The sequence below is a fragment of the Nocardia aurantia genome, assembly GCF_009604425.1.
Classification (GTDB): domain Bacteria; phylum Actinomycetota; class Actinomycetes; order Mycobacteriales; family Mycobacteriaceae; genus Nocardia; species Nocardia aurantia.
The window spans coordinates 230,142-287,812 of the sequence record NZ_WEGI01000010.1 but is presented as its reverse complement, the minus strand read 5'-3'; the positions used below and the strand labels follow the sequence as shown (position 1 = coordinate 287,812).

Sequence of the window (57,671 nt, the reverse complement as noted above, 5' to 3'; positions counted from 1 at the left end):
TCGGCCTGAGCCCGCTGCCGGGCGGGACGTTGTTCCAATTCTCCGCCCCACTGGCCGATTCGATCGAACCGACCCGGGAAGCGTTGCAGCAGTTCCTGAATCGGCTCTCGCACCGCGACGACATCGTACTCGGCGAACCGGTGTGGTCGACGATCTGGCGGCCGAACATCCGCCTGGCCCAGCGCTTCCGGGTGGGCCGGGTGTTCCTCGCCGGCGATGCCGCGCACGTCCATCCGCCCACCGGCGGGCAGGGGATGAACACCGGCGTCCAGGACGCGTACAACCTGGGGTGGAAGCTGGCCGCCGCCCTCGGTGGCGATCCGGCCGCCCTGGACAGCTACGAGCCGGAGCGGCGCACGGTCGCCGTCCGGGTATTGGGGATCGCCACCGGCCTGCTCGAAAAGGCCGTCGCCGGAGACGAAGACGCGATGCGCCGCGGCACCGAGACGCATCAGCTCGACATCACCTACCGGGCCCCGGACGCCGGCGGCCGATCGGTCGCGGGCGACCGCGCCCCGGACGCGCCGTTGCGCGGCGCCGACGGGTCGGAGTTGCGTCTGTTCGACCTGTTCAGGGGACCGCACGCCACCCTGTTGGGCTTCGGCGCGCCGGCCGGAACCCCGGCCGACGCCGACGTCCGGGCGTTCTCGATCATGTCCGCCGCGGACCCGAATCCCGATGGCCACCTGGTTGCGGTGGACGATCACGCGTTCGCCGCCTATGCCGCCGCCGACGGCACCCGGATCCTGGTGCGGCCCGACGGCCACATCGCGTGGCGGACCGACGCGGCCGTGACATCGACTGCCGCACATCACCGTCCGGCCGATTGAGCCATTGGTCGGCGGCGCCGCACGCACCGGATGCGTTGCGGCGCCGCATATCACCGTGAATGTCCGCCCCGGATGCTCCACGGTTGCCCGGAATGCCGGATGATCTTGCTGCCGCACAAGCCGATTCGCCCGCTCGGTCGTTTTCGGCGTACGGTTGTCGACGGTGCCGGCGCAGGTAACCGGCGGAGACGCATCCGGTCAGGGGTTGATCAGCATGTTGGTGAAGGTTCGCAACGACGACCCGGCACGGCTGTCCAGCACCGAGCGCACGGTGGTCGCCTGGCTACAGACCTGGCGCGACGCCCGCGCCCTGGCCGGCATCGCGGTGTTCAAGGCGCGCGGCACCGATCTCATCGTGTTCACGCCGGAGGCCTGCGTGGTGGTGGCGATCAAGTCGTTCACCGAGCGGGCCACCGGCACGTTGCGCTGCGGCGCCGACCAGCCGTGGACCCTGGAGGGCCGGATCGCGCCCCTGGAGGGCGTAGAGAACGGCAACGAGCCGATCGAGGAGATCATCACCCGCACCGGCGAGATCGCCCGGCTGCTGCGGTCCGCCCCGGGACGCGAGCAGTCGAACATCAGCGGCGTCGTGCTGGTGGTCCCCCAGTTCGGTAGCCGGATCACCCTCGACCGGGGCGACCTGCCCGACGGTATCGACGTGGTGCGCGGTGACGGTCCGTCCTCGCTGCGCTCGTACATCATGCGGGCTTCCGCCGACAATCCCGGCTCGTGGGACGCCGCGCAGGTGGGCCAGGCGCTCGGTGTCCTCGGCTTCGCCGCCGCGGCCACCTTCGCCGAACTCACCGAGGAGGGGTTCCCGGCCCCCGCCGCCGACCGCACCCCGCCACTACCACAATCCGGCACCGGCACACCGGCATTCGCCCCTGCCCCCCAGCCCGCCTGGGCCAGCCAGCCCGCCTGGGCCGGCCACCCCGCCCCGGCCGCCGGACCCCCGCCCACGCCACCCGGCTACCCCGCCGGCCAGCCGTTCCAGGCCACCGGCCCCCTACCCCAGTCCGCGAATCCCGCCGGAGCACCACCCCTCGGCCCCGACGGTCAGCCGATCAGCGCCGCCGGGCAACCGCTCGGTCTGGGAGGACAACCACCCGGTCCCGGCGGGCAACCACTCGGACCCGGCGGGCAACCACTCGGTGCCAGCGGCCAACCAATGGGGCCAGGGGGTCCACCGCTCGGCCCCGGCGGCCAACAAGTGGGTTCCGGCGCGCAACCCCTGGGTCCCGGCGGACAACCGCTCGGCCCCGGGGGCCCACCACTCGGACCCGGAGGACAACCGGTAGGTCCCGGTGGGCAACCGCTCGGCCCCGGAGGGCAGCCACTCAGCCCTAGCGGCCAACCGCTCGGTGCCGGCGGCCAACAAGTGGGGCCAGGCGGTCAACCGCTCGGCCCCGGCGGCCGACAAGTGGGTCCCGGAGGACAACCATTGGGTCCCGGGGGCCAACCGCTCAGCCCAGGCAGCCAACCACTCGGACCCGGCGGGCAACCACTCAGCCCTGGCGACCAACCGCTCGGTGCGGGAGGCCAGCCATTGGGCTCCGGCGGCCAACCATTGGGTTCCAGCGGGCAACCGCTCGGGCCTGGCGGACAACCGTCGCAGCCGCACAGCCCGGGCGGCCAACCACAGCAATTCGGATATGTCGGCTCTCCGCAACAGCCGATCGGACCGGCTGGTCCCGCGTCGCAACCGGTCGGCGCCGGTGGCGTGCCGCCGCAACCGACCGGCCCCGGGAGCCCACAGCCGCCCGGGACGCCACCGCAGGGCACCGCAGGCGTGTCACATGCCGCTCCGCTACCGCCGACCGGCGCCGGCCCATACCCCACCCCGCCCCACGGTTCCGGGCCCGCCGGGGCGCCGATCCCCGTGCCGGGCGGTCCGGCGCAGACCGCGCACACGCCCCAATACGGCCAGCCCGCAACGGATTTCGCGGCGTCACCGCAAGATCCGAACACACCGCACGCCGGGCAGGACCCGCAGCGCTACTCGATTCCGTTCGAGCCGCGCCCGGCCGCCCGCCCGCGCCGCCGGTTGGGCAGCGTCGCTCCCTTGGTCCTGCTGGTGCTGCTGGTGGTCGTTCTCGGGCTCGTCGCGATGTGCGGTGGCGGCGGCCACAAGTCCACCGACGGCAACACCGGTCCCGCCGGCAATCACGGTCCCGCTCTCACCACGGGCCGCCCCACCGGCGCTCCCCCGCCGCCGGCGACCCCGACCGAGCTGACCGTCCCCTCGGCCGCCCCCGGACGCGCCTGTTTCCCCTTGCAACCGAACTGCTGAACCGGTTGATGCCCCGGGGGTGTTCTCCGGGGCATCGCCGCCAAGGTCGTCCGCCTCAGCCGGTAACCGGTTCGCGCCGAGCCGGTTACCGAACCCGCCCGCTCTCGCTGCGGCCCGTCCTTCCGGCAATCACGGATCCGTGCCCACCACGGCCCGGTCGTCGGGGCAGCTCCCCTGGAACCCGTCATCCGAGCGGGATGCCCGTCCCTTCCGCCAGCGCCGACCGCGCCTGTTCACCGGCAATCGAACTGTCGACCCTGCCCGGGGAGCTTCCCGTGGCATCACGGCCACCGGAGTCGTCCGCCGAGGCGGGAAACCGGTTCGCGCCGAACCGATTACGCGGACCCGTTCGCAAGGGGCTCGAAATCCCATGTCCTGCACCCGTAGACGACCCGATCCGCGGCCCCCGTGCCGCTGTCGTTGAACACCCCGTACTCGGTGACGATCGCATGGGGATTGTTCTGTGCGATCTCGGGCAGCGTCGCGGTGGCCGACTGCCCGCCGGCGAGCCCCTGGATCGGCTGCGTCGACCACCAGCGGCCTCCGACCAGATCGTCGCTGGTCGCCCAATTCGCCGCGCCCACATCACCGTTCGCCGGTGGCCACCAGACGAGGGTGGTGAAACCGCTGCGATCGGTGTCCGTGCGATCCGCCAGGCGAAGCCGCAACTGGAAGCTGACGTACTGGCCCTGATGCATGAATCCGAGATTCTGCGGGCCGGCGGCGAGGTCCGACAGCCGGGTGTTGATGCCGGGATGGAAGTAGTTCGTCCGGCCGCCCGGCGGAGCGTACATGTCGAGATATCCGGTACCGGAGGCCTGCGTGCCCTCGGCGTACCGCGGCGCCCTGCCGTCGAGCGGGAACCACAGCGACGTGGAGAGCGGTGACACGGTGGTGTGACCGCAGGGAAATCCCGGCGGAAGCCCCTCGGCGGAGTCCGCGCCGCTCTCTTCCGCCCAGGCCGGAACGCCGAATGCGATCACTGCCGCCGCGGCGGCCAGGAGCACAGCGCTGCTCGATCGAACACCACGAAGAACCATCGACGACTCCTCACACTGTTGCGCGGATGTCGCGTGCCGCCACCTCCGCACGCGAAAAGCCCGATGCTGCGGAGTGATTCGACGGCGTGCCCGAACAGCCGCTACCGGTTGTTGTCGTGAGCACTCGAACGGCAGCCGGTCGGGTGCCGACCGCTGGCATCGATCCGGGCATACGGTCGGTATGTCCGGGTCGTGCAGCGCAGTTTTACCGGCGCGGACCGGGAGCCGCCGTCACCGTGCCGACGGTTCGCCGATTCGTTATCGGCGAAACCCACGGGGAATCTAGAACAGCGGGTGCCAGCCCAGCACGGAATCGACCGCCAGACCGCAGAAGACGACGGCGAGATAGTTGTTGGACTGCAGGAACAGTCGCAGCGGTTTGACCGATTCGCCCCGGCGGACACCGGAATACAGCTGATGGGCCATCAGCAGGAACCACGCGCCCGCCACGATCGCCACGGCCGTGTAGATCACACCGGTGGCCGGGATCAGCGCCAGCGTGGCCGCGACGGTGAGCCAGGTGTAGATGACGATCTGCTTGGTCACGACCTGCTCGGTGGCGACCACCGGCAGCATCGGCACACCGGCCGCCCGGTAGTCCTCCTTGTAGCGCATGGCCAGCGCCCAGGTGTGGGGCGGCGTCCAGAAGAAGATCACCAGGAACAGCGCGAGCGCGGGCCACCCGATCGTGCCCGTCACCGCGGCCCAGCCGACCAGGACCGGCATACAGCCCGCCGCGCCGCCCCACACCACGTTCTGCGAGGTGCGGCGCTTCAGGCCGAGGGTGTACACGAAGACGTAGAACAGGATGGTCGCGACCACGAGCGCACCGGACAGCAGATTGGCCTGCCACCACAGCCACGCGAACGAGCCGAGCCCGAGCGTCACGCCGAACACGAAGGCGTGCGAGGTCGGCACCGCCGCGCGGGCCAGCGGCCGCCGCGACGTGCGCTTCATCACCTTGTCGATATCGGCGTCGGCGACGCAGTTGAGCGTGTTGGCGCTGGCGGCGCCCATCCAGCCGCCGAACAGCGTGGCCAGGATCAGCCGGATGTCGACGTGCCCGCGGTGCGCGAGCAACATCGTCGGGATCGTGGCGACCAGCAGCAACTCGATGACGCGCGGCTTGGTGAGCGCGATGTACGCGAGCACCCGGCGGGTCAGCGTCGCGATCGGGCCGGAGCCGGTGACACGGTCGCTCAGCACGGGAGCGGAGGAGCCATGTGCACCACCCGGCTGTTGCCCAATCCGCACTGTTTCTCCTCGCAGGTGGTGCCTCGATCCGGTATAGGAACGAGCAGCGCGCACGCGTCCGGCGCGGCTACTACTACAAGGGATGGTAGACCCACGCGTTCCGCGCTCCCGAATCGGCGGGCACGTAACGGCGACATTGCGGACGACACGGGCGGTTCGCATGGGCGGGTTCGGTTATCCCGCCGACCGGGGGCGCTCTAGGGTGGTAGGTGCACCCCCAACCGCATAGACGTTGTCGAATAAGGTCAGGAGAACCCCGGTCGTGTCAGTCACAGACGACATCCGAGCCCTCACCCAGCCGCACCATCCGGTCGACTGGAGCGATCTGGACACCAGAGCAGTCAACACGGTGCGGGTGCTCGCCGCCGACTCGGTGCAGAAGGCCGGCAACGGTCATCCGGGCACCGCGATGAGCCTCGCGCCGCTCGCGTACACGCTGTACCAGCGGGTGATGAACATCGACCCGAGCGATCCGGACTGGACCGGCCGCGATCGGTTCGTGCTGTCCTGCGGCCACTCCAGCCTCACCCAGTACATCCAGCTGTACCTGGCCGGTTTCGGCCTGGAGCTGGAAGATCTGCAGAATCTGCGGCAGTGGGGTTCGCTGACCCCGGGCCACCCCGAGCATCGTCACACCAAGGGCGTCGAGATCACCACCGGCCCGCTGGGCCAGGGTCTGGCCTCCGCCGTCGGTATGGCCATGGCCGCCCGCCGCGAGCGCGGCCTGTTCGATCCCGCGACCCCGGCGGGCCGTAGCCCGTTCGACCACTTCATCTATGTGATCGCCTCCGACGGCGACATCGAGGAGGGTGTCACCTCCGAGGCGTCGTCGCTGGCCGGCACCCAGCAGCTGGGCAATCTCGTCGTGGTCTACGACGACAACCGGATCTCCATCGAGGACGACACCCGCATCGCGCTCAGCGAGGACACCGCCGAGCGGTACCGCGCCTACGGCTGGCACGTCCAGGTGGTCGAGGGCGGCGAGAACGTGGCCGGTATCGAGGCCGCGATCGAGGCCGCCAAGGCCGTCGCCGACAAGCCGTCGTTCATCCTGCTGCGCACCATCATCGGCTATCCGTCGCCGAACAAGATGAACACCGGCATGGCCCACGGCGCGGCGCTCGGCGCCGACGAGGTGGCGGCCGTCAAGAAGGTGCTGGGGTTCGATCCGGAGCGGACCTTCGAGGTCGATCCGGCCGTCATCGAACACACCCGGGGCACCGCCGCGGCTCGCGCGAAGGCCGGCCGCGACGCCTGGCAGGAGCAGTTCGACGCCTGGGCCCAGGCCAATCCGGAGAACAAGGAACTGTTCGACCGGCTGACCGCGCGCCGGCTGCCCGAGGGCTGGACCGGGGCGCTGCCGTCCTGGGAGCCGGATCCGAAGGGCACCTCGACCCGTAAGGCGTCCGGCAAGGTGCTGGCCGCGCTGGCGCCGGTGCTGCCCGAATTGTGGGGCGGCTCGGCCGATCTCGCGGAATCCAACAACACCACGATGCCGGGCGTGCCCAGTTTCGGCCCGGAGTCCATCTCCACCAGCACCTGGAAGGCCGAACCCTACGGCCGCACACTGCATTTCGGTGTGCGCGAGCACGCGATGGGCTCGATCCTCAACGGCATCGCGTTGCACGGTCCGACCCGCCCGTACGGCGGCACGTTCCTGGTGTTCTCCGACTACATGCGCCCGGCGGTCCGGCTGGCCGCGCTGATGCGCATCCCGGCGGTCTACGTGTGGACCCACGACTCGATCGGCCTCGGCGAGGACGGCCCCACCCATCAGCCGATCGAGCATCTGGCCGCGCTGCGGGCCATCCCCGGCCTGAACGTGGTCCGGCCCGGCGACGCCAACGAGGCGGCGTACGCGTGGCGCACGATCCTGGAAATCGAGAGCGGCGACCATCATTCGCCGTATTCGGTATCCGAGATGCCGCACATCGACGGCCCGTCCGCGCTGGCGCTGACCCGTCAGGATCTGCCGATCTTCGAGGGCACCAGCTTCGAGGGTGTCCGCCGCGGCGGGTATGTCATGGCCGAGTCGTCCACCGCCACACCGCAGATCATCCTGATCGCGACCGGTTCCGAGTTGCAGATCGCCATGGAGGCGCGGACTAAGCTGGAGGAGCAGGGCATCGGCGCCCGCGTGGTATCCATGCCGTGTGTGGAGTGGTTCGACACCCAGGACCGCGCCTACCGCGAGAAGGTGTTGCCGCCGTCGGTCCGGGCGCGTGTCGTGGTCGAGGCGGGTATCGCGATGCCGTGGCACCGTTTCGCCGGAGACGCCGGCGAGATCGTGTCGATCGAGCATTTCGGCGCCTCGGCTCCCTACCAGGTCCTGTTCCGGGAGTTCGGCTTCACGACGGAACATGTCGTGGACGCCGCGCAGCGCTCACTCGACAACGTGAAGGGATAACCGATCATGGCTCAGAACGAGAACCTCGCCGCGCTCTCCGCGGCCGGGGTGTCCGTGTGGCTGGACGACCTGTCCCGCGACCGGATCCAGTCCGGAAACCTCGCCGATCTGATCGCCACCCGCAGCGTCGTCGGCGTCACCACCAACCCGACGATCTTCCAGGGCGCGCTGAGCAAGGGCCACGCGTACGACGGCCAGCTGAAGGATCTCACCGCGCAGGGCGCCGACGCCGACGCGGCGATCCGCACCATCACCACCGACGACGTGCGCGCCGCCTGCGATGTGTTCGCGGACGTGTTCGACGCCACCAACGGCGTCGACGGCCGGGTCTCGATCGAGGTCGACCCGCGCCTGGCGTTCGACACCGACAAGACGGTGGCCCAGGCGATCGAGCTGTGGAAGATCGTCGACCGGCCCAATCTGTTCATCAAGATCCCGGCCACCGAGGCGGGCCTGCCGGCCATCACCCGGGTGCTCACCGAGGGCATCAGCGTCAACGTCACGCTGATCTTCTCCGTCGAGCGGTACCTGTCGGTGATGGGCGCCTACCTCGACGGCGTCCGCAACGCGTCGCTCGGCGGCCACGACATCGGCAAGATCCACTCGGTCGCCTCGTTCTTCGTGTCCCGGGTGGACACCGAGATCGATGCCCGGCTGGAGAAGATCGGCACCCCGGAGGCGCTGGAGCTGCGCGGCCAGGCCGGTGTGGCCAACGCGCGGCTCGCCTACGAGGCGTACCGGGACGTGTTCGTCGACGGCAAGCACATCTCGACCTTCCAGTACCTGCACGCCAACGGCGGCGCCAACCGGCAGCGGCCGCTGTGGGCGTCCACCGGCGTGAAGAACCCGGACTACTCGGACACCCTGTACGTCACCGAGCTGGCCGCGCCGAACACGGTGAACACCATGCCGGAGAAGACCCTCGAGGCGGTCGCCGACCACGGCGTCGTGCACGGTGACGCGGTCAGCGGCACCGCCGAGGAGTCGCAGCGGGTGTTCGACCGGCTCGCCGCCGTCGGGGTCGACATCACCGATGTCTTCGTGGTGCTCGAGCGCGAGGGTGTCGACAAGTTCGTGAAATCCTGGGACGAGTTGCTGGAGGCGACCACGACCGCCCTCTCCGACACCAGCGCGGGGAGCAAATAGCCCGATGGCCGGCGAGCAGTCGACGGCCGTTCCGGTGAATCCGCTGCGCGAAGAGCGCGATCAGCGGCTTCCCCGGATCGCGGGGCCGTGCAGTGTGGTGATCTTCGGGGTCACCGGTGACCTGTCGCGCAAGAAGCTGATGCCGGCCATCTACGACCTCGTGAACCGGGGGCTGCTGCCCCCGGCCTTCGCGCTGGTCGGATTCGCCCGGCGCGAGTACAGCCACGAGGATTTCGCGCAGATCGTGCTGGAATCCGTGAAGGCGCACGCGCGCACCGAGTTCCGGCAGGAGGTGTGGGACCAGCTGTCGGAGGGCATCCGGTTCGTCCAGGGCACCTTCGAGGACGACGCGGCGTTCTCCCAGCTGGCGTCGACGTTGAAGCAGCTGGACCACGATCGGGGCACCGGCGGCAATCACGCCTTCTACCTGTCCATTCCGCCGAACGCGTTCCCGGTTGTGCTGCAACAGCTTTCGCGCACCGGACTGGCGGCGGCCACGGAACCCGAACCGGGGCACGCGAAGCCGTGGCGCCGGGTGGTGATCGAGAAGCCGTTCGGCCACGACCTGAAGAGTGCGAAGGAACTCAACGCTCTGGTGAACCGGACCTTCCCGGAGGAGACGGTCTTCCGCATCGATCACTATCTGGGCAAGGAGACGGTGCAGAACCTGCTGGCGCTGCGCTTCGCCAACGAGCTGTTCCAGCCGATCTGGAACTCCAACTACGTCGACCACGTCCAGATCACGATGGCCGAGGACATCGGATTGGGCGGCCGCGCAGGCTATTACGACGGCATCGGCGCCGCGCGCGACGTGATCCAGAACCACCTGTTGCAACTGCTGGCGCTGACCACGATGGAGGATCCGGTCAGCTTCCAGCCCAAGCAGTTGCAGATCGAGAAGATCAAGGTGTTCTCGGCGCTGAAACTGGTCGAGCCGCTGGACGAGACCACCGCGCGCGGGCAGTACACCGAGGGCTGGCAGGGCAGCGAGCACGTGGTCGGGCTGCTCGACGAGGAGGGTTTCGACCCGCAGTCGCGCACCGAGACCTACGCCGCGATCACGCTCAACGTCGACACCCGGCGCTGGGCCGGGGTGCCGTTCTATCTGCGCACGGGTAAGCGCCTGGGCCGCCGCGTCACCGAGATCGCGATCATGTTCAAGCGCGCGCCGCATCTGCCGTTCGATCAGGTCATGACCGAGGAGCTGGGGCAGAACGCCCTGGTCATCCGGGTGCAGCCGGACGAGGGCATCACGCTGCGGTTCGGCTCCAAGGTGCCGGGCTCCAGCATGGAGGTCCGCGACGTGAACATGGACTTCAGCTACGGCGCCTCGTTCACCGAATCCTCGCCGGAGGCCTACGAACGGCTGATCCTGGACGTGCTGCTCGGGGTGCCGTCGCTGTTCCCGGTCAACGAGGAGGTCGAATTGTCCTGGCGGATACTCGATCCCGTGATCGAGCACTGGGCCGCCGGCGGCAAGCCCGACCCGTACGAGTCGGGCACCTGGGGCCCGAAATCCGCAGACGAGATGCTCGCCCGCACCGGGCGCGAATGGCGGCGGCCGTGATAGTCGACATGCCCGACACCACCACCCAGGCGGTCGCCAAACGCCTGGTCAGCCTGCGCGACGCCAACGGCGTCGTCACCCAGGGCCGGGTGCTGACGCTCGTGGTGTGCACGCTGGACAGTTCCGAGGCCGAGGACGCCATCGAGGCGGCCAACGACTCCAGCCGCGAACATCCCTCACGGGTGATCGTGCTGGCCCGCGGCGACCGGTTCGCCGACACCAAACTCGACGCCCAGATCCGGGTCGGCGGCGACGCCGGCGCGGCCGAGGTGATCGTGCTGCGGTTGCAGGGCGAGCTGATCAACCACGAGAACAGCGTGGTGATCCCGTTCCTGCTGCCCGATGTGCCGGTGGTGGCCTGGTGGCCGCGCGGCGCGCCGAAGTATCCGGCCGAGGACGCGGTGGGCAAACTCGCCACCCGGCGCATCACCGACGCGACCTTCGCCACCGATCCGCAAGCGACCATCAAGAAGCGGCTGGCCTCCTACGCGCCCGGTGACACGGATCTGGCGTGGAGCCGGATCACCTACTGGCGGGCTCTGCTGGCCGCGGCGCTGGACGATCCGCCGTACGACCCGGTGGAGTCGGTGACGGTGTCCGGCCTCTACGAGGAACCGGCCCTGGACGTGCTGGCCGGTTGGCTCGCCGCCCGGCTGGAATGCCCCGTATACCGCAAGACCGGCGACCTGAAGGTGGAATTGCACCGCGCGTCGGTCTCGATCGCGATCTCCCGGCCGCAGACCGGCCGCACCGCGACGCTGGAACGCACCGGCGAGCCCAACGCACGGTTCGCCCTGGCCCGCCGCGAGACCAAGGACTGCCTGGCCGAGGAACTGCGCCGGCTCGATGCCGACGAGGTGTACGCCGAGGCCCTGGCCGGCATCGAAAAGGTGATCTATGACTGAGCGGATCGTCGAGATCCATTCCGGCACAGACGATCTGGTGGCGGCCGCGGCGGCCCGCCTCGTCGCGGTGGTCACCGCGGCGCAGCGGGCCCGAGGCTCCGCCTCGGTGGTGCTCACCGGCGGCGGCACCGGCATCGGCCTGCTCGAGGTGGTGCGCAAATCACCCGGCGAGATCGACTGGTCCCGGCTGGACGTGTTCTGGGGCGACGAACGGTTCGTTCCCGCAGGCGACGCCGAGCGCAACGACTTGCAGGCCCGGCAGGCGCTGCTGGACCATGTGCCGGTGGACCCGTCCCGGGTGCATCCGGTCGCGACCTCCGACGGCGAATATCCCGATCCGATCGAGGCCGCCGCCGAGTACTCGGCGCTGGTGCACGCGCACCTCGCCGAGCACGGCGCCTTCGATCTGCACCTGCTCGGCATGGGCGGCGAGGGCCACGTGAACTCGCTGTTCCCCGATACCGACGCGACCCGCGAGGACCACGAACTGGTTGTGGCGGTGACGAATTCGCCGAAACCGCCGCCGGTCCGGGTCACCTTGACCCTGCCCGCGATCCGCCGCACCCGCCACGTGGTGCTCGTGGTGGGTGGCGCGGCCAAGGCCGAGGCGGTCGCCGGCGCGCTGGCCGGAGCCGCGCCGATCGACATCCCGGCCGCGGGTGCCGCGGGCAGCGAAACCACCACCTGGCTGCTCGACGAGGCCGCGGCGGCTCAGCTGCCCCGCTGACGGCGGGCCGCCCGGCTACGGCCGCCCGGCTACGGCCGCCCGGCTACGGCCGCCCGGCTACGGCCGCCCACCCGGCGGGTGGGCGGCCGGTCTGCATCGTCGGCGGCCACCGTCTCCGAACACGTGCGAAAATCGTTGCGGCGGTGGCTGGTCGGCTCAGGCGCTCGGCGCGGCGACGGGCGGGCCGACCAGGTCCGCCACTGCGGCGAGCAGGAAGTCGTTGACCGCACCGGTGCGTTCCAGTTGGACGAGATGCCCTGCGCCGGTCACCTTTTCGACAGCGCGCAGGTCGGCGAGGTGCGCCCGCATGACGGCGAGCGGGTCGCGGCCGCTGAAACCCGCCATGTCCGGGTCGTTCTCGCCGTAGAGGAAGTGGACGGGCACGGTCACGGTGGCAGGCAGGTCGGCGGACAGTTCCCAGTTGCGGTCCAGCGCCCGGTACCAGGCGAGGCCGCCGGTGAAGCCGGTGCGCTCGAATTCGGTGGCGAGATAGTCGAATTCGGAGACGGTCAGCCAGTTCCACGGTAGCGCGGGCGCCTTCGGGAGCACGTCCAGGTAGCCGAGGCCGGGCGGGTTCTGCCAGGTGTCCAGATAGTGATAGTCGGCGCTCAGCGCGTAGTACACGTTGGCGAGGAATTCCCGTGGGCGCGCGGCCAGTTCGGCATCGGCCACCCCAGGCTCCTGAAAGTACGACAGGTGCAGGAAGTGCCGTTCGGCGGCCTTGGTCCAGTAGCTCGACGGCGGCTTCGGGGCGCGCGGCGAGTACGGGTTGTTCGCAACGATCACCCCGGCCACACGATCCGGGGCCCGCAACGCCAGTTCCCACACCAGTTGCGCGCCGAAGTCCAGGCCGACGAACACCGCGCGGTCGGCGCCGAGGGCATCGAGCAACCCGAGGAGATCCCCGATCACGGCGACGTTGGTGTGCGCGTCCACCCCGTCCGGCGCCTCCGTGCGGCCGTAGCCGCGCAGGTCCGGCGCGATGGCGTGGTATCCGGCAGCCCCGATCGTCGCCAACTGCCGGTGCCAGATGAACCAGCCGTGCGGGAACCCGTGACAGAAGATCACCGGGTATCCGCTCCCCCACTCGGCGATATGCAGCCGAATTCCGTTGGTGTCGACGAACCGATGCGTCGGGGTCACCGCGCCTCCAATGACTAGAACGTGTTCTTATTTCACGGTAATGTCCCGGAGTCGTGAACGGAACACTTTCCGGCCGGGTCGCGGTCGTCACGGGAGCCAGCCGCGGCATCGGCAAGGGCATCGCACTGGAATTGGGGGCGGCGGGCGCGACCGTCTACGTCACCGGCCGCACCGCCACCGCCGGCCGGTTGCCCGGCACGGTCCTCGACACCGCCGCGGCGGTGGACGAACTCGGCGGCATCGGAGTGCCGTTCGTCTGTGATCACCGCGACGACGAGGCGGTCGCCGGGCTGTTCGCCGCGATCGGCGCGGAACACGGCCGGCTGGACGTCCTGGTCAACAACGTCTACAACTCCCCCGCCTCCGCCCGCTGGCTCGGCAGGCCGTTCTGGGAGGTGCCACCGAAGGCGTGGGACGAGAGCTTCGACATCGGCGTCCGATCCCATTATGTGGCAGCGCATTTCGCGGCACCGCTGCTGATCGAATCCGGCGGCCTGATCGTGAACGTCTCCTCCCCCGGCGCGGCGCGCTACACCCACAACGCGGTCTACGGGGTCGCGAAGACGGCCGTCGACCGGCTCACCGCCGACCTGGCACACGATCTGCGCGACACCCGCGCCACCGCCGTCTCACTGTGGCCCGGAATCGTGGATACCGAACTGCTACAACTGATTCCGGCCGACGCGACCGGACACCGGCACATCACCCTCCCCGGCGAGGGCACCTTCGACCTGGCCGACGCCCAGTCACCCCGCTTCGCAGGCCGTGCGGTGGTGGCACTGGCTACGGCCCCGGACCGCCACACCCGCGCCGGAAACTCCTGGCGGACAGCCGAACTGGCACGCGACTACGGATTCACAGACCTAAACGGCACCATCCACGAGGCCGAACCCCACGCACGGTGACTCCCAGAGGGACTGCGGTCACCAATAAGCAGGCCCGACCCCGTTGTTCGCGGCCCGTCTCGATCCTGGACCGACGGAGGCGGGGGAGCGAAGCGGAGGAGCCGGAGGAGGGAAGGATCGAGACTCAGGGGCCGCGAACCCGCCGGAGCGAAGCGGAGGCCAAAAACACAGCCTGTCACCACCAAGCAGGCAAACAACGAGCCCCCCGGGCGCAGCGGAAGCTATAGTAGCCGCATGACTGCCGGGTCGGCTAACCGCCGTACACAGACAGGTTCCCCGGCCGCGCGTTGAGCGCGGCGCGGGCGCGAGGCCCGCCCTCCACGCATTCCCTCTGCGTTGCAGATGTTTCCAGGGATTGCGAAGGAGGTGAAATCAATGTCCTCTCATGAGATGTCGCCTGCCCGTTGGCAGGAGTTCCAGGATCAGCACGGGGTCGGCGCTCTGGTCGACGCGACCGTGGTGTCGGTGGTTCCGTTCGGCGCGTTCGTCGAGGTCGCTCCCGGAATCCACGGTCTGCTGCACCAGGATTCGTGGGTCGTGCCGCCGAATGTCGGTGATCGGCTGCCCGTGCGGATCGCCGAATGGGGCCCGCCGCGGCTGAGCGTCGTGCCGGCGCCGTGATCCGGTGACACGCGTGTGGGGCCGGGTTCAGGCCGGCCCCACACGCGGTCGAGCGTAGTCGCCGCGGCTCAGGAGAACTTGATCTGGAAACCGATGCCGAGGATCGAGATGACCCAGATCAGGCCCACGAACACGGTGATGCGGTCGAGGTTCTTCTCCACCACGGTCGAGCCGGAGAGGCTGGCCTGCACGCCACCGCCGAAGAGGCTGGACAGACCGCCGCCCTTCGCCCGGTGCAACAGCACCAGCAGCACCAGCAGCACACTGGTGATCACCAGCAGGATGTCCAGGAACATGCGCATGCCCGACAGTCTAAACGGCCCCCGGCGGCGTTCCGAATCAGCCGTGGCCGGGGCGGCGGCGCGGCGGTCCGGCCGCCCTCCCGGTGATCGTTAGGATCGGCCCATGTCGGCTCCCGTGCTGCGTGTGCTCCCCCTGCTGGCCGTCGCGGCGCTGGCCGCCTGTTCCTCGCACCACGCGACCACCGGCGACCCCATGGGCCGCTCGTTCGTCTCCACCGGGATCAGCGGGACCCCGATCCCCGGCGGCGGGCCGCTGACCCTGGCCTTCGCCGACGGCCGGGTGACCGCCGACGCCGGATGCAACACCAGCACCGGTGCGGCCCGGTTCGACGAGGACACGCTCGTGGTGACGGATCTGGCCACCACCCTGCTCGGCTGCACCTCCGGCAAGTCCGGCGCCGACGACTGGCAGACCGGGTTGCTGCGGTCCTCCCCGACGTGGAAGCTGGATCGCAACACCCTCACCCTGACCGGCAACAACAGCATCGTCACGCTGAAGGACAAGAAAATCGTCGAACCCGACCGCTCGCTCACCGGCACCGCCTGGGTCGTCACCACCCTGATCCAGCCGCAGGGCCTGGTGCGCACCGCGACGCTCGATCAGGTCCGGCCGACACTCACCATCGCCGCCGACGGCGCGGTCACCGGTTCCGCCGGCTGCAACCGCCTGACCGGCACCGCGGATTTGCCCGACAACGGCGGCTCGGACGTCACCTTCCACCTCGCCACCACCCGGATGGCCTGCGCCGACGACGTGATGCAACTGGAGGGCCAGGTCTTGCAGGCGCTGGACGGCCACACCACCGCCACCGTCGACGGCAACACCCTCACCCTCCGCAATCCCGGCAACGGCACCGGCCTGGTGCTGCGAGCGGAATGAACACCACTTCCGGCCGACCCGGGCAGCCGGGATGACGTCGGGTCCGGACACCGCCCTCGATCATCGCTTCCGGGCCGCGGTCACCGCCGCGGTGCCCGGCCCGACCGGCGACCGGCCCGGCGGTCCCGACTACCTCACCCTGTTCGACGCCCAGGTCACCAGCCGGCAGCTGGATCTCGCCGCGCGCCGCCTGACCGCCGCGGGCCGTGGCTTCTACAGCATCGGATCGTCTGGCCACGAGGGCAACGTCGCGCTCGCCGCCGCGACCCGGGTCACCGATCCGGCGCTGCTGCACTACCGGTCCGGCGCGTTCTACGTGCACCGCTGCGATCGCGTACCCGGCCAGGACCCGATCCGCGACGTGCTACGCGGCGTGGTCGCCGCCGCGACGGACCCGATCTCCGGCGGCCGGCACAAGGTGTTCGGCAACGCCGCCGCGGCGATCATCCCGCAGACCTCCACGATCGCCTCGCACCTGCCCCGCGCGGTCGGCCTGGCCTTCGCATTGGACCGGGCGACCCGGCTGGGCCGCTTCACCCCGTGGCCCACCGACGCCGTGGTGCTGTGCAGCTTCGGCGACGCGTCCGCCAACCACAGCACCGCCGCGGGCGCGATCAACGCCGCCGTGCACACCGCGTATCAGCGCTTGCCGATGCCGATCCTGTTCGTCTGCGAGGACAACGGTCTCGGCATCAGCGTTCCCACCCCACCCGGCTGGATCGAGCAGGCCTACGGAAACCGGCCCGGGTTGCGATATTTCACCGCGGACGGCTCGAATCTGCCGGAGGCCCTGGCAGTTTCGACCGAGGCGGTGGAATGCGTGCGCGCCACCCGCCGCCCGGTCTTCCTGCGGCTCCGCACGGTCCGCCTGCTCGGGCACGCCGGATCGGACCTCGAATCGGCATACCGGCGCGCCTCCGACATCGCCGACGACCTCGACGACGATCCGGTGACCGCAACCGGCCGGATGCTGGTCACCGCCGGAATCGCCACCGCCACAGAAGTTCTCGCCCGCTACGACGCGATCGCCGCCGTGGTGGACCGGACCGCCGGGCAGGTCGCGACGGAGCCGAAGCTGACCTCGGCGGCGGCCGTCGTCGCCCCGCTGGCGCCGAGCCACCCCGAACTGGTCGACGCGGACGCCCGGCGACCGGGCCCACTACCCGGCAGCATCCCCGAAATCGCCTCCGGCACTGCCCGACCTCGCGTCGACAACCCGGGGATGGGCGCCGGGGCCGGCGGCCGGCCGGTGCGGTCGACGCTCGCCCAGGCGATCAATGTCACGCTCGGTGAGCTGCTGGCCCGAGACGACGACGTCCTCGTGTTCGGTGAGGATGTCGGGCGCAAGGGGGGTGTCTACGGGGTGACCAAGGGTTTGCAGAAATCCTTCGGCGCGCGAAGGGTTTTCGACACCCTGCTGGACGAACAGAGCCTGCTCGGTGTCGCGCTCGGGACGGGCCTCGCCGGGTTCGTGCCGATCCCGGAGATCCAGTATCTGGCCTACGTCCACAACGCGATGGACCAGATCCGCGGCGAGGCAGCCACTCTGCGGTTTTTCTCCGACGGCCGCTTCCGCAACCCGATGGTCGTGCGCATCGCCGCCTACGCCTATCAGCGCGGGTTCGGGGGCCACTTCCACAACGACGATTCCGTGGCGGCACTGCGGGACATCCCCGGGCTGCTGATCGCCTCCCCGGCCCGAGCCGACGATGCCGCCGCGATGCTGCGGACCTGCGTGTCCGCGGCGCGGGTGGACGGCCGGGTGTGCCTGTTCCTGGAGCCGATCGCCCTGTACCACACCCGCGATCTGCACCGTCCCGGCGACGATGCCTGGCTGGCGTCCCCCGATACCGCTCCCGCACCGCTGGGTCGCGCCCGAATCCACGGCGACGGAACCGATCTCACGATCGTCACCTTCGCCAACGGTGTCCCGATGAGTCTGCGGGCGGCCGCGAAGCTAGCCGGCCGGGGACTACACGCCCGGGTGCTGGATCTGCGCTGGCTGACCCCGCTGCCCGTCGACGACCTGCTGGAACATGCCCACAGCACGGGCCGCGTCCTGATCGCCGACGAAACCCGCCGCAGCGGTGGGGTTTCCGAATCGGTGGTCGCGGCACTCCTCGACGGTGGCTTCACCGGCCCGATCGCTCGCGTCACCAGCGCCGACAGTTTCGTCCCGCTCGGCCCGGCCGCGGCCACCGTCCTGTTGTCCGAGCACCGGATCGAGGATGCCGCCGAGCGGTTGGCCGCCCGGTGATCGCGCCGGTCGTCACCGTGCAGCACGCGACGCCGGCACCGAGTGACCCACCCGGGCACGGAGATTCGGCCGGTGACGGAAGATCAGTCCAGATTCAGCAAGCGGCGGGCGTTGCCGCTCAGGAACTTCGGCCAGACGTCGTCGCGGAAGGGTACGTGCGGCATGTCGGTGAAGATGCGCTCCAGCGACAGGCCCATCGGGAAGTAGCCGCCGTAGAGGATCTTGTCGGCGCCGCGGGTGTTGGCGTAGTCGAGGATGGCCTTGGGGTAGTACTTCGGCGCGAAGGCGGAGGTAGAGTAGTACAGGTTGGGCCATTTCAGCATCAACTTCACCGCCAGGTCCTCCCACGGTTCGCACCCGTGGCGGGTGACGAACACCAAGTCGGGGAAGTCGTACATCACCGGATCGATGCGCGACACCTCCTGCACGGCGTATTTCAGGCGGGGGCCGGGGATTCCGGCCGTGCAGAAGATCGGGATGCCGAAGTCCACACACGTCTGGTACACCGGGTACATCTTCGGGTCGTCGATCGCCACCTGCGGAAAGGTCCCGGCGGGAAAGACACTCGCGGCCCGGACACCGAATTCCTCGTATTCCCGGCGCAATCGACGCACGCTGCCGGAGACGTCGTTGGGATCGTCGATGCTGCCGGTGGGCACGAACCGGTCCGGGTGCCGTTTCAGCGCCAGGCGGGACAGTTCGTCACCGCAGCCGATCACGCCGATCTCGATGCCGTACCGGTCCATCTCGCGCAGGGTCACCGACACCGGGTCGGTGGTGGGCAGATCCTTCGGCACCTCCTTGAACATGTACTCGACGGGGAACTCCATCGCGTCGGATCCGCTGTCGCGGGTCTGTTTGCGGATGAAGTCGTACTGCCCGAATCCCTCGTGCGGGAAGCCGATCATGGTGTCCACGATCGGTATGCCGGTGGGCATTGCCACAGTGCCTCCTCTGCTCGGAATGTGTTGCACCCGCGACTGTTTCAGGCAGGGCGCCGGGTCGCGAGGAACCAGCCGTTGTCCTTCATGACGGCCTCGCACTGCGCCTGGGTGTAGTCGAAGTTCCGCAGATCCTTCAGATAGGTGGCCGGTTCGGCCAGGCCCTCGACATGCGGATAGTCCGAGCCCATCAGGATGTGGTCGGCGCCCAGCAGTTCCAGCAGCGCGCCGAGTTCCTCCTCGTAGTAGGGCGAGACCCAGACGTGCCGCTTGAACGTCTCCCGGGGATCCTCCGGATACAGTTGCGGCACTTGGCCGTACGATTTGGTGAGCTTGTCGAACAGGTGGAACACCCATTCCGAGCCCGTCTCGATGGTCGCGATGCGCAGGTTCGGGAAGCGGTGGAACAGGCCGAGCGACAGGTGGCTGGCGAGGGTGTCGTGCACCGGATTCGCCGACACCAGGCTGCGGAAGGCGTTGGCGCGGAACGCTTCCGTGAAGTCGCTCTCGCCCCAGTCGCGAAGGTATCTGGTGTACAGCGTCTCTCCGCCGTGGTACAGCACCGTGATCCCGGAATCGTTCGCCAGCCGCCAGAATTCGTCGAACATCGGGTCCGCCGGCGCCCGCGAGCCCGCCGCGGTGGTGACCGGTCCGCTGACCATCACCACGAAGCGGGCATCCTGTTCCAGCGCCCAGGTCAGCTCCCGCGCCGCGTTGCCCGGATCGGCGAGGGTGATATACGGCGCGGCGAAGATCCGGTCCCGGTAGGCGAATCCCCAATCCTCGGCGAGCCAGCGGTTGAAGGCGCGGAACGCGGCCAGCAGGGCGGGCTGGTCACCGGCGAGGGCCTGTTCCATCCCGACGCCGAGGGTGGGCAGGAAGATCGCGGCCGCCATCCCCTGCCGATCCATCACCGCGAGCCGGGCGTCCCGGTCGCGGTACTCCGCGCGGATCGGCTCCAGCGCACCGAACAACGTCTTCGGATCCGCCCCCTGCGGATTGCGGCCGCGGAAGTATTCGTCGAGCACGCCGGGCGCGGCGACCGGATCGAAGGTCGGATTCGGGATGAACTTGTTGATCCGGCCGCCGACCAGTAACCGCTGCTTACCGTCGACCTGCGCCCACTGCATCGCGCGCTTGCGATATTCCGGCTCCAGATGACGGGTGAACGCGTCCAGCGCCTCGTAATAGTGGTTGTCGCAGTCGAAGTAGCGGAACGGCAGTTCGGTGCTCATGCAACAAAACTAGAACCCGATTCCTGTTTTCACAAGGGCAGGAACCCGCGACGTACCGAAACATCTTGTGTCCGAATAGGTTCCGTTCGCGCTAGCCGAGCGCGGCGCGCAGGCGTGGTTCGACCAGATCGATGAAGCGGTCGGCCAGCCGGTACACGTCGGCCATCGGCCGCCCACCGTGGATCACCGCGTCCGACAACATGGTGCTGATCACCGACCACAACATGGCCGCGGTGTCCCGGTCGTGGCCGGGGCCGAGGGCGGCGAAATCGGCGGTCAGCCAGCCCTGCGCGGTGCGGCCGAAGTCGGAGAGCAGCGCGCGGGCCTGCGGATCGGCGGTGCTCTGCAGCGACACCTGCACCTTGTACAGCCGCGGCTGCCGCTCGAACGCGCGGATCACCCGGCGCATCCGCACCCGGATCCGTTCCACCGGATCGAGTCCGGCCGACCGGGCGTCGAACGAGCGGCTCGCGGGTTCCGCCCAGGATTGCAGGACCGCGGCGTACAGATGCTCCTTGGAGGAGAAGTAGCGGTAGAGGGTGCCCAGCGCGACGCCCGCCGACTGGGCGACATCGCGGATCTGGACCTGCTCGTACTCCGAATCGGCCAGGGCGGCGAGGGCGGCGTCGATGATCTGGCGCCGCCGGGCCAGTTGCCAGGCCGGCATGTCCTCCGGCGACCGCCCGCCGGCCGTACCCTGTGCCTGCTGAACCATGCTCGCTTTCCGATCGGGCCGTCGCGCTGCCGCTGCGGAACTCTACCCGGCCCGCCAGGGATCCATCGTCACGGTACGGAATTCCGCCGGGCCCCGGAACGGACACGGCCCGGCACTTCACGAGTGCCGGGCCGTCTCCGAAACATGCTGTCGCTCAGGGCAGCGGGCCGCCCGCGGCGATCGCCGAGAGGGTGGCGAACTCGTCGCCCTTCAGCGACGCGCCGCCGACGAGCGCGCCGTCGATATCGGTCTGCGCGACCAGTTCGCCGACGTTCTTCGCGTTCACCGAGCCGCCGTAGAGGATGCGGACACCGCCTGCCACCTCCGCGCCGACCAGGTCGGTGAGCTCCTTGCGCAGTGCGCCGCACACCTCCTGCGCGTCGGCGGGGGTCGCCACGCGACCGGTGCCGATCGCCCAGACCGGCTCGTAGGCGATCACGGTCTTCGACACCTCCTCCGGGCTCAGGCCCTTCAGGGAGCCGCGCAACTGTTCCAGGTTGTAGGCGACGTGGGTCTGCGCCTCCCGGACACCGAGGCCCTCACCGATGCAGACGATGGGGGTCATCCCGTTCTTCAGCACCTGCTTGGCCTTGGCGAGCACGATCGCATCGTCCTCGTTGTGGTACTGGCGGCGCTCCGAGTGACCGACCACCACGAACGAGCAGCCGAGCTTCGCGAGCATCGGAGCGCTGATCTCCCCGGTGTAGGCGCCGGAGTTGTGCACCGACACGTCCTGCGCACCGAAGGTGATGCGCAGCCGGTCGCCCTCCACCAGCGTCTGCACGCTGCGGATGTCGGTGAACGGCGGGATCACCGTGACATCCACCTTGTCGAAATACTTGTCCGGCAACGCGAATGCGATCTTCTGCACCAGAGCGATGGCCTCGAGATGATTGAGGTTCATCTTCCAGTTGCCGGCGATCAAGGGCTTGCGTGCCACCCGTCAGTCCTCCAGAATCGCGATGCCGGGCAGTTCCTTGCCCTCCAGATATTCCAGCGAGGCGCCGCCACCGGTGGAGATGTGCGAGAAGCCGTCCTCGGGCAGGCCCAGCGTGCGCACGGCCGCGGCCGAGTCGCCACCGCCGACCACGGTGAAAGCGCCCTTCTCGGTGGCCTTCACGATGGCCTCGGCCACGCCGCGGGTACCGGCGGCGAACTTCTCGAACTCGAACACACCCATCGGGCCGTTCCAGAAGATCGTCCGCGCCTCGGTCAGCAGCGCACCGAACCGGGACACCGATTCGGGACCGATGTCCAGGCCGGACCAGCCCTCGGGAATCTCGTTGGCGGGCACCACCTTCGACTCCGCGTCGGCGGCGAACTCGTCCGCCACCACGATGTCCCACGGCAGGTGGATGACATCGGCGTAGGTGTCCAGCAGCTTCTTGCAGGTGTCGACCATCTCCGCCTGCAACAGCGAGCCGCCGACCGGAAGCCCTTGGGCCGCAAGGAAGGTGAAGCACATGCCGCCGCCGATGACCAGCGTGTCGACCTTCGGCGCGAGCGCCTCGATGACCGCCAGCTTGTCCGACACCTTCGAGCCGCCCAGCACGACCGCGTACGGCCGCTCGGTATCGCTGGTCAGCTTGCGCAGCACCTCGACCTCGGCCGCGACCAGGCTGCCGGCGTAGTGCGGCAGCAGTTTCGCGACGTCGTACACCGACGCCTGCTTCCGGTGCACGACACCGAAGCCGTCGGACACGAACGCGCCGTCGTCGCCGACCAGCTCGACCAGCGCGGCGGCGAGTTTGCCCCGCTCGGCCTCGTCCTTGCTGGTCTCGCGCGGATCGAACCGGATGTTCTCCAGCAGCAGCACGTCACCGTCGGTGAGGCCCTCGGACCGCGCGAGCGCGTCCTGACCCACCACGTCGCCGGCGAGCTGCACGTTGCGGCCCAGCTCCTCCGCCAGCCGCGCGGCCACCGGGGCCAGCGACAGCTTCGGGTCGGGCTCGCCCTTCGGACGGCCCAGGTGGGCCGTGACGATCACCTTGGCGCCGGCCTCGGCCAGCGCCGCGATGGTCGGCGCGGAGGCCACGATCCGGCCCGCGTCGGTGATCACGCCGTTGTCGAGGGGGACGTTCAGGTCGGAGCGCACCAGCACGCCCCGGCCCTCGACCCCCTCGGCCAGCAGATCCTGAAGTGTCTTCACCGCCATGACGACTACAGCGACTTGCCGACGAGACCGATGAGGTCGGCCAGGCGGTTGGAGTAGCCCCACTCGTTGTCGTACCAGGAGTACACCTTGACCTGATCGTCGATGACCTTGGTCAGCGGCGCGTCGAAGATCGACGAGTGCGGATCGGTCACGATGTCGCTGGAGACGATCGGATCGGTGCTGTACTTCAGGATGCCCTTCAGCGGGCCCTCGGCGGCGGCCTTGAACGCGGCGTTGATATCCGCGACCGACGCCTTCTTGGCCAGGTCCGCGGTGAGGTCGGTGATCGAGCCCGTGGGGATCGGCACCCGCAGCGAGTAGCCGTCGAGCTTGCCGTTGAGCTCCGGCAGCACCAGGCCGATCGCCTTCGCGGCGCCGGTGCTGGTCGGCACGATGTTCAGCGCGGCGGCACGGGCGCGGCGCAGATCCTTGTGCGGGCCGTCCTGCAGGTTCTGATCCTGGGTGTACGCGTGAATCGTGGTCATCAGGCCCTTGACGATGCCGAACTCGTCGTTCAGCACCTTGGCCAGCGGACCGAGGCAGTTGGTGGTGCAGGAGGCATTGGAGATGATGTTCTGGCTGCCGTCGTACTTCTCGTGGTTGACGCCCATCACGATGGTGATGTCCTCGTCGGTGGCCGGCGCGGAGATGATGACCTTCTTGGCGCCCGCGGACAGGTGGCCCTTGGCCTTCGCGGCGTTGGTGAAGATACCGGTGGACTCGACGACGACGTCCACGCCCAGGTCGCCCCACGGCAGCGCCGACGGGCCCTCCTTGATGGCCAGCGCGGTGATCCGCTGGTCACCGACGACGATGGTGTCGTCGCCGTCCAGCGAGACATCCTGCGGCAGGCGGCCCAGGATCGAGTCGTACTTGAGCAGCGTCGCCAGCGTGGCGTTGTCGGTCAGGTCGTTGACGGCGACGATCTCGATGTCCGTCGTGCCGAGGGCTTTCTGCGCCTCGACCGCCCTGAAGAAGTTTCGCCCGATACGGCCGAAGCCGTTGATCCCAACCCGGACAGTCACGTTTTCGCTCCTCAGCTTTCAAGCGGATTCGTTGCGTTGCCAATCCCACCCTAATGCCCGGCTTTTGCATCACTGACATGCCCCTGGTCACTGTGAACAGCCACCAGCGGACAGGTCACGATCGAATAACGGTCACCTGCCGGTCGGTACGCTCGCCCGAATTGTCAGGCGTCTTCCAGCAACTCGGCGGTCACCGCCGACTCGGTATCGGGAATACCGAGTTCCTTGGCCCGCCGGTCGGCCATGGACAGCAGCCGGCGAATGCGGCCCGCGACAGCGTCCTTCGTCATCGGCGGCTCGGCCAGCTGGCCCAGCTCCTCCAGCGACGCCTGCCGGTGCAGCACCCGCAGCCGGCCGGCGGCGGCCAGATGGTCCGGCACATCGTCGCCGAGAATCTCCAGTGCGCGTTCGACCCGCGCGGCGGCGGCCACCGCGGCCCGCGCCGAGCGCCGCAGATTGGCGTCGTCGAAATTGGCCAGCCGGTTGGCGGTGGCCCGCACCTCGCGGCGCATCCGCCGCTCCTCCCAGGTCAGACGCGTGTCCTGGGCGCCCATCCGGGTCAGCAGCGCGCCGATCGCCTCGCCGTCGCGCACCACCACGCGGTCGGTGCCGCGCACCTCGCGCGCCTTCGCCGAGATACCCAGGCGCCGGGCCGCGCCCACGAGGGCCAGCGCGGCCTCCGGGCCGGGGCAGCTGACCTCGAGGGCCGACGAGCGGCCCGGCTCGGTGAGCGATCCGTGCGCGAGAAACGCTCCGCGCCAAGCGGCTTCGGCGTCGGCGATGCTGCCGCCGACCACCTGTGCGGGCAGCCCGCGGACCGGCCGGCCGCGCACGTCGAGCAGCCCGGTCTGGCGGGCCAGCGCCTCGCCCTCCTTGGACACCCGCACCACGTACCGGGATGTCTTGCGCAAACCACCCGCACCCAGCACGTGCACGTCCGAGCCGTAGCCGTACAGCTCGAAGATCTCCCGGCGCAACCGGCGCGCGATGGATCCCATGTCCACCTCGGCTTCGACGATCACCCGGCCGCCGACGATGTGCAGGCCGCCGGCGAAGCGCAATAGGGCCGAGAGCTCGGCCTTGCGCGAACTCACCTGCGACACGCTGAGGCGGCTCAGCTCGTCTTTCACCTCGGCTGTCATCGCCACGAGACCCGCTCCTTTCCACCCGACGCCGACTGCACGTGCCGGCCCATGTGCCGTCCTTCGACTCGAAGCTCTGACTTGTCCGACCGGGGTAGCCCGATCACCTGATCCAGTGCGGCGGCTAGCTTTCCGGGGTGGTGCCGGTCCGTCCCAGCCTCGGCGACATCGGCAAAGGTTACTCGCGCACGCAGCTGTTCGGCAGCTCTTGCCACATGTTCGCGTTCCCTACCCGCCGGTACGTTGCCGGCGTCCACCACGACCTGATCAACCGCGAAATCCGGTGCGTGCTGGGACAATACATGCAGATGCCGCTCCGCGGAGAATCCGGCTGTCTCCCCCGGTTCCGCGGCGAGGTTGAGTACCAGGATTTTTCGGGCGCGAGTGTGCACCAGCGCGTCGTGCAATTCGGGCACCAGCACATGCGGGATCACACTCGTGAACCACGAACCCGGGCCCAGCACAACCACATCGGCGCGCGCGATGGCGGCGGTGGCCTGCGGAATGGCCGGCGGATCGGACGGGATCAACCGCACCCGCCGCACCTTGCCCGGCGTGGTCGCGACCGCCACCTGCCCGCGGATGCACCGGCTGACCCGCGGATCGGCCTCCAGGCCGGACACGTCGGCCTCGATGATCAGCGGCGTCGGCGACATCGGCAGCACCCGGCCGGTGCAGCCCAGCAGGCGGGCCGCCTCGTCCAGCGCGGCCACCGGATCGCCGAGCACGTCGGTCAGGCCGGCCAGGATCAGGTTGCCCACCGAATGCCCGGCCAGCGCGCCGGTGCCGCCGAAGCGATGCTGCATGGTCCGGGCCCACAGCCCCTCGGTGTCGTCGGCGAGCGCCGCCAGCGCCATCCGCAGGTCGCCGGGCGGCAGCATGCCCAGCTCGGCGCGCAGCCGGCCGGACGAGCCGCCGTCGTCGGCGACCGTCACGACCGCGGTGATCTCCCTGGTCAGCCGTCGCGCGGCGGTCAGGGTGGCATACAGCCCGTGCCCCCCGCCGAGCGCGACCAGGGCCGGCCCGCCGGCGGGATCGTCCGCCGCGGTCTCGTTCCGATCGGTCATTCGCGCCCCAGATCCCGATGTACCACCCGCACCACATCGGCGGGCCCGGCGTCGCCGGCCGCACCCAGCAGCTCGCCGAGCGCCTCCGCGAGCGCCACGCTGCGGTGCTTACCGCCCGTGCAGCCCACTGCCACGGTCATGTATCGCTTCCCCTCTTGGCGGTACCCGTCGGTCGTCAGATCCAGCAGATGACGGCAGGTCCGCAGATAGTCGTCGGCGCCCGGACGGGACAGCACGTATTCACTGACCACGGCGTCCTGTCCGGTGAGTTCACGCAGTTCCGGTACCCAATGCGGATTGGGCAGGAAACGCACATCAAACACCATGTCGGCGTCCAGTGGTACTCCGTACTTGAAACCGAACGATTGGATTGTGAGCTGCAGCGCGGTGGGCGTGCCGTCGCCGTACGCCTCCTCCAGTTTGCGATGCAGCTGATGCACGGACAGCGCGGTCGTGTCGATCACCACGTCGGCGGCCGTCTTCACCGACGCCAGCCTGGTCCGCTCGGCGGCCAGGCCCGCCGACAACGTGCCGTCGGCGCTCTCGCTCTGCAACGGATGCCGCCGCCGCGCGAAGCCGAACCGGCGGATCAGCACATCGTCGGAGGCCTCCAGGAACAGCACCCGGGTCCGCACCCCGGCGCCCCGCAGTTGTTCGAGTACCGCCGACAGATCGCCGGTGAAGAACCGGCTGCGCACGTCCATCACCAGGGCGAACTTGCGGATGGGCGGATCGGCCGACTGCCCCAGCTCGACCATCCGGCCGATCAGATCGGGGGGCAGGTTGTCGGCGACGTACCAGCCCAGATCCTCCAGGACCCGGGCCGCGGTACCGCGCCCCGCGCCCGACAGCCCGGTCACGATCACCACCTCGACCGGCCGGTCGGCATTCACGACCGGTTGGGACCGGCCAGCCGGGGACCCGCGGTCCACGGCACTGCTGCTCGATTCGACGCTTGTCATGTCCTACCGGATCCGTCCCTGCCTGTCACTGTTGCCGATTCTCGCCGCGCCGTGCACGCCTGGGATTGCCCCGGGCGTGTCGTCCCGAACATCCTCGCACCCCGACCCGGTCACGTGTTCGATCCACGCGGCCGGGCAACGGGGCCGTCACCGTATCAACCTGCCGGAAACATCAACCTGCTGGAAAACACACCGGGTGCGCCGCGCTACTCCGCGTTGCGGGCCGACAGCTCCCCGTTGAGGGCGGACAGGACCGCCTTCGCCGTCGCCACGCCGATGCCGGGCACCTCCGTGATCTGCTCCACCGTAGCGTCCTTGAGCCGCGCGACCGAGCCGAAATGAGTGACCAGTGCGGTGCGCCGCGATTCCCCGAGGCCGGGCACCTCGTCCAGCACCGACGCCGTCATCCGCCGCGACCGTTTGCTGCGATGGAAGGTGATGGCGAACCGGTGCGCCTCGTCCCGGACGCGTTGCAGCAGGTAGAGGGACTCGCTGTTGCGCGGCATGATCACCGGATCGGGCTCGTTCGGCACCCACACCTCCTCCAGCCGCTTCGCCAGGCCGATCACCGCGACGTCGGTGATGCCGAGTTCGTCGAGCACCTCGGAAGCGGCGTTGACCTGCGGCGCGCCACCGTCGACCACGTACAGATTCGGCGGATAGGAGAATTTGCGCGGCTTGCCCGTCTTCGGGTCGATCCCGGGCAGCGCGGACGGATCATCGACGTGTTCGGCTTCGAGCGTGTCGAGGTCGCGCCGCAGCCGCGCGAACCGCCGCCGGGTGACCTCGGCGATGCTCGCCACGTCGTCGGAACGGCCGCCGCCGGCCGCCTCCTTGATGGTGTAGTGCCGGTACTCGGACTTGCGGGCCAGACCGTCCTCGAACACCACCAGCGAGGCGACCACATCGGTGCCCTGCACGTGGCTGATGTCGACACATTCGATGCGCAGGGGCGCGCTGTCGAGTTCGAGCGCGTCCTGAATACCTTGCAGCGCGGCCGATCTGGCGGTCAGATCGCCGGCGCGCTTGAGCTTGTGCTGGGCCAGCGCCTCCATCGCGTTGCGCTGCACGGTCTCCATCAGCGCCTTCTTGTCGCCGCGCTGCGGCACCCGCAGGTGCACGCCCGCGCCGCGCAGCCGCGACAACCAGTCCTGCAACTGGGCCGAATCGGCGGGCAGCGCCGGAACCAGCACCTCGCGCGGCACCACCGTGGCCGGGCTCTCCCCCTGTTCGGCCGAGTCGTCGTCGACCAGCGCGGCCTGCTCGCCGTAGAACTGGGTGAGGAACTGCTCCACCAGCGCCGCCAGTTCGGCGGTACCCGCCCGCGCCGGCTCCGCCGACTCGGCAGCGGTCTGCCCGACCGCGTCCGTCCGCGAAACCTCCTGTCCCCCAATGCCTATCGCCGAGGCATTGGCCTCCGCAGCAGCCGCCTCCGGACCCACCTGCCCGGCAAGATCTGTTTCCGTGCCGGCCTGCCCGGCAAGGCCGACTCCGGACCCGACCTGTTCGGCAACCTCGGAACCGACCTGTCCGGCGGTGCCGCTCTCGGCACCAGCCTGCCCAGCGACAATGACCTCGGCACCAGTCTGCTGGGAAACCACCGTGGCAGGCCCAGCCTGCGCAGGCTCCGCTGCCGGCGCGTCCCCGGGGGCGGTCGGGCCGGTCCGACCGGGAACGCCGACCTCCGGGGCGGTCCGATCGCGCACTGCCGCAGCAGGCCCGGCCTCCCCTATCGACACGTCCCGACCGGCGGTTTCCGACTCTGCGGCTGGGGCCTCGGGCTCGTCGCCCGTGGTCCCGGACCAGCTCATGTCGAGCGCGTCGCCCGATTTGTCGACCACCCAGCCGCGCTGGCCGCGCACGCGGCCGTCGCGCACGTGGAAGATCTGTACCGCGGCCTCGAGTTCGTCGGTGGCGAAGGCGATCACGTCGGCGTCGGTGCCGGTGCCGAGCACGACCGCCTGCTTCTCCAGGGCGCGCTTCAGCGCTTGGACGTCGTCACGCAGGCGGGCGGCGGATTCGAAGTCGAGGTCCTCGGCCGCGGCCTGCATGCGGCGCTCGAGGTCGCGGACCATACGATCGGTCTTGCCGGAGAGGAAGTCGCAGAAGTCCTCGGCGATGCGGCGATGCTCCGCCGCGCTGACCCGGCCGATGCACGGCGCCGAGCATTTGTCGATGTAGCCGAGCAGGCAGGGACGGCCGATCTGGTTGTGCCGCTTGAAGACTCCGGCGGAACAGGTGCGCACGGGAAACACCCGCAGCAGCAGGTCGACCGTCTCGCGGATGGCCCAGGCGTGCGCGTACGGGCCGAAATAGCGGACACCCTTCTTGCGCGCGCCCCGGTAGACGAATACGCGCGGATATTCCTCGTTCATGCTCACCGCGAGCATGGGGTAGGTCTTGTCGTCGCGGTACCGGACGTTGAACCGCGGATCGAACTCCTTGATCCAGTTGTATTCCAGCTGAAGCGCTTCCACCTCGGTGGACACCACGGTCCACTCCACCGAGGCGGCGGAGGTGACCATCTGGCGGGTGCGCGGATGCAGTGCGGAGATGTCCGCGAAATAGGAATTCAGGCGGCTGCGCAGACTCTTCGCCTTGCCGACATAGATCACCTGCCCGCGTGCGTCCCGGAATTTGTAGACGCCGGGGTCGACGGGGATCGTGCCCGGTGCGGGCCGGTAGGTCGCGGGATCTGCCACGGCAACCAGGTTAACGATCGGCACCGACAGCCGACGCCACCCGACCGCCGGCCACGCTCGCGCGCACCCGCCCCGCGCCGGCCGCGATCGCCTCGCACAGCGCCCGCTCCGGATCGGTCGGGACGCGGTGCCGCCGGACCAGGACGAATTCCAGCTCCCCGAGCGAGGGCAGACCCGGATCGTCGACCGCGAAAACGTCTGCGGGAAGCAGGCTTTCGGCGTGCACGATCACACCGAGCCCGGCCAGCACCGCGGCCCGCAGGCCCAGCTGACTGTCGCTGACACAGGTCACCCGCCACGGCCGGCCCGCACGTTCCAACGCGCGCAGCGCGGTGAGCCGGGTGAGGCTCGGCGGCGGATAGGTCACCAGCGGCACCGGATCCTCGAAACCGGTCGCGCCGCGACGACCGGCCCACACCAGCCGGTCCCGCCACAGCAACTCGCCGTGCTGCTCGCCGGGCAGCCGCTTGCCCACCATCAGGTCCAGCTCGCCCGCCGCCATCCGGGTCTTGAGGTTCTCGCTGAGGCCGACGGTCAGCTCCAGATCGACCCCGGGGTGGGTGCGCTGGAATTCCAGCAGGACGTCGGGCAGTTCGCGGCCCACCACGTCGTCGGAGGCGCCCAGCCGGATCAGCCCGGTCGGCCGGGATCCGGTGAAGTGCCGCTCGGCCTGCTCCTGGGCCTCCAGGATGGTGCGCGCGAAACCGACCATGGCGGCGCCGTCGGCGGTGAGGGCCAGATTGCGGGTGTCGCGGCGGAACAGTTCCCGCCCGGCGGCCTGCTCCAACCGGGCCACCTGCCCGCTCACCGTGGACTGCCGCAGACCCAGCAGCCGGCCCGCGGCGGTGAATCCCCCCGCCCGTTCGACTGCCAGAAAAGTGCGCAGCAACTCGGGATCGAACATATTCATCATGATAGTCGTTCAGAGTTATCGCTTCGAACGACTTCCTCGATCAGTTGCTCCCGGCATACCGTACTCGGGTGAATCTGCTCGCGAAGCTCCGCATCGAACCGTTCATGCTCGGCATCCTGGCCAGCCTGGCGGTCGGCGCGCTCCTGCCCGCGTCCGGCGCGGCCGCCGACGTGCTGGACTGGGCGACGAAGATCGCGATCGCGCTGTTGTTCTTCCTGTACGGCGCCCGCCTGCAGCCGCGGGAGGCGCTCGACGGCCTGCGGCACTGGCGGTTGCACACCACCGTGCTGGCCGCGACCTATCTGCTGTTCCCGCTGATCGGGCTGGCGCTGCGCATCCTGGTTCCCTCGGTGCTCACCGACGACCTGTACACCGGCGTGCTGTACCTGTGCCTGCTGCCGTCCACCGTGCAGTCCTCGATCGCGTTCACCTCGGTGGCGCGCGGGAACGTCGCCGGCGCGGTGGTCAGCGCGTCGCTGTCGAATCTGCTCGGCGTGTTCGTGACGCCGCTGCTGGTCGTGCTGCTGATGCACACCACCGGCGACGTGCACGTCTCCGGCGGGCAGGTGCTGACCATCGTGGTGCAGCTGCTGGTGCCGTTCTTCGTCGGCCAAGCGCTGCGCCCCTGGCTGGGCTGGTTGATGCGGCACAAGTCGGTGACCAAGACGGTCGACCGCGGTTCCATCTACCTGGTCGTCTACTCGGCGTTCAGCGCGAGCATGACCGAGCACATCTGGCACGGGCTGTCGGTCTGGCGGATCCTGGCGGTCGCGCTGGTGTGCGCGATCATGCTGTCGGTGGTCCTGGGCATCACCACCACCGCCGGGCGGCTGCTCGGGTTCTCCTGGCCGGATCGCATCGTCATCACCTTCTGCGGCTCCAAGAAGAGCCTGGCCACCGGCCTGCCGATGGCGACGGTGTTGTTCGCGGGACACCCCGTGGGCCTGATCGTGTTGCCGCTCATGATCTTCCATCAGATCCAACTACTCACCTGCGCCTGGCTGGCCGGCCGATGGGGGCGGGACGCCGAAGCGGCCGAACTGCCGCGGCCCGAGGAGGAACCGACCACCGCGCCCGCCTGACCGCGGCATCGCGCGGATCCGGAAGTGTCAGTGCGCCAACGGGAAATCGTCGTCGCCTCCCGGACCGGCGGGGACGATCGGCAACACGATCGCGGACGGATGGTCGGCATCGTGCAGGATGGTCTGGGTCGCGCCGAGCACGTTCGCGCTCTGCCCGAACGGTTCGCCGGTGTTGGGATTCGGCGCGTACTGCGGGAAGTCGCTGCTCGAGATCTCCAGCCGCAGCCGGTAACCCGCCTTCACCAGGTAACTCGTCGGCCAGATCCGGATCGTGTACTGGTACGGGCGATTCGGCTCGATCGGCGTCGGACGCTCGAGGCCGTCCCGGAACGCCGTGCGCAGGATGCCGTTGTTCAGATTCTCGGTGCCGCCGTCCGGGGCCACCGCGACCAGCTTCGCCGTGAAGTCGGTGTCGATCGCCGTCGACGCGGCCCACAGGGTCACCGAGATCGGCCCGGTGACCTCGGTATCGGCGGCCATCGCCGCGGTGGTGTAGGTGAGCACGTCACTGCGCTGTTCGACGACGCCTTGGTCGTAGGGCCCCTGCGGGCCACTGGCCGACGCGCAGCAGGAGTGCCCGCCCGCGCTCGGAACGGGGTTCTGGGGGTCGTAGTAATAGGTGTCCGGCGGCTGCGGCGCCGTCGGCGCGGTGGTGGTCAACGCCCCGGCGCGCCCCATGACCGCCGGTGACCCCGAGCCGGAGAGGTAGTAACTGGTGGATCGGGTGCCCGGCAGCGGCCACGCGTCGGCGGTCTTCCAGGTGTTCGAGCCACGCAGGAAGTAGTCGACGACCGGCTTACCAGTGGCGACCTTGTTGTCCACGCCCTTCAGGAAGTGGTCGAACCACTTCAGCATGAGATCGTTCACGGGACTGTCGCCGGCTGCTCCGGCCGACGCCAGCAACGGCGTGGACAGCCCGGTATCGGCTCGGCCCCAGCCGATGTGGTCCCAGGGACCGATCACCAGGCGCTGATCGGCGCGGGCCTCCGGGGTGCCGCCGTGCTGCACCATACCGGTGAAGTTCTCGATACCCCCGGCGAGGAAGGCGTCGTACCAGCCCTCGATATCGAGCACCGGGACGTGCACGTTCGCATACCGGTCCCGGATGCTCCACTGCTTCCAGTAGTCGTCGCGGGCGGAATGCCGGATCCAGTCGAAATACCACGGCGCGACCGCCGGATCACCCGGATGCATCGGCGGAAACTGCTGGTACGGACGGTAATTCAGCCAGCGGGTGGCCTGGGCGGTGTCGGCCTCCAGCTGTTTCGCGGTGGCGGTGTCGCCGCGGTTGGTGGCCGCGCTCGCGCCGATGGTCCCCATCGCCCACGGTTCGACGAACGCCAGCCGGAATTCGCCGCCGTCGTAGGTCCAGCCGTCGTAGTAGTCGGAGGAGGTGTTCGCGGGCACGATGGTGGTCAGGTGCGGCGGGGTGGCAGTGGCCGCGAGCCACTGGGTGGCCCCGACATAGGACGAGCCGTACATGCCGACCTTGCCGTTGGTGCCGGGCAACGCCGCCGCCCATTCGACTGTGTCGTAGCCGTCGGCGCCGTCGTTGGCGAATTCGGCGAAGGTGCCGCCGGACGCTCCTTGGCCTCGAATATCCTGCACGACAACGAGATAGCAGTGCGACGCGAACCAGTCCGGCGACTGGTAGCGGTACGGCTGGATCTGCGCGGCGGCCTTGCCGTACTGGGTGCGCATGAGGATCACCGGCACCTTGTCGCCGGTCTGCGGCCGGTACACGTCGGCCTTCAGCACCACCCCGTCGCGCATGGCCGCCGGGACGTTCTCCTGCTTGCTCACCGCGCACGGCCCGCGACCACCGGCAGGCGGCCAGGCGGCCGGGGTCACGGGCGCCTGGGACCCCTGCGGGACCGGCGGGGTACTGCCCGCGCACCCGCTCAGCACCGACGCGAGCACCGCGAGGCCGGCAACCATCCGGCCAACCCCACTGCGCCCCATCCCGATTCGCGCCATGCCGCGACGGTAGCACCGAGCCCCGTTCCGCAGCCAGGAAATTCGGCACGAAAGGGGTGCGAACCGAATCTCGCCGATCGAGTCAGGTGCGGGTGGTGAAGGTCGCCATCATCGACATGTCCTCGTGCTCCAGGTTGTGGCAGTGCAGGACGTAGCGGCCCGGGAAGTCGGTGAAACGCACCGCGATCTCGGCGATCTGGGCGGCCTCCAGATAGAGGGTGTCCTTCCAGCCCGCGTCGGCCGGGCGCGGTGGCCCGCCGTTGCGGGACAGCACCCGGAACTGGTTGAGGTGCAGGTGAATCGGATGATCGAGATCGGTGACCAGCCGCCAGATCTCGGTGTCGCCCAGCCGCGGCCGGGCGATCGGCTCGGACGGAGAATAGGCGCGGCCGTTGATCATCCAGCCGTGCGGGCTTCCGGCATCGCGGCGAGCGAATCGGAACGTGCGCGTGACCGCGGCCGAACCCGGTGCGGGCGTGGCGGATTCGGTGAGCACGTCGGGGATCACCGTGGTGTCCGCGACCCGGTCGGTGACCGCGAAACGCATGACGCGGTCGGTGGTTCCGGTTCCGAGGTCGTTGTGGACGGTCACCCGGTCCCCGACCGCGCAGCCGGTGAAGTCGACGATCACGTCGTATCGCTCGCCGGGCGCGATGGTCAGTTCGCCGACCCGCTGTGGCCGGTCCAGCAGCCCGCCGTCGGAACCGATCTGCACGAAATGACCGTCGCCACGCGGCATGTCGATACGCAACCGATAGACCCGGGCATTGGAGCCGTTGAGCAGCCGGAGCCGGTATTTCGCGGTGCTCACGCGATGTTCGGGCCAGGGCACCCCGTTGACCAGGATCACGTCGCCGAGCGCACCACGGGTGAACTTGCCCGTCACTCCGGCGGTGTGCAGGCCCGAGGGGTCGGCCGCCGGATATTTCAGGGCGCCGGTGGCATCGAATGCCCGGTCGGCCAGCATGAGTGGCAGATCGCGTGCTCCGGCAGGGAGCCCGAGCCGACGCTCGGCCTCGTCGGTGACCAGGTGGAAACCCGCGAGCCCGCGCCAGACCGCGGCACCGGTGAAGTCCATCCGGTGATCGTGGTACCACAGCGCCGCGGCGGGCTGCCCGGCCGGATAGACGTAGTCGCGCTCACCGATCATGATGTGCGCCAGAGCATCTCGTTCCATGCGCATACCCGCGTGATCCGGGCCGTCCGCACCCGCGCGGATACCCGCCATACCGGATCCGCCTGCCGCCTCGGGCACGGTCGCCGGATCCGATCCACCCGCCCGGCCCGGCACGCCGCTCACCCGCGAATCGCCCGCCATGTCCGGCATATCGGCCGGATTCGATGTGCCCACCGGGTACAGCAGGTCGGTCGGGTAACCGTCGGAGTCCCCGGGCACATGCCCACCGTGCAGATGCACGACGACCGGCACGGGCAACTCGTTGCGGTGGGTGACCACCGTCCGGCGGTCACGCGCCGATATCACCGTCGGCCCCGGAAAGCTTCCGCCGTAGGTCCACATCGGCGTCGAATATCCCGGCAGCACAGTGATATTCGTCGCTCGCTGGACGATCCGGTAGTAGTCGGTCGTCTCGTCCCGCGCGACCGGTGCGAGCACCGGCGGCAGCACCAGCGGAAGGGTGAACGGCTCGGGTAGCCGTGCGTCGCTGGTCAGATGGACCCGGTCGGCGGGTGTGTCCGCGTACCACTCCCACGCGCCCAGCGCGCCGGCCACCACCGATACCGCCGCCCCGCGCAGCATCCCGCGCCGCGACAGTCGAAGCGCCCCAGGGGTTCCCCGATTCTTGCCGATACCGCCGGCTTCGACCGGGTCGCCACCGGGACCGGCCGCCCGGGCGCCGGCCCGCGACTCGCCGTCGCTCATGCCCGCGCTCCGGCCGGTTCCCGCCATGTCTGCCCGACCTGCCCCAGCAGACCACCGATGAGCAGAACCCCCACCGGCACATGCACGGCGACGATCGATCGGGTCCCGGTCGTCATCTGGATCGCCGTCAGCGCGATGAGACCGAGGCCGATGAGGACCGGCCGCGCCGCGCCGCCCCCGAATCGCCACGCGACAGCGAAAGCGATTGTCTCGGTGAGGATTCCGACTGCCAGCACGATGCCGTTGAGCATATGCGAATCCAGCCCGTCGTAGCTGCCCGCGAGCAGCCTGCCGGCGAACACCGCCTGCGCGAGCCCGTCGAGTGCGACGACGACGGCGAGTGCCCGCAGCAGCGACGGCCAGATCCGGGACCCTGCGCGCTCCGCAGTGGTCATCACGATCACCCCAATAGTTCAGATTTATGAATAGTTCAGAAGTCTGAACTTGTATGCTGATGCTGTCAAGACCGTTTCGACAGGAGGTAGCGCGTGGCCGACGCGGACGACATCGCGGAGTTCCGATCGCTGGTACCGCTGCTGTCGGCATACCTGCGGCGAGCCCACAGCGATATGCCGCCCGAACTGCAACAGCTGTTCGAATCGGCGGGCCTGGGCCCGCGACACGGCGCGGTGCTGTCGTTCGTGCTGTCCTCCGGGCCCGTCAGCGTCGGCGACGTGGCGCGGCAGCTGAGCCTCGGTCTCACGAACGCCAGTCAGCTCGCCGGCGACCTGACCCGGGCGGGCTGGCTGCACCGCGAGTCCGACCCGGCCGACCACCGCCGCACCCTCCTGACCGTGGCGCCGGAACACCGCCGGACGGTCACGAAATTCCTCGACCGCCGCTCGGCCCCCCTGGCCCGCGCGGTCCGGCGCCTGACCCCCGGCGAACTCGCCGGTTTCCGCGCCGGCCTCACCGCCTGGGTCGAGGAGATCGCCGCCCTGGATTGAGCCGGCACCGAGGGCGACGACCCCTCGGTGACTACATCAGACCGGAGGCAGTACGAATCCGGCAGCGGCCAGCGTCACCAATCGCTCGATCAACTCCGGTCGACCGGGGACGTATTCGGCCGCGACGGCGATCCCGGCCGCGAGTGCGAGCAGGTCCCCGGAGGTCGTCCCGTCACGCAGCACGCCGGACTGCCGGGCCCGGTCGACGAGGGCGTCGATCCCGGCGGTCATCTCGACGCAGGCCGCGTGCAGGGCCGAGCCCTCGTCGTGGACGGCGGCGAGCACGGAGGTGGGCAGCCCGCGGTAGGTCAGGGATCCGGTGGCGAGCCGGGTCAGCCACGCGATCAGGGCCGCACCCGGCGACGGGTCGGCGAGCAGGTGCCGCGCCGTTTCGCTCAGGTCGTGCAGCGCGTCCGCGAACAGCGCCTCCAGCAGCGCCTGGCGGTCCGGGAAGTGCCGGTAGAGAGTGCCGATGCCCACGCCGGCCCGGCGGGCGACGTCCCGCAGGGACGCGTCGACGCCGTGTTCGGCGAACACCTCGCGGGCGGTCTCCAGCAGCCGGGCGCGGTTGTCCAGGGCGTCGGACCGGCGGGCCCGGCGCGGTTCGGTAGACGCGTCGATGGCGCACACACCTTTCCCGTTGCGTTCCGGAGCGGTGCTCCGTATAGTTCGGAGCACCGCTCCGAATAGTAATCGATCGAGAGGAACCCCATGCCGAAGGACCTGACCGACTGGCACGCCACGGTCGGCGGATTCGTCGCGCGACCGCGCTTCGAGGAGTACTCACGGAAGTACGCCGATCACTTCGCGATGACCCGGGAGGACGGAATCCTGGAGTTGCGCATGCACACCGACGGCGGGCCCGCGCAGTTCGGCTTCGCGGCGCACAACGCCTGGGGGCAGGCGTGGCAGGAGATCGGCAACGATCCCGACAACGAGGTGCTGATCCTGACCGGCACCGGCGACCAGTGGATCGCCACCGACGATCTGGCGCCGGAGGACCGCGACCTCGGCGAGCTGATGCCCATGGCCCCGCCGCCGGACTTCGCCTACGAGCACACCTATTACGACGCGATCAAACTGCTGGAGAACATGGTCTTCGGCATCGACATCCCCACCATCGCGGCGCTCAACGGCCCGAGCCCGGCGCACACCGAGTTCGCCCTGCTGTGCGACATCACCCTGGCCGCCGAGCACGCCACCATCCTGGACCCGCACTTCCCCTCCGGGGTCGTGCCCGGAGACGGACTACAGCTCACCCTGCAGGAGACGCTCGGCACCAAACGCGCCGCCTACCACCTGTACACCGCGGACCCGATCGATGCGCCGACCGCTCTCGAACTCGGTCTCGTGAACGAGGTTCTGCCGCTGCCGGATCTGCTGCCCCGCGCCTGGGAGATCGCGCGCACCATCATGCGCCAGCCGCGCGCCGCCCGGCGGTTCACCCACGCCGTCGCCCAGCGCCCGTGGAAGCGCCGCCTCGTCCAGGACCTGGGTTTCGGCCTGGCCCACGAGATGGCCGGCATCTCCGCCGACCGCCGCTTCGGCTAGCGCTCACCCCATCCCACAGGCTGACACACCTACCTCAGTCCTGTTGCCGCTGAGCCACTTCCGGCCGTTCGCCCATCGAACTCATCCGGGCACGGCCGAATCACCCTGCGGCGCGGGCGAGTTCGGCGGCGAGGTTGCCGCGTTCCCCGACCACCACATGGTCCAGCTCCAGCCAATCCGCCATGGCGCGCAGTGCCGCGGCCAGCTCGGACGCGACGCGGGGATCGTCGCGTCCGGGTTCGGCGAAGGCTGCGGGGACCAGCAGACGGCCGGTGGCGCGTTCGGCCCGCAGATCGACGCGGCCGACGAGTTCACCGTCCAGCAGGAACGGGAAGACGTAATACCCGTGTACCCGTTTGGGTTCCGGTGTGTAGATCTCGATGCGGTAGTGGAAGTCGAAGATGCGCTCGGTGCGGGGGCGGTAGAAGATCAGCGGGTCGAACGGGCACAGCAGCGCCGAACCCGTGACCGCGCGGGGCGTGCGCGCACCGGGCCGCAGGTAGGCGAGCCGGTCCCACCCGGCGACCTGCACGGGTTCCAGCTCGCCCGCGTCGACCAGGTCGGCGATCGCAGGCGCGGTCTGCTCGCGCCGGAGCCGGTAGTAGTCACGCAGATCGGGTTCGGTGGCGACGCCGAGCGCGTCGGCCGCGCGGCGCACGAGTTCCCGGACGGCGTCCGGCTCGTCCACCTCACGGGCCAGGGCCTCGGGTGGCAGCACCCGCTCGGTGAGGTCGTAGTAGCGCTGGAAGCCGACGCGTTTGTCGACCGACAGCTCTCCGGTGGCGAACAACAGCTCGCACACCACCTTGGTGTCGCTGTAGTTCCAGCCCCAATGATCCTTGCTGCGCGGACGATCGAGCTCCAGATGTTTCTCCACCTCACCGGCGGTGCTGGCCCCGAACTCGCCGATCACCTCGAGCACGTCCTTCGGCAACCGGGGACTGTGTTCCAGCACCCGCTTCGCTCCGCCCCACCGGCCGTGCCGGTAGTGGGCCATCCGCCAGCGCATCAACGGCCAATCCTCGACCGGGATCAGCGCCGCCTCGTGGGCCCAGTACTCCACGAGCCGGCGCGGCCGACGCGAGTCGTGGCTCCAGGCCAGTTCGTCGAGCAGGCCCCGGTCGTAGCCGCCGACGCGGCTGAAGACCGGCGCGTAGTGCGCCCGCACCACCGCGGCCACCGAATCCAGTTGCAACAGCTGGGTTCGCTCCAGAACTCGTTGCAGGACACGGCGATTCACCGTGGCGGGATGCGCCGCGGCGAAACCCTGTGCGGCGAGGGCGGTCCGGCGGGCGCCGGCGGTGGTCATGGTACGCACTTCAGCACCTTCTCACGGACCACCGACAGATTTCGTCGCGGACCGCACGACAACGCAGGACCCTCAGCGCGGAGTCCGCGCCGCCGCTCGCCCGGCGGCCCGGCCGGAGAAGATGCAACCGCCGAGGAATGTGCCCTCCAGCGCGTTGTATCCGTGCACCCCGCCGCCGCCGAAACCGGCGACCTCACCGGCGGCGTACAGGCCGGGGAACGGCTCGCCGTCGGCGCGGATCACGCGGGAGTCGAGGTCGGTCTGCAGGCCGCCCAGCGTCTTTCGGGTCAGGATGTTGAGCCGCACCCCGATCAGCGGGCCGTGCGCCGGATCGAGGATCCGGTGCGGCGGGACGACCCGCAGCTTCTCGCCCAGCGAGCGGCGGGCATTGGTGATCGCCATCAGCTGCGCGTCCTTGGAGAACTTGTTGGTCACCTCGCGATCGCGGGCGACGATCTGCCGTTCGATCGCCGCGACATCCAGCTGCGGACCACGCGCGATCTTGTTCATCCCCGCGATCAGCTCGGGCAGCGAATCGGCGACGACGAAGTCCACTCCGTGCTGTTTGAACGCCTCCACCGGGCCGGGAGCGCCCTTGGCGACCCGGCTGCGCAGGGTGAACTTGAGATCCTTGCCGGTGATGTCGGGATTCTGCTCGGATCCCGACAGCGCGAACTCCTTCGCGATGATCGACTGGTTCAGGACGAACCACGAGTAGTCGTAGCCGGTCGAAAGGATTTCGCGCATCGTCGCATTGGTGTCGAAACCCGGGAAACACGGTGCGGCCAAGCGCTTTCCGTTGGCATCGAACCACAGCGAGGACGGACCGGGGATGATCCGGATGGCGTGGTCGGGCCAGATCGGATCCCAGTTGTGGATGCCTTCCGTGTAGTGCCACATGCGATCCCGGTTCACGATCCGGCCCCCGGCGGCCTCGGTGATGCCGAGCATCCGGCCGTCGACATGGGCGGGCACGCCCGAGATCATCGTCTCCGGGCAGGGTCCGAGCCGGTCGGCAGGCCAGTTCTTCCGGATCAGGTCGTGGTTGTGGCCGATGCCGCCGGAGGTCACGATCGTCGCCGGAGCCCGGATCTCGAACTCTCCCACCATCGTTCGCGACGAGGCGTGGCCGCGCTCCAGGTCGGTGGGTTCCAGTACGCCGCCGCGCACGCCGGCGACCGCGCCGTCCTCGACGATCAGTTCGTCCACCCGGTGCCGGAACGCGAATTCGACCAGCCCGCGCCGCTCGGCCGCCAGCACCGGTTCCAGGAACACCCGGACCACCTCGGGCCCGGTCCCCCAGGTCAGATGGAAGCGGGGCACGGAGTTGCCGTGGCCGTCGGCCGCGCCACCGCCGCGCTCGGCCCAGCCCACCAGCGGCGTCACCCGCAGGCCGAGATCGTGCAGGTACTGCCGTTTCTCGGTGGCCGCGAACTCGACGTAGGCCCGCGCCCACTGCCGGGCCCAGTGATCCTCGTCGTCACGGTCGAAGCCTGCCGAACCCTGCCAGTCCTGCCAGGCCAGCTCGAAGGAGTCCTTCACGCCGACCCGCCGCTGCTCGGGGCTGTCCACGAAGAACAGCCCGCCCAGGGACCAGAAGGCCTGGCCACCGAGGTTGTTGCGATTCTCCTGGTCGAGCACGAGCACCTTCCGCCCGGCCCGGGTCAGCTCGTAGGTCGCGACGAGGCCGGCCAGCCCGGCTCCGACGACGACGACATCCGGCTGCGACGACGGAGCCACGGATCCTCCTCCACACTGGGACGAACGGATACATTCATGTATCGAGTGGTGTCAACCTAGCAGACCCGCGCGGCGCTCGTAATCCGCAGCGAGATCCCGCAAGGCCGCCGCACAGTCGCCGGTATAGCTCGGACCGTGCATGATCGCCAGTGTGGTGGGTGCGAGATCCGCCAGCGCGTGCAGCGCGGCCGGGACGGCGGGCCCGATCGAGGTGGCATGGAAGACGTCCTCGGCACGGCCGGCGGGCCCGACCACGTCCGACTCGGTCAGCGCCGGGCCGGGACCGATCTGGGTCATGAAATCACCGCACAGCAGCACACGGGTCGTCTCGTCGTAGAGCACCCGCGCCTCCCAGTTGTGCGGGGCGTGCGGGGTATCGATGTGCCGCACCCGGTGGCCGCCGACGTCGATGATCTCACCGTCGGCGAGGTGCCGCGGCGGCCGGTCGGCCAGGTCGTCCAGCGATACGAGACAACCCAGTTCACCGTGTGCCACCTGAGCCTGCGGCGCGGCCGCCAGGAACATGTTCATGGCACCGGCCTCATCCGCCTCGACGTGCCCGAAGGTGATCCAGCGCAGGCTTTCCACCGGCAGCACGCGGGCGATCTGCTCGGTGACCGCGGGGAACAGCCACCGCATGCCGCAGTGGAACAGCAGCGGTTCCGCCCCGCCGATCAGGAACTGGTTGTAGGTGAAACCGGTGGGGCCCACCTCGGGCACGAAGGTGGAGATGCGATAGATGCCGTCGGCGATTTCGTCCGTGCGAATGTCCACAGGGGCCTCCCTCTGGCGCCCGGCGACCACTCGGTTCCGATACCGGCGAAGCGCGTGGTCACCGCCGGATGGTGTCTTCACACGGTACCCGCCGCCGACGATCCGGACAGTGCCGCGGCGGCACCGCCCGGGCCGGGGGCTCAGCCCACGCCGTGCTCGCGCAGCGCCGTCGCCAGGGCGTCGCGCCGCTCTCCGGTCGGCGACGGCTCGACCAAAGCGAAGCGGCATCCGAATGTCGTTGCCACACCGTCGTTCTCGGGGCTGTCGCCGACCATCAGCACGCGTTCCGGGGACACCCCCAGCTGCTCGAAGGTCCAGTCGAAGATGCCGCGGTCCGGCTTCATCGAGCCGATCTCGAAGGACAGCGCGAAGGCGGCCACGTACCGATCCCAGTCGTGCGCGGCGAACGCCGGCCGCAGATCGAAGGCGATATTGCTCACCACGGCCGCCGGAATGCGGTGGGAATCCAGGCGTTTCAATACCGCGCCGGTGTCCGGGTAGGGCGTCCACGCCAGCGGGTCGACCAGCCGGGAGTACAACCGGCCTGCCTGCGGCCCGGCGACCCCGGACTGGCGCAGCACCTCGCGATACGCCTCCTCGTGCAGCTCCGGGGCCAGATCACGATGGTCCCAGGCGTACTGCTCGCGGGCGTCGAATACGAGTGTCTGGGTGGGATGGGTGAGGTGGTGCAGCAACTCCGCCGCCCGCGCCGCGTCGAACGGCTCACCGATATCGGACACCAGGTCCGCGGTCCACGTCTCGTCCGGCTCCAGCCGGAACAGGGTTCCCGAGAAATCGAACAGCACGGCCTCGATGGTCACCGGGCCAGCCTACCCGGCTCCATCCGGCCGACCACGTCACACTGCCGGTTACCCATCAGCTTGTCTGAGGAGTTTGCTACGGTGGCGTCCATGGTCGACTCTCCCATCCTCCAGGTCACCGGCGTCGATTTCGTGCGCGGCGGCGCCGCGATCCTCAGCGCGATCGCGCTGACGGTCCGGCCCGGCGAGCACTGGGCGCTGCTCGGACCGAACGGCGCCGGGAAGACCACGCTGCTGAAGATGGTCGGCGCGTACGAGCATCCGACGCGCGGCGCCGTCGAGGTGCTCGGCCATCGCCTGGGCCGGGTCGACATGCGCGAATTGCGTACGGCCATCGGACATGTCGACCCCCGGCACAATCCGCCGTACCCGCTGACGGCTCACGAGGTGGTGCTCACCGGCCTCACCAACACCCCCGACCTGAAGCAGCGCTGGAGCCCGGCCGCCGCCGACATCGCCGAGGCGGACCGCCTGATCGATCTGCTCGGCCTCACCCGCCGCCGCGACGCCCGCTGGCCGACCATGTCCCAGGGCGAGCGGGGCCGCGCCCTGATCGCCCGCGCGCTGATGCCGAAACCGCGCCTGCTGCTGCTCGACGAGCCGGCCACGGGCCTGGACGTGGGCGGCCGCGAACAACTGATCGAGCGGATCGACCGCCTCCAGGCCGCCCATCCGGAACTGGCCTCGGTCCTGGTCACCCACCACCTGGAGGAACTGCCGCCCGGCACCACCCACGCCATGCTGCTGCGACAGGGCCGCACGGTCGCCCAGGGTCCCGTCGACAAGGTCCTGACCAGCGACAACATCAGCGACTGCTTCGACCACCCGATCCGCCTCACGCGCACCGACGGCCGCTGGCAGGTCCGCAGTGGCGGCGACAGCGTCGGCGCCCGCCCCTGATCACCTTCGGCCGCGCCGCGACAGCTCGCGGCTCACCTTCGGCCGGTCGTCCGGGTCCGCGACAGCTCACGGCCCCGACCACCGGCATCCACGCATCCGCGTCCGGGCGCTCACGAGCCCTTGCTCGGCCCCCGCTGACGCATGACCGAACGCCTGTCCGGGCAGACCCGATCGTCCCGGGCCGCGTCGGCACACCGACGACTCGAGGTCGACGCGCTGTATTCACCGCGCGCAGGGCAACAGCGGCAGCCGAACGGTGCGCTCGACCGCGTCGGCAGCCTCGCTCCGACACGCTCGCAGGCGGTCTCGTGTCGGACTTCAATATTCCCGCACACGTATATACGTCAAGACGTATATTGGGAACGTGGCCACCGATCCGTTCGCTGTCGTCGCCGAACCGCAGCGGCGGCGGATCCTCGAACAGCTGCGCGGGGGGCATGCCACGGTCGGCGAGCTCGTCGACCGGCTCGCGCTCCCGCAGCCGACGGTGTCGAAGCATCTCAAGGTCTTGCGTGATTCCGGCTTCGTCACCTGTGAGGTCGCCGCGCAGAAACGTGTCTATCGCCTGGCCCCGGGGCCGTTCGAGCAGCTCGACAGCTGGCTGCTGCCGTATCTACGGCTGTGGAACCACCATCTCGACGCCCTGGGCCACCATCTAGCCCGGAAGGACGCCACCTCATGACCACCCGCCCGTATCACCCCAGCCCCTTGCAGCACGTCGAACTCGTCGAGGAGGGTGGCCGCTGGTCGCTCGTCTTCACCCGGGATTTCCCGCACGATCGGGAGACGGTCTGGGCGGCACTGACCGAGCCGGATGAGTTGCGCGAATGGGCGCCGTACACCGCCGACCGTTCGCTCGGCGCCACCGGACCCGTCACCCTCGTCATGTCCGACGGACCGCACCGGCAGGAACTCCCGGGCGAGGTCGGCATCGCGGATCGGCCCGAGTTGCTCGAATTCACTTGGGGCACGGATGTTCTCCGCTGGGAGCTGACCGAGTACGGCGCCGGCACCCGGCTGCGGCTGACCCACCATCTGCCCGACCGGGCGGTCGCCGGGATGATGGCCGCGGGCTGGCATCTGTGCCTGGACGTGGCCGCCACCCTGCTCGACGGCACGCCGATCGGCCCGATCGTCGGCGCGGCGGCCATGGACCACGGCTGGCCGGAGCTCAACGAGCAGTACTCGCGGCGGCTCGGTGTGGAAACGCGGCAACCGCCGCTGGGCCCGTAACCGCTACTCCTCCTTCTCCACCGGGAGGTTGGCGACCACCGGGAAGTCGCCGGTGTAACCCTCGCGCTCCCGCGCGATGGCCAGCACCCGGCGCCGCGCCACGAACCAGCCGACGATCAGTGCCGGGACGATGAGCACCAGGCTGGCGACGGTCCAGGTGCCCACGGGATGATCGAACGCCATGAGCACCAGCACGACCGCCAGGAACACCAGCGTCGCGATACCGGTGTAGGGCGCGCCGAACATCCGGAACGCCGGCCGTTCCACCTCACCGCGCCGCCACCGCGACCACAGCCGCAACTGGCACAGCACGATCGTGGCCCACGAGGCCAGAATTCCCAGCGACGCCACATTGAGCACGATCTCGAAGGCCCGCGCCGGAACGAGGTAGTTCAGCCAGATGCCGAACAACGCGATGACGCTGGTGAGCAGGATGCCGCCGTAGGGCACCCCGCGGCTGTTCATCACGCCGGTGAACTTCGGCGCGCTGCCGTTCATCGACATCGACCGCAGGATCCGCCCGGTCGAGTACAGACCGGCGTTCAGGCTGGACAGCGCCGCGGTCAGCACCACGAAGTTCATCACCGAACCGGCGTGCCCCACACCGAGTTTCGAAAAGAAGGTGACGAAGGGACTCACCGACGCCGAATAGCTGGTGTAGGGCAGCAACAACGCCAGCAGCACCAGCGAGCCGACGTAGAACACCGCGATCCGGAAGATCACGGAATTGATCGCCCGCGGCATGATCCGCTGCGGATCGGCCGTCTCCCCCGCCGCGGTGCCGACCATTTCCACTGCGGCATAGGCGAACACCACGCCGGAGGTGACCGTGACCAACGGCAGCACTCCGGTCGGGAACAGGCCGCCCGAGGCGGAGACCATACCGAATCCGGTTTCGGCGTCCTGAATCCGGAAGCGCCCCACCAGGAATATCGTGCCGACGAGCAGAAAGCCCACCAGGGCCACCACTTTCACCAGCGCGGCCCAGAATTCCAGCTCGCCGAACCATTTCACGGAGACGAGATTCACGCTCAGCACGACGCACAGCGCGATCAGCGCCAGCAGCCACTGCGCCACCGGCCGGAACGCGGCCCAGTAGTGCAGATAGGTGGCGATCGCCGTGGTGTCGACGATGCCGGTCATCGACCAGTTCAGGAAATACATCCAGCCGGCGACGAAAGCCGCCTTCTCCCCATAGAATTCGCGCGCGTAGGAGACGAACGACCCGGACGAGGGCCGGTGCAGCACCAGCTCGCCGAGCGCCCGGAGGATGAAGAAGACGAATACGCCACAGACCGCGTACACCACGAACAACCCCGGTCCGGCCTGCGCCAGGCGGCCCCCGGCGCCGAGGAACAGGCCGGTGCCGATCGCGCCGCCGATGGCGATCATCTGGAGTTGCCGGGGTTTGAGGCTCTTGTGGTAGCCGCTGTCCTCGCTGTCGAGAAAGGTGTTGCGCCGCATATCGGTCATTCGCGTCCGATCCTTCGCCTCGCCGGACGGCCTTGCGGGCCACCGGAATCGCCGATCAGAAACCGCACTGCACGAACTTCGAACCACACGCCGTAGAACCGCCGGCGGCGCCGCCACCTCCACCGGCCGCCGCACCCTCGAATGTACTGGCAGCCGGTGACAATCCGCGCCGTTCGCTCGGAACAACCGGTGCGGGATGCGGAAAAGGCGACCTTTCGCCCGGAAGCGCGGCTCACCACCGGCGGGAGGCGGCTACAGTCCCCTGCATGCGCCGCACTCGACATCTCTGGTCCGGCGCAACCATCGCGGTACTACTGACCGCGGGGTTGCTGACCGGCTGTTCCCCGACCTCCTCCGACAACTCGGCGCAGGCGTGCGCCCAGGCGCCCAACGGGACCCCCGTCACGGCGGGCGCGCCCACCGCGACCGGTGGCAACATCGCCACCAATCCCGAGATCGCCACCGGCTTCCGCAGCAATATGACGCCGGTGCGCACCCGCACCTTCGCGGCCGCCACCGCCAATCCGCTGTCCACCGAGGCCGCCTGCAAGGTGCTGGCCGCGGGCGGTACCGCCGCCGACGCCCTCGTCGCCGCACAGATGGTGCTGGGCCTGGTGGAGCCGCAGGCCTCGGGCATCGGCGGTGGCGCGTTCCTGCTCTACTACGACGCGGGGCGCAAGACCGTCGACGCCTACGACGGCCGCGAGACCGCCCCCGCCTCGGCCACCGAGAACTACCTGCGCTGGATCAGCGACGCGGATCGCACGGTGCCGCAACCGAATGCGCGGGCCAGCGGCCGATCCATCGGGGTGCCCGGCGTCCTGCGGCTGCTCGGGGCGGCCCACGACGACCACGGCAAGCAGCCGTGGAAGGATCTGTTCGATCCCGCGATCACGATGGCCGACCACGGCTTCCGGATCAGCCCGCGGATGGCCGGCCAGATCGCCGACTCGGCGAAGGATCTGGCCCGCGACGACAACGCCAAGGCCTACTTCCTGCAGCCCGACGGCACCGGGAAACCGGCCGGCACCACGCTCACCAATCCGGCCATGGTCAAGACGCTCGGCGCCGTCGCCACCGACGGCCCGCAGGCGTTCTACACCGGCGCCATCGCCCAGGACATCGTCGACGCCACCACGACCGCCGCCGGCGGCCGCACCCCCGGCCAGCTCACCCTCGCCGATCTGGCCGGGTACCAGGCCAAGAAGCGCACCGCGATCTGCACCGACTACCGCAGCCACGAGATCTGCGGGATGCCCGGCCCGTCGTCCGGTGGCATCGCGGTCGCGGCCACGCTCGGCATCCTGCAGAATTTCGATCTGTCCGCACTGCCCCCGGACAATCTCGACCGCAACGGCGGTAAACCGAAAGCCCGTGCGGTACATCTGATCTCGGAGGCCGAGCGGCTCGCGTACGCCGACCGCGACAAGTACGTGGCCGATCCCGATTTCGTGCCGCTGCCCGGTAATTCGCCGGATACGCTGCTCGGCGGTGATTATCTGAAGAAGCGCGCCGCGCTGATCAATCCCGACCACAGCATGGGTACCGCGCAGCCCGGCGATTTCGGCCCGGTCCCGGTCGGCGCCGGTCCGCAGCAGCCCGAGCACGGCACCAGTCACCTGTCGATCGTCGATCAATACGGCAATGCCGCGAGCATGACCACGACCGTCGAATCGGCGTTCGGATCGTTCCACATCGTCGACGGCTTCGTGCTCAACAACCAGCTCACCGACTTCGCCGCCAATCCGCAGGCCCCGGACGGCGCGCCGGTGGCCAACCGGGTGCAGGCGGGCAAGCGGCCGCGCAGCTCGATGAGCCCGACGCTGGTCTTCGACCGCAATCCGGACGGTTCGCGCGGACAGCTGTCGGCCGTGGTGGGCTCCCCCGGTGGGTCGGTGATCATCCAGTTCGTGGTGAAAACCCTGGTGGGCCTGCTGGATTGGCATCTCGACCCGCAGCAGGCGGTGTCCCAGATCGACTTCGGCGCGAGCAACACCGCGGTCACCGGCCTGGGCGGCGAGCATCCCGCGATCGATGCCACCGCCAACGGTGATCACGACGCCCTCGTGCAGCAGCTACGCGCGATGGGGCACCAGGTGTCCGTCGATCAGCAGTCCAGCGGGCTCAGCGCGTTGAAGCGGGAGCCCGACGGCTGGATCGGCGGCGCCGATCCGCGCCGCGAGGGCGCCGTCATGGGCGATACGAAGTAGACCGGCCGGGGCGCGGTGCCACCGCGCCCCGGTTCTCCGTCAGTTGCCGAGTGCGGCAGTGTATTTCGCGCCGAGCTCACGGAAGCGGTCCAGTGCTCGCGCCGCGTGCTCACCGTCGTTGGCGCGGATCGCCAGCATCGGCACATACTCGTCACCGGCGAGTTCCAGTCGCGCCCAGGCCTTCTTGTCCGGGAACGACACCCCGCGGATGTCCTGCCAGCGGAACTCGCTGTCGCCGAACGCATTCCGCACCACGACCCCTTCGGGCCCGACCTGCACCCGGGGCCGGGTGAGCAGCAGCACCGCCGCCGCGAGCAGCCAGCCGAACAGGATCACCGCGATCTGATCCGCGGCGCGGAAGTTCACCCCGGTCGAGCTGTGCGCCGACAGCACGCCCGCGACGGTGAACACGATCGCGATCACGGCCGAGACGATCCGGGCGGTCAGCACGGAACGGCGTGGGCGGATCTCCAGATCCCACCGGCCGGACGGCGCCTCGGACGATCGCGCTCCGGCCGCGGGCCCCCGTTTCCAGATCCGAACGACGGGCGCCACCGGCTCACACCACCTGACGCAGGGCCCGCAGGGTCAGGGCGGCGTCCAGCGCGGCGGCGCACGCCTGCTCGCCCTTGTCCTCGGCGGAACCGGGCAGCCCGGCCCGGTCCAGCGCCTGGTGTTCGGTGTTCACGGTCAGCACGCCGTTGGTCACCGGGGTGCTCTCGTCGAGCGACACCCGGGTCAGGCCCGTGGTCACCGCGTCGCACACGTACTCGAAATGCGGTGTCTCACCACGGATCACGACGCCCAGCGCCACCACCGCGTCGTGACTGCGCGCCAGCGCCTGCGCGACGACCGGGAGTTCCATCGCGCCGGCGCAGCGGACCACGGTGATCTGCTCGACCCCGGCCTGCCGGGCCACCCGCTCGGCGTTGGCCAGCAGGGTGTCGCAGATCGTGGCGTGCCAGCGTGACGCGACGATGCCCAGACGCAGGTCCTTGGCCTCGTCCAGGCTGAATTCCGGTACTCCCGCACCGCTCACGGGTGTTCGCCTTTCTCTGTGGACTGCTGCCGGGGGCTCGGTGCGCCCACGCTCACTGCGCGGTCTCGCCGAGGTCCAGATCGTCGAGACCGACCAGGTCGTGGCCCATGCGGTCACGCTTGGTACGCAGATAACGCAGATTCTCGGGAGTGGCCCGCACCGGCATCGGCACCCGTTCGGTGATGCTCAGGCCGTAGCCGTCGAGGCCGACCCGCTTGGCCGGGTTGTTGGTGAGCAGGCGCATCGAGCGGATGCCCAGATCCACCAGGATCTGCGCGCCGGTGCCGTAGTCGCGGGCGTCGGCGGGCAGTCCGAGCTGGATGTTGGCATCGACGGTGTCGTGGCCGGAGTCCTGCAGCTGGTAGGCCTGCAATTTGTGCATCAGCCCGATGCCGCGGCCCTCGTGACCGCGCATGTACAGCACGACGCCGCGGCCCTCCTTGGCGACCATCTCCAGGGCCGCGTGCAGCTGCGGCCCGCAGTCGCAGCGCAGCGAACCGAACACGTCGCCGGTGAGGCATTCCGAATGCACCCGGACCAGCACGTTCTCGCCGCCGTCGACGCCCAGGTCGCCGAGGACCAGCGCCACGTGCTCGACCTCGTCGTAGATGCTCTTGTAGCCCACCGCGCGGAATTCCCCGTAGCCGGTCGGGATGCGGGCCTCCGCGATGCGCTCGATCTGCTTCTCGTTGCGGCGGCGCCAGGCGATCATGTCGGCGATGGAGATCAGCGCGAGCTCGTGCTCGTCGGCGAAGACCCGCAACTCCTCGGTGCGGGCCATATCGCCCTCGTTCTTCTGGCTGACGATCTCGCAGATCACGCCGGCGGGCTGGAGACCGGCCAGCCGGGCCAGATCGACCGCGGCCTCGGTGTGGCCGGGCCGGCGCAGCACGCCGCCGTCCTTGGCGCGCAGCGGGACGACGTGGCCGGGGCGGGTGAAGTCCTGGGGCACGGCCTTCGGATCGGCCAGCAGCCGCATGGTGGTCGCGCGGTCGGCGCCGGAGATGCCGGTGCTCACGCCCTCGCGGGCGTCCACGGAGACGGTGTAGGCGGTGCCGTGCTTGTCCTGGTTGATGCCGTACATGGGCGGGAGGCCGAGCCGGTCGCAATCGGACCCCAGCAGCGGCACGCAGATGTAGCCGGACGTGTAGCGGATCATGAACGCCACCAGTTCGGGAGTGGCCTTCTCCGCGGCGAAGATGAGGTCGCCCTCGTTCTCCCGGCCCTCGTCGTCCACCACGACGACCGGTTTACCGGCCGCGATGTCGGCGACTGCACGCTCGATGCTGTCGAACCTGGTCACGTCTGCTGTGCTCCATCTTCCATTCGGTGGCCCTTCAACACTACGGCGTGTCGGCCGGGGTACGGCGGCCGCCCGTACCGGGTTTACGTCACACCCGGGCGGCTTCGCACCGGGTGTGATGCGCTCAACCGCGCTGCGTGAGCCGCTCGACGTATTTGGCGATGATGTCGGCCTCGAGGTTCACCGTGGCCCCGACCGGCGCGGTGCCGAGGGTGGTCAGCTCGCGGGTGGTCGGGATGAGCGAGACCTCGAACCAGTCGCGGTGACCGGGTTCGCCGGCCTCGTCCACGCCGAGACCGGAGACGGTCAGCGAGATGCCGTCGACCGTGACGGACCCCTTCTCCACGACGTAGCGCGCCAGCGCGTCGGGCAGGGCGATGCGGACGACCTCCCAGTTCTCCTGCGGATCGCGGGAGACGATCGTGCCCGTGCCGTCCACATGCCCCTGCACGATGTGGCCGCCGAGGCGGCTGTTCACCGCCGCGGCCCGTTCCAGATTGACCTTCGAGCCCACATCGAGCTTGCCGATCCCGGAGCGGTTGAGGGTCTCCCCCATCACGTCGGTGGTGAAACTGTCGCCGCCGACCACGTCGACCACGGTCAGGCAGACGCCGTTGACCGCGATCGAGTCGCCGTGCCCGGCATCGGAGGTGACGAGTTTGCCGCGGATCGTGAGCCGGGACGCGTCGGCCAGCCGCTCGACCGCGACGATCTCGCCGAGTTCTTCGACGATGCCTGTGAACATTCCGTTCTCCTGTCACCCGATGCCCGTGCCGCGTACGACCGCGATCACCAGCGCCAACCACCCCGGCCATCGGTGCTATTCCCATCGGCCCGGCGGGCCCAGCGTAACGACGCCCGATCGGGGCACGAGACATCGCCGCCGGTGAGTGGGACGGTACTCGCCCCGACCCGCGGCCCGGAACCGGGCGGAAAACGGGTCGAGGAGCGGAAGCAGCGGCGGCGAGCCCGAAATACATTCCTGTAATTTCTCGGGTTTGCCCGCACGATTCCGGAATTACCGGATCATTCGGACTTCAACGAATCGAACATTCGGTTTTTATTTACGAGCAACCGGATTTTCACCCGAGCGTCGGCAGTCCACCATGTGGTTGTACCCACCCCGCGACCCACCCACACACGACGCTTGCGCCCCGCGCGAAGCGGACGCAATATTGTTATGGAGTTGATTTTTCCCGCGTCGGAATTTGCCGATGAACCGCAACGACAGATGGGGGTTACGACGTTGACCACGGTGCTCGATTCGATACTCGAAGTTCGCTGTGTCCAGTACCGCCGCGAATTTCATCTGCCCGCCTCGATCGACGCGGGGTCACGTCACATCCTGCTCGACGTCGGTGGCCCGTACGGCGCCATCACGATGCCGGCCGAACTCGGCGAACGCGTCCAGGACCGGCTGGCCCGGGCCGATCTGACCGGCCCGGTGATCCACCATCCGCGCGCCCGCCGCTGGACCTTCATCACCAGCGCCTGCCGGCCCGACGTTCTCACCGCATCCGTATCCGCGGAACTGTTCCGGCTGTACGCCACGGTCGCCTGCGCCGGCAGCCAGGTGGTACTCCCGTCCGCCGACGACGAGCGCACCGGTTATCGCACCTGGGTGCAGGCACCCGGAAACGCCGATCGGGTGCCGCCGCTGGCCGTGGTCATCGAGGCCACCCGGGCCGCCGGCGGCCGCGCGCACGCCGTCCGCTGACATCGCCCGGGCGCACGCCCCTCGCTACCGTGCGGTCTGCGTGGCAGCGGCCGCCGCCGCGACCCGGCGCAGCTTCTCCACCGTCGCCGCCCGATCGGGTGTGCCGTACACCGACGAACCGGCGACGAAGCAGTCGACACCGGCCTCCGCGGCCTGCTCGATGGTGTCCATGTTGATGCCGCCGTCGATTTCGATCAGCAAGCGCAACTCGCCCGCGTCGACCAACCGGCGCACCGCCCGCGCCTTCGCCAGCACCTCCGGGATGAACGACTGCCCGCCGAAACCCGGCTCGACACTCATCACCAGCAGCGTGTCGAACTCGCGCAAGATCTCCAGATAGGGCTCGATCGGGGTACCCGGCTTGACCGACAGCCCCGCCTTCGCGCCCGCCGCCCGGATGTCGCGCGCCACCGCGATCGGATCGTCGGCCGCCTCCGCGTGGAAGGTGACATTGTGCGCGCCGGCCTCCGCGTACGGCGGCGCCCAGCGCGCCGGATCATCGATCATCAGATGGCAGTCCATCGGGATGTCGGTCGCCTTCAGCAGACTCTGCACCACGGGCAGGCCGAGCGTGAGATTCGGGACGAAGTGGTTGTCCATCACGTCGACATGAACCCAGTCCGCCCCCTCGACCGCACGCACCTCGTCGGCGAGGCGGGCGAAATCGGCGGACAGAATGGACGGCGCGATCATCGGCGACGGACGATGGAAGTCGGACTGAGGGAGGGACACAGCGCGAAGTGTACTGGCAGGCCGCAAATCCGCTACAACCCGATTGTCGCCGACTTTATTGGGTAGCCTTCTCAGGGTGATCAACATTTCGGCGGAACAGGGGTTGCGCGGCACCCCGGTGGAGATCGGCGTCGCTGCCACCGTGTCACAGTTGCCCATCGTGCGCGGGCTCGCCGAAACACTCGTGCTGCTCAGCGATTTCACGCTGGACGAGGTGGCCGACATCCGGCTCGCGGTCGATGAGGCGTGCTCGACCCTCATCGCCGTCGCCGCCGCCGACACCACCCTGCAGTGCCGATTCACGGTCGGCGACAAGGATCTCCTGGTGCGCGTCACCGGAGTCGCCGGTGCGGCGGGCCTACCCGACCAGCGCAGTTTCGGCTGGCATGTGTTGCGGACCTTGACCGACGAGGTCACGGCCACCCAGGACCCCTACGATCCGGCGGTCTCCGGTTATCCGACGACCGTGGAGTTCCGGCGGGTCCGGGGGAAGGCGTAGTGGCCGGCAACTCCCCCGGCGAGAAGACCGAGCTCGAACCGCAGACCGAGGACCCGCAGACCGCCGAGGACCCGCGCGCCGAGCCCGAGGAGTCCGCCGAGGAGACCACCGACGAGAGCGAGATCGACGAGGTCGCCGCCGCGGTCACCGAATACGACGATGTCACAGCGCTTTTCGAGGAAATGGCGGCCGCCGCCGAGGATCCGCAACGGCGCGCGAGGGTCCGCAACGAGCTGATCCATCGGTGCATCCCGCTGGCCGACCACATCGCGCGCAAGTTCTCCGGCCGTGGTGAGCCGTTCGACGATCTGACCCAGGTCGCCCGGGTCGGGCTGGTGCACGCCGTCGACCGGTTCGATCTGTCGCGCGGATCGAACTTCCTGTCGTTCGCGGTGCCGACCATCATGGGCGAGGTGCGGCGGTACTTCCGCGACAACACCTGGGCGATGCGGGTACCGCGCCGGGTCAAGGAGACCCATCTGCGGATCGGCTCGGCCGTCGACGCTCTGTCGCAGACGCTGGGCCGGTCCCCCACCGCCAAGGAGATCGCCGCCGAACTGGGTATCGACGCGGACGAGGTGACGCAGGCGGTGATCGCCGGAAACGCCTACCAGCCCAGCTCGATCGATGCGGTCTCCACCGGGCGCGACACCGAGGCATCGCTGCTGGACACCCTCGGCGAGGAGGAATCCCAGTTCGATCGGGTGGAGGAGTACGTGGCGATCCGGCCGTTGCTGGCCGGCCTGCCGGAGCGGGAACGCCGCATCCTCACCATGCGATTCTTCGAGTCGATGACCCAGACCCAGATCGCGGCGCAGATGGGGATCTCGCAGATGCACGTCTCCCGCATCCTCGCCAAGACGCTGGCCCGATTACGCGAGCAGTCCGCTCGGGAGTAACCGAACGCGGGCTGCCTCCGGCCGTCATGACAGACTGGACACACTGTCTGCGAGTGAAGGGACCCGGTGTGAAGCAGTTGCCGTTCGATTCGCTGTATCGGCACGGATTCGCGCGCGTGGCCCTCGCCGTCCCGGCGATCCGGGTCGCCGACCCGGCCTACAACGCCGAACACACCCTGCAGCTGGCCCGGCAGGCCGCCGCGGACGGCGCCGTGCTCACCGTCTTCCCGGAGCTCGGGCTGTCCAGCTACACCGCCGACGACCTGTTCCACCAGGACGCCCTCGACGACGCCGTGCAGGCGGCGCTGGAGCGGGTGATCGCCGAGAGCGCCGAGATCGACTCGGTGCTGCTGGTCGGCGCTCCCGTGCGGGCGCAGGGCCGGCTGTTCAACTGCGGCATCGCGATCGATCGAGGCCGGGTGCTCGGCGCCACCGCCAAGAGTTATCTGCCGAACTACCGCGAATTCTACGAGAAGCGGCAGTTCGCCGCCGCCCGCGAATCGCTCGAGGACCACATCACCATCGCCGGGCAGCGGGTGCCCTTCGGCACCGATCTGCTGTTCGAGGCGAGCAACCTCGACGGCTTCGTCTTCCACATGGAGATCTGCGAGGACGGCTGGGTTCCCGTGACGCCCAGCGCTTTCGCGGCCCTGGCCGGGGCCACGGTGCTGGTGAACCTCTCGGCGAGCAACATCGTCGTCGGCAAGGCCGACTACCGGCGTCAGCTGTGTTCCTCGCACTCCGCGCGATTCGTCGCCGCCTACCTGTATTCCGCTGCGGGACATGGGGAATCGACAACGGATATGGCCTGGGATGGTCAGGCGCTGGTCTGCGAGAACGGCGACATCGTCGCCGAGGGTGAACGTTTCACCGATCACCCGCAGCTGGTGACCGCCGATCTGGACCTGCGCCGGCTGTCCGCCGACCGGTTGCGGATGACCAGCTTCGCCGACAATGTGCACGACCATCGCGAGCGGCTGACCCGGCTGCGGCGCGTCCCCGTCGAGCTGCCGATACCGGCCGAGGCCGTTCCGCTGCGCCGCGAAATCCCGCGCTTCCCTTATGTTCCCGCGAATCCCGCGGTGCGCAACGAACGCTGCGCCGAGGTGCACCACATCCAGGTGGAGGGCCTCAGCACCCGGCTCGCGGCGACCGGGTCGAAGCGAGTGGTGATCGGCGTCTCCGGCGGCCTGGACTCCACGCTGGCGCTGATCGTCGCGGTGAAGACCATGGACCGGCTGGGGCTGCCGCGGGCGAATGTGCTGGCCTACACCATGCCCGGTTTCGCGACCAGCAAGCGCACCCTCAACGACGCGCACCAGTTGATGCGGACGCTGGGCGTGTCGGCGCACGAGATCGACATCCGGCCCTCGGCCACCCAGATGCTGCGCGATCTGGAACATCCTGCGGCCGAAGGGGTTCCGCAGTACGACATCGCCTACGAGAACGTGCAGGCGGGCGAGCGCACCTCACATCTGTTCCGGCTGGCCAATCAGCACGAGGCGATCGTGATCGGCACCGGCGACCTCAGCGAACTCGCCCTCGGCTGGTGCACTTTCGGCGTCGGCGACCACATGGCGCACTACAGCGTCAACGCCTCGGTCCCGAAGACGCTGATCAAGTACCTGATCGCCTGGACGATCGACACCGGCGAACTGGGCCCCGAGGCCGGCGCGGTGCTGTCCTCGATCCTCACCACCGAGATCTCCCCCGAGCTGATCCCGGCCGGCGACGGCGACGAGGAGGCTCCGGGGCAGAGTTCCGAGGCCACCGTCGGCCCGTACGAGTTGCAGGATTTCCACCTGTACTTCCTGCTGCGCTTCGGCTATCTGCCCAGCCGCATCGCCTACCTCGCGCAGCACGCCTGGTCGGATCGCTCCCGCGGCCGCTGGCCGGATCTGATCCCGGTCGCGGACCGGCACGAATACGATCTGCCGACGATCAAGCACTGGCTGGCCCAGTTCCTGCGCCGGTTCGTGCAGACCAGTCAGTTCAAGCGGTCCACGCTGCCGAACGCGCCGAAGGTCGGTTCCGGCGGTTCACTGTCGCCGCGCGGTGATTGGCGCGCCCCCAGCGACGCGGTGGCGACGGCCTGGCTGGCCGAACTCGAGCGCAACGTCCCGGACCGCTGACGGCGGGCTCTCGCACGCCGCGGTCACGCCGCGACGCCGGGGCCGGGCTCAGTTCACCGCGACCGGTTGTCCGCCGGTCATCTCGACCAGTTCGGCGAACGTGGTGGCGAAGACGGTGTGCGGATGCCCGGCCGCCGCCCACACCTCGGTGTGACCGGCCAGCGTCTCGTCGACCAGCGTCCGGATCGGCGCGGGGTGGCCGACGGGTGCGACCCCGCCGATCACCTGCCCGGTGTGCGTGCGCACGAAAGCGGGCTTGGCACGGGCGATTTCGGCCACCCCGAGGCGTTCGGCGAGCTTCCCGGTGTCGACCCGATGCG

The 57,671-nt window shown here is 69.4% G+C and carries 52 protein-coding genes (2 of these 52 cut by a window edge); 22 read left to right on the top strand and 30 right to left on the bottom strand.

From position 1 onward, the window contains the following. Both NRB56_RS23505 and NRB56_RS39820 read left to right on the top strand, forming a co-directional pair. A protein-coding gene (locus NRB56_RS23505) for an FAD-dependent monooxygenase (protein WP_153345663.1) crosses the window boundary here: on the top strand, positions 1–830 show its 3' portion. It extends 643 nt beyond the left edge of the window; 830 of the gene's 1,473 nt are visible here — the last part of the coding sequence; the start codon falls outside the window, past its left edge; it ends in the stop codon at positions 828–830. A 214-nt stretch (positions 831–1,044) separates the two neighbouring features. Continuing rightward, entirely contained in the window at positions 1,045–3,120 is a 2,076-nt protein-coding gene (locus NRB56_RS39820; protein WP_153345661.1) for a hypothetical protein, read from the top strand. Positions 3,121–3,455: 335 nt separating this feature from the next. On the opposite strand, the gene NRB56_RS23495 is transcribed toward NRB56_RS39820, so the two are convergent. Further along, positions 3,456–4,160 (bottom strand): hypothetical protein, encoded by a 705-nt coding sequence (locus NRB56_RS23495; protein ID WP_153345659.1) that lies wholly within the window; start codon positions 4,158–4,160, stop codon positions 3,456–3,458. Between the two features lie 282 nt (positions 4,161–4,442). After that, a complete protein-coding gene (locus NRB56_RS23490; protein WP_319943423.1) occupies positions 4,443–5,414 on the bottom strand; it encodes a heme o synthase in 972 nt (323 codons plus the stop codon). A gap of 262 nt (positions 5,415–5,676) precedes the next feature. Between NRB56_RS23490 and tkt the strand changes: the two genes are divergently transcribed. Genes tkt through pgl form a run of 5 tightly spaced genes read left to right on the top strand, consistent with a single transcriptional unit; the run spans position 5,677 to position 12,166 of the window. Continuing rightward, the gene (gene tkt, locus NRB56_RS23485; RefSeq protein ID WP_319943422.1) at positions 5,677–7,821 is read left to right on the top strand and encodes a transketolase; all 2,145 of its coding nucleotides are present in this window, start codon (positions 5,677–5,679) and stop codon (positions 7,819–7,821) included. A gap of 6 nt (positions 7,822–7,827) precedes the next feature. After that, entirely contained in the window at positions 7,828–8,967 is a 1,140-nt protein-coding gene (tal, locus tag NRB56_RS23480; protein WP_153345655.1) for a transaldolase, read from the top strand. Between the two features lie 4 nt (positions 8,968–8,971). Continuing rightward, complete coding sequence (gene zwf / locus NRB56_RS23475; protein WP_153345653.1) at positions 8,972–10,534, top strand: glucose-6-phosphate dehydrogenase; 1,563 nt, start codon at positions 8,972–8,974, stop codon at positions 10,532–10,534. Next, positions 10,531–11,439, top strand: coding sequence for a glucose-6-phosphate dehydrogenase assembly protein OpcA (gene opcA, locus NRB56_RS23470; protein ID WP_319943421.1), 909 nt, complete (start codon positions 10,531–10,533; stop codon positions 11,437–11,439). Before zwf ends, opcA begins: the two co-directional genes overlap by 4 nt. After that, on the top strand, positions 11,432–12,166 hold the full coding sequence (gene pgl / locus NRB56_RS23465; RefSeq protein WP_153345649.1) for a 6-phosphogluconolactonase: 735 nt from the start codon (positions 11,432–11,434) through the stop codon (positions 12,164–12,166). The genes opcA and pgl overlap by 8 nt, the downstream gene beginning before the upstream one ends. 156 nt (positions 12,167–12,322) lie before the next feature. Here the strand turns inward: pgl and NRB56_RS23460 are convergent, their stop codons facing one another. Further along, positions 12,323–13,309, bottom strand: coding sequence for an alpha/beta fold hydrolase (locus NRB56_RS23460; RefSeq protein ID WP_319943420.1), 987 nt, complete (start codon positions 13,307–13,309; stop codon positions 12,323–12,325). 53 nt (positions 13,310–13,362) lie between these two features. Between NRB56_RS23460 and NRB56_RS23455 the strand changes: the two genes are divergently transcribed. After that, complete coding sequence (locus tag NRB56_RS23455; protein WP_319943419.1) at positions 13,363–14,214, top strand: SDR family NAD(P)-dependent oxidoreductase; 852 nt, start codon at positions 13,363–13,365, stop codon at positions 14,212–14,214. Between the two features lie 375 nt (positions 14,215–14,589). Continuing rightward, positions 14,590–14,835, top strand: coding sequence for a S1 RNA-binding domain-containing protein (locus NRB56_RS23450; protein ID WP_227838232.1), 246 nt, complete (start codon positions 14,590–14,592; stop codon positions 14,833–14,835). Positions 14,836–14,903: 68 nt separating this feature from the next. On the opposite strand, the gene secG is transcribed toward NRB56_RS23450, so the two are convergent. After that, positions 14,904–15,137, bottom strand: a complete 234-nt coding sequence (gene secG / locus NRB56_RS23445; RefSeq protein ID WP_153345647.1) for a preprotein translocase subunit SecG — start codon at positions 15,135–15,137, stop codon at positions 14,904–14,906. 103 nt (positions 15,138–15,240) lie between these two features. Here secG and NRB56_RS23440 point away from each other — a divergent pair, with 103 nt between their 5' ends. Beyond that, positions 15,241–16,017 (top strand): META domain-containing protein, encoded by a 777-nt coding sequence (locus tag NRB56_RS23440; RefSeq protein WP_153345645.1) that lies wholly within the window; start codon positions 15,241–15,243, stop codon positions 16,015–16,017. A gap of 31 nt (positions 16,018–16,048) precedes the next feature. Then, complete coding sequence (locus NRB56_RS23435) at positions 16,049–18,274, top strand: transketolase C-terminal domain-containing protein (RefSeq protein ID WP_153345643.1); 2,226 nt, start codon at positions 16,049–16,051, stop codon at positions 18,272–18,274. An 83-nt stretch (positions 18,275–18,357) separates the two neighbouring features. On the opposite strand, the gene NRB56_RS23430 is transcribed toward NRB56_RS23435, so the two are convergent. The 11 genes from NRB56_RS23430 to NRB56_RS23380 form a co-directional block, all read right to left on the bottom strand. Then, positions 18,358–19,218 carry an amidohydrolase family protein gene (locus tag NRB56_RS23430; RefSeq protein WP_319943418.1) on the bottom strand — a complete coding sequence of 287 codons (861 nt, stop codon included), beginning with the start codon at positions 19,216–19,218 and terminating at the stop codon, positions 18,358–18,360. A gap of 41 nt (positions 19,219–19,259) precedes the next feature. Beyond that, positions 19,260–20,450, bottom strand: a complete 1,191-nt coding sequence (locus NRB56_RS23425; protein ID WP_153345641.1) for an amidohydrolase family protein — start codon at positions 20,448–20,450, stop codon at positions 19,260–19,262. A gap of 91 nt (positions 20,451–20,541) precedes the next feature. Beyond that, on the bottom strand, positions 20,542–21,165 hold the full coding sequence (locus NRB56_RS23420; RefSeq protein WP_153345639.1) for a TetR/AcrR family transcriptional regulator: 624 nt from the start codon (positions 21,163–21,165) through the stop codon (positions 20,542–20,544). Between the two features lie 154 nt (positions 21,166–21,319). Further along, positions 21,320–22,105, bottom strand: a complete 786-nt coding sequence (gene tpiA / locus NRB56_RS23415; protein WP_319943417.1) for a triose-phosphate isomerase — start codon at positions 22,103–22,105, stop codon at positions 21,320–21,322. A gap of 3 nt (positions 22,106–22,108) precedes the next feature. Then, complete coding sequence (locus tag NRB56_RS23410) at positions 22,109–23,320, bottom strand: phosphoglycerate kinase (protein ID WP_153345637.1); 1,212 nt, start codon at positions 23,318–23,320, stop codon at positions 22,109–22,111. Positions 23,321–23,325: 5 nt separating this feature from the next. Further along, complete coding sequence (gene gap, locus NRB56_RS23405; RefSeq protein WP_319943416.1) at positions 23,326–24,345, bottom strand: type I glyceraldehyde-3-phosphate dehydrogenase; 1,020 nt, start codon at positions 24,343–24,345, stop codon at positions 23,326–23,328. A 164-nt stretch (positions 24,346–24,509) separates the two neighbouring features. Further along, positions 24,510–25,493, bottom strand: coding sequence for a DNA-binding protein WhiA (whiA, locus tag NRB56_RS23400; RefSeq protein WP_019926973.1), 984 nt, complete (start codon positions 25,491–25,493; stop codon positions 24,510–24,512). Further along, positions 25,484–26,554 carry a gluconeogenesis factor YvcK family protein gene (locus tag NRB56_RS23395; RefSeq protein WP_153345633.1) on the bottom strand — a complete coding sequence of 357 codons (1,071 nt, stop codon included), beginning with the start codon at positions 26,552–26,554 and terminating at the stop codon, positions 25,484–25,486. The genes whiA and NRB56_RS23395 overlap by 10 nt, the downstream gene beginning before the upstream one ends. Beyond that, positions 26,551–27,516, bottom strand: coding sequence for an RNase adapter RapZ (rapZ, locus tag NRB56_RS23390; protein ID WP_153345631.1), 966 nt, complete (start codon positions 27,514–27,516; stop codon positions 26,551–26,553). The genes NRB56_RS23395 and rapZ overlap by 4 nt, the downstream gene beginning before the upstream one ends. 206 nt (positions 27,517–27,722) lie before the next feature. Beyond that, positions 27,723–30,218: an excinuclease ABC subunit UvrC gene (gene uvrC, locus NRB56_RS23385; protein WP_319943415.1), complete on the bottom strand. Its 2,496-nt coding sequence runs from the start codon at positions 30,216–30,218 to the stop codon at positions 27,723–27,725. Positions 30,219–30,228: 10 nt separating this feature from the next. Further along, positions 30,229–31,128 carry a LysR substrate-binding domain-containing protein gene (locus NRB56_RS23380; protein WP_227838292.1) on the bottom strand — a complete coding sequence of 300 codons (900 nt, stop codon included), beginning with the start codon at positions 31,126–31,128 and terminating at the stop codon, positions 30,229–30,231. Positions 31,129–31,199: 71 nt separating this feature from the next. Between NRB56_RS23380 and NRB56_RS23375 the strand changes: the two genes are divergently transcribed. Continuing rightward, on the top strand, positions 31,200–32,213 hold the full coding sequence (locus NRB56_RS23375; RefSeq protein ID WP_319943414.1) for a bile acid:sodium symporter family protein: 1,014 nt from the start codon (positions 31,200–31,202) through the stop codon (positions 32,211–32,213). A 27-nt stretch (positions 32,214–32,240) separates the two neighbouring features. On the opposite strand, the gene NRB56_RS23370 is transcribed toward NRB56_RS23375, so the two are convergent. The 3 genes from NRB56_RS23370 to NRB56_RS23360 form a co-directional block, all read right to left on the bottom strand. After that, positions 32,241–34,190, bottom strand: coding sequence for a CocE/NonD family hydrolase (locus tag NRB56_RS23370; protein WP_227838229.1), 1,950 nt, complete (start codon positions 34,188–34,190; stop codon positions 32,241–32,243). 82 nt (positions 34,191–34,272) lie between these two features. After that, the gene (locus tag NRB56_RS23365; protein WP_227838227.1) at positions 34,273–36,072 is read right to left on the bottom strand and encodes a multicopper oxidase family protein; all 1,800 of its coding nucleotides are present in this window, start codon (positions 36,070–36,072) and stop codon (positions 34,273–34,275) included. After that, positions 36,069–36,467 (bottom strand): hypothetical protein, encoded by a 399-nt coding sequence (locus NRB56_RS23360; protein ID WP_153345627.1) that lies wholly within the window; start codon positions 36,465–36,467, stop codon positions 36,069–36,071. Before NRB56_RS23360 ends, NRB56_RS23365 begins: the two co-directional genes overlap by 4 nt. Positions 36,468–36,560: 93 nt before the next feature. Between NRB56_RS23360 and NRB56_RS39815 the strand changes: the two genes are divergently transcribed. Continuing rightward, positions 36,561–37,019, top strand: a complete 459-nt coding sequence (locus tag NRB56_RS39815) for a MarR family winged helix-turn-helix transcriptional regulator (protein WP_319943413.1) — start codon at positions 36,561–36,563, stop codon at positions 37,017–37,019. 36 nt (positions 37,020–37,055) lie between these two features. Here the strand turns inward: NRB56_RS39815 and NRB56_RS23350 are convergent, their stop codons facing one another. Continuing rightward, positions 37,056–37,697 (bottom strand): TetR/AcrR family transcriptional regulator, encoded by a 642-nt coding sequence (locus NRB56_RS23350; RefSeq protein WP_319943412.1) that lies wholly within the window; start codon positions 37,695–37,697, stop codon positions 37,056–37,058. 33 nt (positions 37,698–37,730) lie between these two features. On the opposite strand from NRB56_RS23350, the gene NRB56_RS23345 reads away from it, so the two are divergent. Continuing rightward, complete coding sequence (locus NRB56_RS23345; protein WP_153345625.1) at positions 37,731–38,570, top strand: enoyl-CoA hydratase/isomerase family protein; 840 nt, start codon at positions 37,731–37,733, stop codon at positions 38,568–38,570. A 100-nt stretch (positions 38,571–38,670) separates the two neighbouring features. Here NRB56_RS23345 and NRB56_RS23340 read toward each other — a convergent pair whose 3' ends face one another. The 4 genes from NRB56_RS23340 to NRB56_RS23325 all read right to left on the bottom strand — a co-directional run bounded on the left by NRB56_RS23340 (position 38,671) and on the right by NRB56_RS23325 (position 43,214). Continuing rightward, positions 38,671–39,888 (bottom strand): winged helix-turn-helix domain-containing protein, encoded by a 1,218-nt coding sequence (locus NRB56_RS23340; protein WP_319943411.1) that lies wholly within the window; start codon positions 39,886–39,888, stop codon positions 38,671–38,673. Positions 39,889–39,951: 63 nt separating this feature from the next. Then, entirely contained in the window at positions 39,952–41,619 is a 1,668-nt protein-coding gene (locus tag NRB56_RS23335; protein ID WP_319943410.1) for an FAD-binding dehydrogenase, read from the bottom strand. A 51-nt stretch (positions 41,620–41,670) separates the two neighbouring features. Next, positions 41,671–42,393 carry an oxygen-binding di-iron domain-containing protein gene (locus NRB56_RS23330; RefSeq protein WP_319943409.1) on the bottom strand — a complete coding sequence of 241 codons (723 nt, stop codon included), beginning with the start codon at positions 42,391–42,393 and terminating at the stop codon, positions 41,671–41,673. 140 nt (positions 42,394–42,533) lie between these two features. Beyond that, positions 42,534–43,214, bottom strand: coding sequence for an HAD family hydrolase (locus NRB56_RS23325; RefSeq protein WP_319943408.1), 681 nt, complete (start codon positions 43,212–43,214; stop codon positions 42,534–42,536). A gap of 90 nt (positions 43,215–43,304) precedes the next feature. Between NRB56_RS23325 and NRB56_RS23320 the strand changes: the two genes are divergently transcribed. The 3 genes from NRB56_RS23320 to NRB56_RS23310 all read left to right on the top strand — a co-directional run bounded on the left by NRB56_RS23320 (position 43,305) and on the right by NRB56_RS23310 (position 45,347). Then, positions 43,305–44,114 carry an ABC transporter ATP-binding protein gene (locus NRB56_RS23320; RefSeq protein WP_153345623.1) on the top strand — a complete coding sequence of 270 codons (810 nt, stop codon included), beginning with the start codon at positions 43,305–43,307 and terminating at the stop codon, positions 44,112–44,114. Positions 44,115–44,478: 364 nt separating this feature from the next. After that, positions 44,479–44,796, top strand: coding sequence for an ArsR/SmtB family transcription factor (locus NRB56_RS23315; RefSeq protein ID WP_319943407.1), 318 nt, complete (start codon positions 44,479–44,481; stop codon positions 44,794–44,796). Continuing rightward, complete coding sequence (locus NRB56_RS23310; RefSeq protein ID WP_153345621.1) at positions 44,793–45,347, top strand: SRPBCC family protein; 555 nt, start codon at positions 44,793–44,795, stop codon at positions 45,345–45,347. The genes NRB56_RS23315 and NRB56_RS23310 overlap by 4 nt, the downstream gene beginning before the upstream one ends. Before the next feature lie 3 nt (positions 45,348–45,350). Here NRB56_RS23310 and NRB56_RS23305 read toward each other — a convergent pair whose 3' ends face one another. Then, on the bottom strand, positions 45,351–46,820 hold the full coding sequence (locus tag NRB56_RS23305) for an amino acid permease (RefSeq protein ID WP_153345619.1): 1,470 nt from the start codon (positions 46,818–46,820) through the stop codon (positions 45,351–45,353). A 266-nt stretch (positions 46,821–47,086) separates the two neighbouring features. Here NRB56_RS23305 and NRB56_RS23300 point away from each other — a divergent pair, with 266 nt between their 5' ends. Continuing rightward, a complete protein-coding gene (locus tag NRB56_RS23300) occupies positions 47,087–49,030 on the top strand; it encodes a gamma-glutamyltransferase family protein (RefSeq protein WP_153345617.1) in 1,944 nt (647 codons plus the stop codon). A 39-nt stretch (positions 49,031–49,069) separates the two neighbouring features. Here the strand turns inward: NRB56_RS23300 and NRB56_RS23295 are convergent, their stop codons facing one another. The 4 genes from NRB56_RS23295 to NRB56_RS23280 form a co-directional block, all read right to left on the bottom strand. Continuing rightward, positions 49,070–49,585, bottom strand: a complete 516-nt coding sequence (locus NRB56_RS23295; RefSeq protein WP_319943406.1) for a PH domain-containing protein — start codon at positions 49,583–49,585, stop codon at positions 49,070–49,072. A 4-nt stretch (positions 49,586–49,589) separates the two neighbouring features. After that, a complete protein-coding gene (gene ribH, locus NRB56_RS23290; RefSeq protein WP_319943405.1) occupies positions 49,590–50,069 on the bottom strand; it encodes a 6,7-dimethyl-8-ribityllumazine synthase in 480 nt (159 codons plus the stop codon). Positions 50,070–50,121: 52 nt separating this feature from the next. Next, complete coding sequence (locus tag NRB56_RS23285; RefSeq protein ID WP_319943404.1) at positions 50,122–51,372, bottom strand: bifunctional 3,4-dihydroxy-2-butanone-4-phosphate synthase/GTP cyclohydrolase II; 1,251 nt, start codon at positions 51,370–51,372, stop codon at positions 50,122–50,124. 124 nt (positions 51,373–51,496) lie between these two features. Then, positions 51,497–52,117 carry a riboflavin synthase gene (locus tag NRB56_RS23280; protein WP_153345616.1) on the bottom strand — a complete coding sequence of 207 codons (621 nt, stop codon included), beginning with the start codon at positions 52,115–52,117 and terminating at the stop codon, positions 51,497–51,499. Positions 52,118–52,627: 510 nt separating this feature from the next. Between NRB56_RS23280 and NRB56_RS23275 the strand changes: the two genes are divergently transcribed. Then, complete coding sequence (locus NRB56_RS23275) at positions 52,628–53,089, top strand: hypothetical protein (RefSeq protein WP_319943465.1); 462 nt, start codon at positions 52,628–52,630, stop codon at positions 53,087–53,089. Positions 53,090–53,113: 24 nt separating this feature from the next. Here the strand turns inward: NRB56_RS23275 and rpe are convergent, their stop codons facing one another. Then, the gene (rpe, locus tag NRB56_RS23270) at positions 53,114–53,782 is read right to left on the bottom strand and encodes a ribulose-phosphate 3-epimerase (RefSeq protein WP_153345977.1); all 669 of its coding nucleotides are present in this window, start codon (positions 53,780–53,782) and stop codon (positions 53,114–53,116) included. A 115-nt stretch (positions 53,783–53,897) separates the two neighbouring features. Between rpe and NRB56_RS23265 the strand changes: the two genes are divergently transcribed. The 3 genes from NRB56_RS23265 to NRB56_RS23255 are packed head-to-tail and all read left to right on the top strand — an operon-like array spanning position 53,898 to position 57,351. Further along, positions 53,898–54,320: an ATP-binding protein gene (locus NRB56_RS23265; RefSeq protein ID WP_319943403.1), complete on the top strand. Its 423-nt coding sequence runs from the start codon at positions 53,898–53,900 to the stop codon at positions 54,318–54,320. Continuing rightward, positions 54,320–55,219 (top strand): SigB/SigF/SigG family RNA polymerase sigma factor, encoded by a 900-nt coding sequence (locus NRB56_RS23260; protein WP_406603520.1) that lies wholly within the window; start codon positions 54,320–54,322, stop codon positions 55,217–55,219. Before NRB56_RS23265 ends, NRB56_RS23260 begins: the two co-directional genes overlap by 1 nt. 26 nt (positions 55,220–55,245) lie before the next feature. Then, positions 55,246–57,351 (top strand): NAD(+) synthase, encoded by a 2,106-nt coding sequence (locus NRB56_RS23255; protein WP_153345609.1) that lies wholly within the window; start codon positions 55,246–55,248, stop codon positions 57,349–57,351. Between the two features lie 48 nt (positions 57,352–57,399). Here NRB56_RS23255 and NRB56_RS23250 read toward each other — a convergent pair whose 3' ends face one another. Then, positions 57,400–57,671: the 3' portion of a YbaK/EbsC family protein gene (locus tag NRB56_RS23250; protein ID WP_153345607.1), read on the bottom strand. The gene runs 208 nt beyond the window's last position; the window shows 272 of its 480 coding nt (coding positions 209–480); its start codon lies off the right edge, out of view — the gene reads right to left on this strand; its stop codon occupies positions 57,400–57,402.

What these genes read in the sequence shown, in the direction of transcription:
- NRB56_RS23300 (WP_153345617.1), top strand. Translation starts at nt 47,087, where the DNA reads ATGCGCCGCACTCGACATCTCTGGTCCGGCGCAACCATCGCGGTACTA.
- NRB56_RS23255 (WP_153345609.1), top strand. Translation starts at nt 55,246, where the DNA reads ATGACAGACTGGACACACTGTCTGCGAGTGAAGGGACCCGGTGTGAAG.
- NRB56_RS23450 (WP_227838232.1), top strand. Translation starts at nt 14,590, where the DNA reads ATGTCCTCTCATGAGATGTCGCCTGCCCGTTGGCAGGAGTTCCAGGAT.
- rpe (WP_153345977.1), bottom strand. Translation starts at nt 53,782, where the DNA reads ATGATCGCGCCGTCCATTCTGTCCGCCGATTTCGCCCGCCTCGCCGAC.
- secG (WP_153345647.1), bottom strand. Translation starts at nt 15,137, where the DNA reads ATGCGCATGTTCCTGGACATCCTGCTGGTGATCACCAGTGTGCTGCTG.
- NRB56_RS23380 (WP_227838292.1), bottom strand. Translation starts at nt 31,128, where the DNA reads ATGAATATGTTCGATCCCGAGTTGCTGCGCACTTTTCTGGCAGTCGAA.
- NRB56_RS23320 (WP_153345623.1), top strand. Translation starts at nt 43,305, where the DNA reads ATGGTCGACTCTCCCATCCTCCAGGTCACCGGCGTCGATTTCGTGCGC.
- NRB56_RS23280 (WP_153345616.1), bottom strand. Translation starts at nt 52,117, where the DNA reads ATGTTCACAGGCATCGTCGAAGAACTCGGCGAGATCGTCGCGGTCGAG.
- NRB56_RS23365 (WP_227838227.1), bottom strand. Translation starts at nt 36,072, where the DNA reads ATGAGCGACGGCGAGTCGCGGGCCGGCGCCCGGGCGGCCGGTCCCGGT.
- rapZ (WP_153345631.1), bottom strand. Translation starts at nt 27,516, where the DNA reads ATGACAAGCGTCGAATCGAGCAGCAGTGCCGTGGACCGCGGGTCCCCG.
- NRB56_RS23310 (WP_153345621.1), top strand. Translation starts at nt 44,793, where the DNA reads ATGACCACCCGCCCGTATCACCCCAGCCCCTTGCAGCACGTCGAACTC.
- NRB56_RS23395 (WP_153345633.1), bottom strand. Translation starts at nt 26,554, where the DNA reads ATGACCGATCGGAACGAGACCGCGGCGGACGATCCCGCCGGCGGGCCG.
- NRB56_RS23440 (WP_153345645.1), top strand. Translation starts at nt 15,241, where the DNA reads ATGTCGGCTCCCGTGCTGCGTGTGCTCCCCCTGCTGGCCGTCGCGGCG.
- NRB56_RS23345 (WP_153345625.1), top strand. Translation starts at nt 37,731, where the DNA reads ATGCCGAAGGACCTGACCGACTGGCACGCCACGGTCGGCGGATTCGTC.
- NRB56_RS23410 (WP_153345637.1), bottom strand. Translation starts at nt 23,320, where the DNA reads ATGGCGGTGAAGACACTTCAGGATCTGCTGGCCGAGGGGGTCGAGGGC.
- NRB56_RS23370 (WP_227838229.1), bottom strand. Translation starts at nt 34,190, where the DNA reads ATGGCGCGAATCGGGATGGGGCGCAGTGGGGTTGGCCGGATGGTTGCC.
- NRB56_RS23495 (WP_153345659.1), bottom strand. Translation starts at nt 4,160, where the DNA reads ATGGTTCTTCGTGGTGTTCGATCGAGCAGCGCTGTGCTCCTGGCCGCC.
- NRB56_RS39820 (WP_153345661.1), top strand. Translation starts at nt 1,045, where the DNA reads ATGTTGGTGAAGGTTCGCAACGACGACCCGGCACGGCTGTCCAGCACC.
- NRB56_RS23435 (WP_153345643.1), top strand. Translation starts at nt 16,049, where the DNA reads ATGACGTCGGGTCCGGACACCGCCCTCGATCATCGCTTCCGGGCCGCG.
- NRB56_RS23360 (WP_153345627.1), bottom strand. Translation starts at nt 36,467, where the DNA reads ATGACCACTGCGGAGCGCGCAGGGTCCCGGATCTGGCCGTCGCTGCTG.
- NRB56_RS23420 (WP_153345639.1), bottom strand. Translation starts at nt 21,165, where the DNA reads ATGGTTCAGCAGGCACAGGGTACGGCCGGCGGGCGGTCGCCGGAGGAC.
- pgl (WP_153345649.1), top strand. Translation starts at nt 11,432, where the DNA reads ATGACTGAGCGGATCGTCGAGATCCATTCCGGCACAGACGATCTGGTG.
- zwf (WP_153345653.1), top strand. Translation starts at nt 8,972, where the DNA reads ATGGCCGGCGAGCAGTCGACGGCCGTTCCGGTGAATCCGCTGCGCGAA.
- NRB56_RS23305 (WP_153345619.1), bottom strand. Translation starts at nt 46,820, where the DNA reads ATGACCGATATGCGGCGCAACACCTTTCTCGACAGCGAGGACAGCGGC.
- NRB56_RS23425 (WP_153345641.1), bottom strand. Translation starts at nt 20,450, where the DNA reads ATGAGCACCGAACTGCCGTTCCGCTACTTCGACTGCGACAACCACTAT.
- tal (WP_153345655.1), top strand. Translation starts at nt 7,828, where the DNA reads ATGGCTCAGAACGAGAACCTCGCCGCGCTCTCCGCGGCCGGGGTGTCC.